The sequence below is a fragment of the Streptomyces sp. NPDC005775 genome (assembly GCF_042871565.1).
Lineage (GTDB): Bacteria > Actinomycetota > Actinomycetes > Streptomycetales > Streptomycetaceae > Streptomyces.
The window spans coordinates 1-55,322 of record NZ_JBIAIU010000006.1 but is presented as its reverse complement, the minus strand read 5'-3'; the positions used below and the strand labels follow the sequence as shown (position 1 = coordinate 55,322).

The following is a 55,322-nucleotide window of genomic DNA, read 5'->3' as shown; positions in this document are numbered from 1 at the left end:
AGCAGACCGGCGTCGATCAGCTTCTTCGTCACGCCGACCGTCACCCCGCCCGCCGTCTCGGCGAAGATGCCCTCGGTGCGGGCCAGCAGCTTGATCGCGTCGACGACCTGCTCGTCGTTGACGTCCTCGACGGCACCACCGGTGCGGCGGGCGATGTCCAGGACGTACGGGCCGTCGGCCGGGTTGCCGATCGCCAGGGACTTGGCGATGGTGTTCGGCTTCTGCGGGCGGACCACGTCGTGGCCGGCCTTGAAGGCGGCGGAGACCGGCGAGCAGCCCTCGGCCTGGGCGCCGAAGATCTTGTACGGCTTGTCCTCGACCAGGCCGAGCTTGATCAGCTCCTGGAGGCCCTTGTCGATCTTCGTGAGCTGCGAACCGGACGCGATGGGGATGACGATCTGGTCGGGCAGCTGCCAGCCGAGCTGCTCGCAGATCTCGTACGCGAGGGTCTTGGACCCCTCGCCGTAGTACGGGCGCAGGTTGACGTTGACGAAGCCCCAGCCCTCGCCGAGCGGGTCGCCGATGAGCTCGGAGCAGAAGCGGTTGACGTCGTCGTAGTTGCCCTCGATGCCGACCAGCTCACCGCCGTACACCGCGGCCATGACGACCTTGCCCTGCTCCAGGTCGTGCGGGATGAACACGCAACTGCGCAGGCCGGCCCGGGCGGCGGCGGCACCCACCGCGCCGGCGAGGTTGCCGGTGGAGGAGCACGACAGGGTGGTGAATCCGAAGGCGCGGGCGGCCTCGACGGCGATCGCGACGACGCGGTCCTTGAAGGAGTGCGTCGGGTTGCCGGAGTCGTCCTTGACGTACAGGCCGCCGGTGACGCCCAGCTCGCGGGCGAGGTTGTCGGCCTTGACCAGCTTGGTGAAGCCGGGATTGATGTTGGGCTTGTCCGCGACGTCGGAGGGGACCGGCAGCAGCGGCGCGTAGCGCCAGATGTTGTTCGGTCCGGCCTCGATGCGCTTCTTCAGCTCGTCCGGGGAGCCGCTCGGCAGGTCGTACGCCACTTCGAGCGGCCCGAAACAGGACGCGCAGGCGAAAAGGGGGCCGAGTGCGAATCGCTCTCCGCATTCGCGGCAGGAAAGCGCCGCGGCGGGACCGAGGTCCACAGAAGCTTCGGTGTGTGCTGCAACAGTCTCAACAGCCATGATGGCGAGGCCCTTTCTCCTCATCTTCCTCGCGACGCATTTCGTCACGAGACGGAATTGGCACCTTCCCCACCTGACCTCGCGGTCGGCGGGAGGGTTGCCGGGACTTCAACGGGCCGTTCCCTCTGTCCCTCTGGATGAGCGCTGTGGCACTGGACCATGGATCCAGGCGTTTATCGGCGGACGGACCCCGGCATGCGACGGCCATCTGCGTTGTTCAAGACTGTAACCGAAGCACTGGACGGTTGAGATAGTCGTCCGTACCGCGAGATGGATCACATACAGGGAGTATCGACCGTGCTGGAAGAGGTCGAACGCTGGCTGACCAGGCGTTCCTGGTCAGCCGCCGACCGCCCGCTGGACCGTCTGCTGGATGCCAGGAAGGACGCGCACGGGACGGGCGTGAGCGTGGTGCTGCCCGCGCTGAACGAGGCGGAGACGGTCGGGGACATCGTCACGACGATCCGGCGCGAGCTCATGGAGAAGGTCCGGCTGGTCGACGAGCTCGTGGTGATCGATTCCGGCTCCACGGACGCCACCGCCGACGTCGCCCGCCGGGCGGGCGCCCGGGTGGTCCACCGGGACGCGATCCTCCCCCGCATCCCGGCCGTCCCCGGCAAGGGCGAGGTGCTCTGGCGGTCACTCCTGGTGACCAGCGGTGACATCGTCTGTTTCATCGACGCGGACCTGAAGGACTTCTCGGCGGACTTCGTCTCCGGCATCGTCGGCCCGCTGCTGACCGACCCCTCGGTGCAGTTCGTCAAGGCGATGTACGACCGCCCGTTCGGCGACACCACGGGTCAGGGCGGCCGGGTCACCGAAATGGTGGCACGCCCGCTCCTCAATCTGCACTGGCCGCAGCTGGCCGGTTTCGTCCAGCCGCTGGGCGGCGAGTACGCGGTGCGGCGCTCGCTGCTGGAGCGGCTGCCGTTCCCGGTCGGTTACGGAGTGGAGCTGGGCCTGCTCGTCGACTCCCTGCACACGGTCGGCCTGGACGCGCTCGCGCAGGTCGACGTCGGCGTCAGGAAGCACCGCCACCAGGACGGCCAGGCGCTCGGCCGGATGGCGGCCGCCATCTACCGGACCGCTCAACTCCGCCTGTCCCGCGGTCACCTGGTCCGGCCGTCGCTGACCCAGTTCGAGCGTGGCGAGCACGGTTTCGTCCCGCACACGTACCCGGTGGACACCGAGGAGCGGCCGCCGATGCGCGAGATCGAGGAATACGTCGCACGCCGCGCGGCGTGAGACGGCATGACTTCGCACGTTTGGGCGGTTCGTGATCGGGCTAGATTCCGCCCATGGTCTCCGAGCACGCACCTCAGCCCGCTGCCCAGGTACTCGTCGCGTCCAACCGAGGCCCGGTCTCGTACGCGCTGCGCGAGGACGGCGGCCTCGACTCCAGACGCGGCGGGGGCGGGCTCGTCTCCGGCCTGAGCGCCGTCGACGACAAGATGTGGGTCTGCGCCGCCCTCGGGGACGGTGACCGGGAGGCGGTGCGGCGCGGGATCGGCGAGCCGGGCGTCCGGATGCTCGACATCGACGCGAAAGTGCACGCCGACGCGTACAACGGCATCGCCAACTCGGTGCTCTGGTTCGTCCACCACCTGCTCTACCAGACCCCCGTCGAGCCGGTCTTCGACGCGGAGTTCCGCCGCCAGTGGGCCGCCTTCGAGACGTACAACCGGGCCTTCGCCGAGGCGCTCGCCGAGGAGGCGGGCGAGGGTGCGGCGGTCCTCGTGCAGGACTACCACCTGGCGCTGGTGCCCGGCATGCTCCGCGAGCTGCGCCCCGACCTCCGGATCGGCCACTTCTCGCACACCCCGTGGGCGCCCGTCGACTACTTCCGGCTGCTGCCCGACGACATCGCCGAGCAGCTGCTGCGCGGCATCCTCGGCGCCGACCGGGCGGCGTTCCTGACCCGCCGCTGGGCCGACGCGTTCATCGGCTGCTGTACGGAGATCCTCGGCGGCACCGGGCACACCCGGGTCGGGGTGCACGGCCTCGGGGCCGACGCGGACTTCCTGCGCCGCCGCGCGCACGAGGCGGACGTGGACGAGCGGATGGCGGCGCTGCGGGAGCAGGTGGGCCCCGGCCGGAAGACGATCGTGCGGGTGGACCGTACGGAACTGTCCAAGAACATCGTCCGCGGGATGCTCGCCTACCGCGCCCTGCTCGACGAGCGGCCCGAGTGGCGCGGGCGCGTCGTCCACATCGCGTTCGCCTACCCCTCGCGGCAGGACCTCGCGGTCTACCGGGAGTACACGGCCGAGGTACAGCGCGTCGCCGACGGGATCAACGAGACGTACGGGACGGCGGACTGGACGCCGGTCGTCCTGCACGTCAAGGACGACTTCGCCCGCTCGCTGGCGGCGTACCGGCTGGCGGACGTCGCCCTCGTCAACCCGATCCGGGACGGGATGAACCTCGTCGCCAAGGAGGTCCCGGTCGTCTCCGACGCCGGCTGCGCGCTGGTGCTGTCGCGGGAGGCGGGGGCGTACGAGGAGCTGGGCACCGACGCGATCACGGTGAACCCGTACGACGTGTCCGCCACCGCCGCGGCCCTCCACGAGGCGCTGACGATGGCGGACGACGAACGGACGGCCCGTACGGAGCGGCTGGCCGCGGCCGCCACCGCGCTGCCGCCGCAGCAGTGGTTCCTGGACCAGCTAGAGGCGCTGCGCCAGGGCTGACAGGAACTCCACGACGGCCCCCGGCCCCGGCAGCGACAGATCGGCGCGTTCGGCCAGTTCGGGCACTTCCGCGCTGCCGCTGCAGATCAGCAGGCCGGGGGGGCCTTCGGGGCCCTCGGTGCGGAGCTTGTCGACGGCGGCGAACGCGGCGAGGTCGCCCAGGTCGTCACCGGCGTAGAGCACACAGCCCGCGTCGGTCTCGTGCGCGTACCGGGTGAGGGCCACGCCCTTGTCCATGCCGGAGGGGCGCAGCTCCAGGACCAGGCGTCCCGGTTCGACGATCAGTCCGTGGCGGGCGGCGAGCTCGCCCAGGGGGCCGCGCAGTGCCTCGAAGGCGGCCTGCGGGTCGGCGGCGCGGCGGGTGTGGACGGCGAGCGCCTGCCCTTTCTCCTCTATCCAGGTGCCGTGCCAGGAGTCGAACCGGTCGAGCACGCCGGGAAGTTCGGCCCGGACGGCGGCGACGCCGGGGTGCGGGGCGGGGGCGCGGACGGTGCCGGAGACGGCGTCCCAGCGTTCGGCCCCGTAGTGCCCGAGGACGACGAGCCGGTCCAGGCCCGCGACGCCCGCGAAGCCGCCGTAGCGGACCGCGACGCCGGCCGGGCGGCCGGTGATCACGGCGATCGACGCGACCTTGGGGGCGAGTGCGGCCAGGGCCTCGACGGCGCCGGGGTGCGCGCGGGCCTGTTCGGGGTCCGGGACGATGTCGGCGAGCGTGCCGTCGAAGTCGAGTGCGATGACGGCGCGGTCGGGCCGGGCGAGGAGCGCGGCGAGGCCCTCCTGACCGGCGGGGGTCGTCGGGGCCGGCAGGGGCGGGGTGTGCGGGTGGCTGCCCATGCGACGAGCCTATCGGTGGGCTCGTCGCGGGTGCGGCAGATCCAGCCGCGCGGGCGTTTGGTGCGCGGGTGCTGCCGGGGCGCCGCCCCGGACCCCGCTCCTCAATCGCCGGAGGGGCTTATTCGTGCGGAGCCCCGGGTGTCACCGGCGTCCCCGCCGCGCCTCCCGCACCCGGCGCAGGCGGTTCACCGTCACCGGGTCGGCCTCCAGGGCCCGCCGGTCGTCCAGCAGGGCGTTCAGCAGTTGGTAGTAGCGGGTCGGGGAGATGCCGAGCTGTTCCCTGATCGCCCGCTCCTTCGCCCCCGGCCCCGCCCACGACTGCCGCTCGACCGCCAGGACCGCGCGGTCCCGCTCGGAGAGGCCGGCGGGAGGGGCGGGCTCGTCGGGGCCGTTCGGGGGGAGGGCGGTCATATCAGCCAATATATTGCGCGGGCCGCGGGCCGCTACTCCGCGTTCTCCGCGGCCGTCGACTCCTGCGCGATGTGCTGGAGCACGCTCTGCGGGTTCGCGCCCGGCTCCACCGCCTTGCCGATGTTCTGCTTGATCGACTCGCTGGCCTGCGCCCAGGACGTCTTACCGAAGGGGTAGAACTCGGCGTCCGGCAGCGCGGCCAGGAACTCGTGGAGCGGTTTGGACTTGGGGTCGTCCTCCATCGCGGCCGACGCGGTGTCGGTCACGGGCAGCAGGTCGTACTTGTCCGCGAACTCGATCACGTTCTTGTCGCTGAACATGAAGTCGAAGAACTTGCCCATCTCGACGCGGTGGCCGTTCTGCTTGAACCCCATGATCCAGTCGGCCACACCCATCGGCGCGCTGGTGGGGCCGTCGGCGCCGGGCAGCTGCACCATGCCGAAGTTCACGCCCCGCTTCTCGGCGTCCTCCATCAGGGTGGGGTGGCCGTTGAGCATGCCGACGTCGCCCTTGGCGAACGCCTCGAAGGCCTTGGCCCGGTCGAGCTTGCCGGGGGCCACGGGGCCGACGAGCCCCTTGTCGACGAGGTTCGACTTCAGCCAGTCGAACGTCTGGACGTTCTCGTCGGAGTCGATGTTGTACGAGCCCACGTCGTCGGTGTAGCCGCCGCCACCGCTGAGCAGCCACATCATGGTCTCGGCCTGGGCCTCCTCCTGGCCCAGCGGCAGCGCGAAGGGGTACTTCACCCCGCGCTGCTTGAGCGCCTCGGCGTCGTCGGCTATGTCGTCCCAGGTCCGCGGAGCCTTGAGGCCCGCCTGGGAGAAGAGGTCCTTGTTGTAGAAGAGCAGCCGGGTGCTGGCCACGAACGGCAGCCCGTACTGGATCCGGCTGACCCGGCCGGCCTCCGCGAGCTTCGGCAGGAAGTTGGCCTGGGTGGGGATGCTGAGCATCTGGTCGGCGGAGTAGAGCTTGCCGGCCTTGGCGTAGTCCGCGTACGCGCCGATCTGCGCGATGTCGGGGGCCTTTCCGTCCTTCACCATCTCGGCGACCTCGCGGTCGATGTCCGTCCAGGGAAGGACGGTCACGTCGACCTTGATGCCGGGGTGGGAGTCCTCGAAGCTGCGGGCGACCCCGTCCCAGTACGTCTGCGACTTGTTGGCCTCGCCGGTGCCGTAGTCGGCAGCGACCAGTTTCAGCGTGACGTCGTCAGAGCCGCCGGCGCCGCCGCAGCCCGCCAGTGTGGCCGTCATCCCCAGTGCGGCGACAGCCGCCGTCAGTCCCAAGTAACGCCGCTGCACAGCTCAGTCCGTCCTCGTCGATTGCGTCACCCGCGGCACCCACGTCGGCGTGGGGCCATCCGGATGAGCTGCGATCTTGCACCACCCCGGGACGGCAGGTCTATACCACCGAGGTATCGCTTTCGCAGCACAGCAGCATTGCACGGGACGTGGAGCGACTGCTAAGGAGGTCTCGGCCGGGCACGACCCGGCCGTCCACCCGAGCCTCCCCCGCCACCGCCCAGCCGCAAGGAGCCGTCCAGCATGTCCCGTACCGCATCAGAAATCGCCACCCAGCCCGGTTGCTGGCGTCGTGCCGCAGAGGCGGGCGCGGCCTTCGACGGGCTGCCGCGTCCGGGCGAGCGGGTCGCCGTGACCGGGTGCGGCACCTCCTGGTTCATGGCCATCGCCTACGCGGCGCTGCGGGAGGCGGCCGGGCAGGGCGAGACGGACGCGTACGCCTCGTCGGAGTTCCCCGCCGGGCGGACGTACGACCGGGTCGTGGCGATCACCCGTTCCGGTACGACGAGCGAGGTGCTGGCGCTCCTGGGCGAGCTGCGCGGGAAGACGGCCACCGTCGCACTGACCGCCGACCCGAAGACGCCGGTCATGGAGGCCGCCGACGCGGTGGCCGTCCTGGACTGGGCGGACGAGGAGTCGGTGGTCCAGACCCGGTTCGCCACCACCGCGCTCGCGTTCCTGCGGGCCGGCCTGGAGGCGGCGGGCCCGCTCCCGGCCGGCGTGAAGACGGTCGCCGAGGCGGCCGTCGACGCGGAGCTGGCGGTGACCGAGCCGCTGGACGAGACGGTGGTCGCGGCCGAGCAGTGGACGTTCCTGGGGCGCGGCTGGACCTACGGGCTCGCCCAGGAGGCCGGGCTGAAGATGCGCGAGGCGGCGGGCGCCTGGACCGAGTCGTACCCCGCGATGGAGTACCGCCACGGCCCGATCGCGATCACCGGGCCGAACCGGGTGGCCTGGGTCTTCGGCGCGCTGCCCGAGGGGCTCGCCGGTGAGGTCGCGGCGGTCGGCGGGACGCTGGTCGCCCACCGGTCGGCCGACCCGATGGCGGACCTGATCCGCGCGCAGCGGCTCGCGGTGGTCCTGGCGGAGTCGAAGGGATACGACCCGGACCACCCGCGCAACCTGTCGCGCAGCGTGATCCTGCCGGGATAGGGCCCTTGTCGGCAGGTTGTGGCCGGTTGCCGCCGGGTTGTGACCCGATTTTGTATGGATGCGCAACAAACAGCGATAGTGGACTAGACCTTTTGGGGTTCGTCGGGCGAAACTGTTTCCCGTGAAACACGTCATCGCCCTCGATGTGGGCGGCACCGGAATGAAGGCCGCACTGGTCGGGGCCGATGGCACCCTCCTCCACGAGGCGCGGCGCGCGACCGGCAGGGAGCGGGGACCCGACGCCGTCGTGGAGTCGGTCCTCGCCTTCGCCGCGGATCTGCGCGCGTACGGCCAGGAGCACCTCGGCGAGAGCGCCCTCGCGGCGGGTGTCGCCGTACCCGGCATCGTCGACGCCGGGAACGGGATCGCCGTCTACGCGGCGAACCTCGGCTGGCGCGACGTACCCATGCGCGGGCTCCTCGGCGAACGGCTCGGCGGCGTCCCCGTGGCCCTCGGCCACGACGTCAGGACCGGCGGGCTCGCCGAGGGCCGGATCGGCGCCGGCAAGGGCGCCGACCGCTTCCTGTTCGTACCGCTGGGCACCGGGATCGCCGGCGCCATCGGCATCGCCGGCACCATCGAGGCGGGCGCCCACGGCTACGCGGGCGAGATCGGCCACATCGTGATCCGGCCGGACGGCCCCGACTGCCCCTGCGGCCAGCGCGGCTGCCTGGAGACGCTGGCGTCCGCGGCCGCCGTGAGCCGGGCCTGGGCCGCCGCCTCCGGGGACGCGAAGGCCGACGCCGCCGACTGCGCCAAGGCCGTCGAATCGGGCGACCCCGAGGCGGTCGCGGTCTGGCGCGACGCCGTCGACGCGCTCGCCGCCGGACTGGTCACCGCGCTCACCCTGCTCGACCCCCGCACGCTCATCATCGGTGGCGGGCTCGCCGAGGCCGGGGAAACCTTGTTCACACCACTCCGTGCGGCCGTCGAGGAACGCGTCACGTTCCAGAAGCTGCCCCACATCGTCCCGGCGGCCCTCGGGGACACCGCCGGATGCCTGGGCGCAGGGCTGCTCGCCTGGGATCTACTCTCCACGGAGGTATCCGCCTGATGGCCGGACGCGCAGACAGCACCGTTCTCGCAGGTGCCCGGGTGGTACTCCCCACCGGAACCGTCGAGAACGGCCGGGTGATCGTCGAAGGCACCCGCATCGCCGGCAGCTCGGCCGAGGGCGCACCGACCGTCGACCTGTCCGGCCACTGGATCGTTCCCGGCTTCGTGGACATGCACAACCACGGCGGCGGCGGCGGCTCCTTCACCTCCGGCACCGTCGACGAGGTCCTGACCGGCGTCCGCACCCACCGCGAGCACGGGACCACGACCCTGGTCGCCTCCACCGTCACCGGCGAGATGGACTTCCTCGCCGAGCGCGCCGGCATCCTCTCGGAGCTGGTCGAGCAGGGCGACCTGGCCGGCATCCACTTCGAGGGCCCCTTCATCTCCCCGTGCCGCAAGGGCGCCCACAGCGAGGGCCTGCTGCGCCACCCGGACCCGGCCGAGGTCCGCAAGCTGATGGACGCGGCGCGCGGCACCGCGAAGATGTTCACGCTCGCCACCGAACTGCCCGGCGGCATCGACTCCGTACGGCTGCTCGCCGAGCACGGCGTCGTCGCCGCGATCGGGCACACGGACGCCACGTACGAGCAGACCGTCGAGGCCATCGACGCCGGCGCCACCGTCGCCACGCACCTCTACAACGCGATGCCGCCCTTCGGCCACCGCTCACCCGGCCCGATCGCCGCCCTCCTGGAGGACGAGCGGATCACCGTCGAGCTCATCAACGACGGCACGCACCTGCACCCGGCCGCCCTGGAACTCGCTTACCACCACGCGGGCGCGCACCGCGTCGCGCTGATCACCGACGCCATGGACGCGGCCGGTTTCGGCGACGGCCAGTACCAGCTGGGCCCGCTGGCCGTCGAGGTCAAGGACGGCGTCGCCCGGCTCGTCGAGGGCGGCTCCATCGCGGGCTCCACCCTCACCCTGGACACCGCTTTCCACCGGGCCGTCACCATCGACCGCATCCCCGTCGGCGACGTGGTGCAGTCCATCTCCGCCAACCCGGCCCGGCTCCTCGGTGTGTACGACCGGGTCGGCTCGCTGGAGCCCGGCAAGGACGCCGACCTCGTCGTCCTGGACGAGGACTTCCGGCTCAAGGGCGTCATGCGCAGGGGCGAGTGGATCATTCGGCCGCAGGCCGTCCCCTCCGCCTGACCGGGCTGCCCTCCGCGTAACGAAGAGACGGCGGTTGGTACCGACGTCTGGGCCGGCCGCCGTCTCTTTGACATGATCGCGAGACATGATCGCGAAGGAAACCAGCAGGGAAAGCGCGTACCGGAAAGAGACCCGCGCTCCACGGATCGAGAGGGGCCGAGGGTGATCCTCACGGTCACGCTGAACACGGCACTCGACCTGACGTACGGCGTACCGGCACTCGTCCCGCACTCCAGCCACCGCGTCACCGAGCTCTCCGAGCGCCCCGGCGGCAAGGGCGTCAACGTCGCTCGGGTCCTCGCCGCCCTCGGCCACGACAGCGTCGTCACCGGCTTCGCCGGAGGCACCACCGGAGCCGTACTGCGCGAGCACCTCGCCGCGCTCCCCGCCGGCCCCGCGACCGTCACCGACGCCCTCGTGCCCGTGGCCGGCGACACCCGCCGCACCCTGGCCGTCGTCGACCGCGCCACCGGGGACACCACACAGTTCAACGAACCCGGGCCGCACGTCACCGCCGACGAGTGGACCGCCTTCCTCGCCTCGTACGGCGAACTGCTCACCGCCGCCGACGCGGTCGCCCTGTGCGGCAGCCTGCCGCCCGGCATCCACGTGGGCGCCTACGCCGAACTGGTCCGCCTCGCCCGCGGCGCCGGCGCCCCCGTCCTCCTGGACACCAGCGGCGAACCGCTGCGTCGCGGCATCGCCGCCCGCCCCGACCTGATCAAGCCGAACGCCGACGAGCTCGCCCGGCTCACCGGCTCCCGCGAACCCCTGCGCGGCGCCCGCGACGCCCGCCGCCGCGGGGCACACGGGGTGGTCGCCTCGCTGGGCCCCGCCGGAATGCTGGCGGTCTCCCCCGCCGGCACCTGGCAGGCGTCCCCGCCCGCGCCCGTGAAGGGCAATCCGACCGGGGCGGGCGACTCCGCGGTGGCCGGGCTGCTGTCCGGGCTCGTGGAGGGCCTGGACTGGCCGGACCGGCTGCGACGGGCGGTGGCACTGTCGACGGCGACCGTGCTCTCCCCCACGGCCGGTGAGTTCGACCGTGCGGCGTACGAGGAGCTGCTGCCGCGCGTCGGTATCGAGGAACACGCAGACGCGGCCTGAACGCCGCGCCCCCACCGGACCCGCCCGCCGGGCCCGAGGAACCCAAGAGGTCAGCATGCCGCTCGTCAGCACCGGTGAACTCGTCTCCGCCGCCCAGGCCGAGGGACGCGGGATCGCCGCCTTCAACGTCATCACGCTGGAGCACGCCGAGGCCATCGCCGCCGGGGCCGAGCGCGCCGGCGCCCCCGCCATCCTCCAGATCTCCGAGAACGCCGTGAAGTTCCACGGCGGCCGGCTCGCCCCCATCGCCGCGGCGGCCGCCGCGGTCGCCCGCGCCTCCTCCGCCCCGCTCGCCCTCCACCTCGACCACGTCGAGTCCGTGGAACTGCTGCACCAGGCGCACGGGACGGGCTTCGGCTCGGTGATGTTCGACGCCTCCAAGCTGGGTTACGAGGAGAACGTCCGGGCCACCGCCGAAGCGGTCGCCTGGGGCCACGAGCGCGGGATCTGGATCGAGGCCGAGCTCGGCAAGGTCGGCGGCAAGGAGGGCGAGGCCCCGCTCGACGCCCACGCCCCCGGGGTGCGCACCGACCCGGCCGAGGCCGCCGCGTACGTCGCCGCCACCGGCGTCGACGCCCTGGCCGTGGCCGTCGGCTCCTCGCACGCCATGACCGAGCGCACCGCCGCCCTGGACCACGAGCTGATCGGCCGGCTCCGCGACGCCGTCCCCGTCCCGCTGGTGCTGCACGGCTCCAGCGGCGTCCCCGACGAGGAGATCCGCCAGGCGGTCGCGTCCTCCGGCATGGTCAAGATCAACGTCGGTACGGCACTGAACACCGCGTTCACCGGAGCCGTCCGCGCCCACCTGGCCGAGAACACGACGGGCGTGGACCCCCGCAAGTACATCGCCCCCGGCCGCGAGGCGATGACCGCGACCGTGGCCGGCTTCCTGGCCCTCATGGGCCGATGAACGCCCTGACGGGCCGCTGAACGCCACCGGCCCCCTCGCCGCGGGGCGAGGGGGCCGGAATGCCTGGGTGCCGGTCAGCGCGTCTGGTGACCGGCCTTCAGCGACAGCTGGTCCAGGTTGGCATCACACTGGTCGCCCTCGTTGCAGGAGATCATCAGGGTGTTCGGACCCTTGGTGAGGTTGACGTAGGCGTACGTCGTCGTCCACCCCTTCTCCAGATCGCCCTCGGGGGCCTTGGCGAAGTTCGTCATGTTGATGCCGCGCGGAGCCTCGGAGTTCACCGTGAGCGACGTCTTGGCATCCTTGCCCGGCACGCCGTACGTCACGAACAGCGTGTACTCGCCGGCCTCCGGCACCTCGACGGACCAGGTCGCGGACCTGCCCACCGCATTCAGGTTGATGTACTGCCCGTTGTTGCTCTTGGCACCCTTGACGGTGTTGTCGAGCCCCGCGTCACCGCCGAGCTTCAGCGACGCCGCGTCCTGCTTCGGGAGCTCGACGGGGGCCTCGGAGCTCTTGGACGCCTCCGGGGTCGGCGACTGCTCGACCTCACCGGCCGCGCCGGAGGAGGTCGTGGCCTCGTCCTTCTTCTTGTCGCCCTTGTCGTCGTCCGTCATCAGCGCGACACCGATGCCGATGAGCACGACCGCGACCACCGCGACCGCCCCGATCAGCAGGCCCTTGGTGTTCGGACCGCCCCGGCCGGGGCCGCCGTTCCCGCTGCCGCGGCCGCCCTGGTGCGGCACCTGCGCGGTGGGGGCACCACCGGGGTACGTCTCCGGGGCCGCGTACTGGGCGTTCGGCTGGCCGTACTGCCCGTTCGGCTGGCCGTAGGGCGCCTGGGGCTGCCCGTACGCCTGCTGTGGCGGCACTTGCCCGTACTGGCGCTCGCCGACGGTCCGCACCTGGTTGTACGAGGTCCGGGGCACGCCCGGCTGCGCGGCGGGACCCGGGTAGCCGTAGCCGCCCTGTCCCGGCGGCTGCGCGCCGGCTGCCTGCCCGTCCTCGTAGAGGTAGCCGAACGGATCGTCGTCCTCGGGTGTGCTCGCGCCGTTGTTCCCGGCCATCCCTGGGTCACTCCTCACCATGTCGCCAGCCGTCGCCGAATATCGTCAGCCGTCGCCGACCGGCCGAGCCTACCCCGAACGGACCACACCAAGAATTGCCGGAGGTGGGGACGCGCCGGGCCGCGCGTCCGCGGAACCACGTGCCGGCGAACGTCATCCGGCTCGGCGGTGAACCTTCGAACGGGACCGCTTCTCGACGTACATCCGCTGGTCGGCGGAGCGCAGCACCTCTTCGGCCGTCATGCCGCAGGCGGCCCAGCCGATCCCGAAACTCGCCCCCACCCGCACCGCCCGGCCGTCGACCCGAATGGGCGGAATGATGGCGTTACGCAGGCGTACGGCCAGGTCCGCGGCATCCGCGGCCCCGAGCCCGTCCGCGAGAACGACGAATTCGTCACCCCCGAGCCGGGCGACGGTGTCCCCGTCACGGACACACGTGGTGAGCCGCCGGGCGACCTCGATGAGAACCGCGTCACCCGTGTGATGGCCGAAGCGGTCGTTGATCGACTTGAAGCCGTCCAGGTCGCAGAAGAGGACCGCGAGCCCCTTCGCCCCGTCGTCCTTCCCCGTGTCCGGTGCGACGGAATGCACATGGTGGTCGTACGGGCCGACTCCCCGCCCGGCGTCGAACCCCTCGGCGGGGAAGCCGTGCGCGTGGGCGTCGTCCACGTCGCCGTACGCCGCGTCCAGCGCCTGCACGTCGGTGGACGCCACCGCGTGCGGGCGCTCGCACAGCCGGGCGCTGAGCCGGGCCCGCAGCTCGGCGCTGTTGGGCAGCCCGGTCAGGGCGTCGTGCGAGGCGCGGTGCGCGAGGTTCAGCTCGTGGCGCTTGCGCTCCTCTATGTCCTCGACGTGCGTGAGGAGGAAGCGCGGCCCGTCCGCGGTGTCCGCGACGACGGAGTTGCGCAGTGAGACCCACAGGTACGTGCCGTCCCGGCGGCCCAGCCGCAGCTCGGCACGGCCGCCCTCAGCGGAGGTCCGCAGCAGGGTGCCGATGTCCTCGGGGTGGACCAGATCGGCGAAGGAGTAGCGGCGCAGCACCGAGGCGGGGCGGCCCAGGAGCCGGCACAGGGCGTCGTTGGTGCGCAGCAGCCTGCCGTGCTGGTCGCCGCCCATCTCCGCGATGGCCATACCGCTGGGGGCGTACTCGAAGGCCTGGCGGAAGGATTCCTCGCTGGCCCGCAGCGCCTGCTGTTCCCGCTCCAGGCGGACCAGGGCGCGCTGCATGTTCGCCCGGAGCCTGGCATTACTGATCGCGATGGCCGACTGGGACGCGTACATCTGGAGTGCTTCACGGCCCCAGGCGCCGGGGCGGCGGCCGTTGCGGGGGCGGTCGACGGATATGACGCCGAGGAGGTCACTGCCACCGCCCGAGGCGTACATCGGGGCGTAGAGCCGGTCCTGCGGGTGCCACTCGTCCTCGAAGCGGGGCTCGGGGCCCTCGGTGTGCCACTGCGGGACGTCGTCGTCGAGGAGGACCCAGCCGTCGGTGTGGGGTATGAAGCGGAGCTCGTCCCATATCTCGCCCATGGCCAGCCGGCGCTCCCAGGAGGTGCGGGAGCCGACGCGGCCGGTGATCAACGCCTCGGCGGCGTTGTTGCCCGCGAAGGCGGCGACCACGAGATCGCCGTCGGGACGGACGAGGTTGACGCAGGCAAGCTCGTAGCCGAGACCGGCGACGATTCCGTCGGCAACGGTCTGCAGTGTGTCGGCCAGGCTCCGCGCCGTGTTGAGATCGGCCACGGCCTGATGCAGCTGCCGCATCGTCGCAAGACGGACGTACGGCTCCGACTCGGCCTCCATCGCTCGCACTCCCCGAGACCTCGACAGCACTCCAGATTTCATATCGACGCACTAGACGTACTTACTGCAGTGTCACGGCCACTGAATCACACTGAGCTGTGCACCCGGTACACAGGGTCAACAAATATTGCACTCTGTGACTCAAGTCACAACAGGTGATGAAGGGTCTCCAGTGCCACTCGCGAGCGGTCCGTCCTTTTCCCGAACGCAGAACGCAAAGCCCCCGTACCGGCCGCTCCCACCACCGGGCCACCGGACGGCAGGTCCTAGGACCTGACTGGTCCCCTGGCCCGATGCGGGGATCCACCGTACGCGGCTAGCGTTCCCGGTGTGTTGCAGACGAAGCCCCCCACCCCGCGTACCGAAGCCGTCCCCCATGCTGAGGGGGTGAGCAACGACGAGTTCCGCGGCGCCCTCGCCCGGCTGGCAGCCGGAGTGGTGCTGATCACCGCGCAGGAACCCCCGCTCGACGAGCACGGACGCGGCGAGGACGTGGGGATGACGGCGACCGCCTTCATGTCGGTGTCGCTCGACCCGCCGCTGGTCATGGTGAGCCTGCGCAACGACTCCCGGATGGACGACCTGCTGGCGGAACAGCCCCTGTGGGCCGTCTCCGTCCTGGCGGAGAGCCAGCGGCACATCGCGGGGCGGTTCGCCATGAAGGGCCGGATCAGCGACCGGCTGCTCTTCGAGGACATCCCCTATGTACGGGGGGACATCACCGGCGCCCCCCTGGTCGGGGGCGCGCTCGCCACGCTGGAGTGCCGCACCGAGCAGCGGATCACGGCGGGCGACCACACGCTGGTGATCGGCCGGGTGCTCGCCGCGCAGTTGCCGAGCGGGGACGGCGACCCGCTGACGTATTTCCGGGGGCGCTACCGGCAGCTGGGCTGAACCGGTCCGCCGACGCGCTTCCGTGGGCGCCCGGGCCGGGGCGCCCACGTGATTCCGGGGGCGGCCGGGCCGGGGCGGGCAGGCGCTACCAGTCGCGGCCGGAGCGGCCCCGCTTGGTGTCGCCGCGCTGCTTCTTCTCACGCAGCCTGCGTTCGTTGATCCCGCGCGGGATCTTGCGCTTGACGCGCGGCTTGGGAGGCGGTGCGGTGGCCTCGGCCAGCAGGGCCGTGAGGCGCACGACGGCCGTCTCGCGGTTGCGCCACTGCGAGCGGTGCTCCGAGGAGCGGACCGACACGACGCCGTTGACCAGCCGGCTCGCCAGCCGTTCCAGCGCGCGCTCCTTCCACACCTCGGGCAGCGACTCGGTCGCCGCGAGGTCGAAGCGCAGCTCCACCTGGGAGTCGCTGGTGTTGACGTGCTGCCCGCCGGGCCCGGAGGACCGCGAGAAACGCCACATGAGCTCGGCCTCCGGCAGGGAGACCGCACCGCGGATGAAATAGGGCCCGGACATGACACCCATGTTCCCCGCCCCGCGGGCGGTTCGTCACCTCCTTTTGGCGTACGCCTTCCTCCGTCCGCCCGCACCCCGTCATCAGTTCGGTAAAGAAAGTAAAGCCGCAAGGAACCTCACGGTCCCCTGCCTGCGTTATGAACTGTGACGGTAGCTTCGTGATGGCACGAAGCCCGCAACGACTGACGAAAGGGACTTCCCATGGCAGTAAGCCTGTCCAAGGGCGGCAACGTCTCCCTCACCAAGGAGGCCCCCGGCCTCACCGCCGTCACGGTCGGCCTCGGCTGGGACGTCCGTACCACCACCGGCACCGACTTCGACCTCGACGCGTCCGCGATCGCGGTCAACACCGCCGGGAAGGTCTTCTCCGACGGGCACTTCGTCTTCTTCAACAACAAGGCGACGCCGGACCAGACCATCGTGCACACCGGTGACAACGTCACGGGTGAGGGCGAGGGCGACGACGAGCAGATCAACGTCAACCTGGCGGGCCTGCCGGCCGACATCGACAAGATCGTCTTCCCGGTGTCGATCTACGACGCCGAGACCCGCAGCCAGAACTTCGGCCAGGTGCGCAACGCCTACATCCGCATCCTCAACCAGGCCGGCGGCGCCGAGATCGCGCGCTACGACCTGAGCGAGGACGCCGCCACCGAGACCGCCATGGTCTTCGGCGAGCTGTACCGCAACGGTGCCGAGTGGAAGTTCCGCGCCGTGGGCCAGGGTTACGCCTCGGGTCTGCGCGGCATCGCGCAGGACTTCGGCGTCACCCTCTGACGCTCCGGCACACCTGCTTCACGGGAGCCCCCGGCCGAACGTCCTGCGGCCGGGGGCTCCCGCATGTCCGCATACCACCGGACGCACCCAACGGGGCGTACGACACGCGACGTTGTCCTCTTGATGGAAGTCCGCCGGATAGCGGACATGGACGCATCGCAGTCGGACAAGAAACGGTCAAAGAATTGTGAGGTAATTGTTGGTACACCGTCAAAATCGATCATTCGGTGGCACGCTCTCCGCTCGTAACCCCCCACGGAACGAGCAACGGAGAACGCATGACCCCCCACATGAACACCCGTCGCGCCGCAGCCCTGGCCGCCGTGGCCGCGATGGTCGTCGTCGGAGTGCAGACCGGTGCGGCGAACGCCACCCCGGGTGCCTCGGACAACGGTTCCTCCGCCTCCCCCCGCACCGCCTCCCCCGCTTTCCACAGCGCCTCCGCACGCACGAGCGCCATCAAGTCGGCTCAGACCGAAGCCGCTTCGGCCGCCGGTTCGCTCGGGCTCGGCTCCCAGGAGAAGCTGATCGCCCGTGACGTGATCACGGACGCCCACGGCACGGTCCACACCCGCTACGAGCGCACCTACGCCGGGCTGCCCGTCCTCGGCGGCGACCTCGTCACCCACACCGCGAGCAGCGGCAAGCTCAAGAGCGTCACCAGGGCGACCACGGCGAAGATATCCGTGCCGTCCACGACGGCGAAGATCAAGACCGCGGCGAGCGCCCGCAAGGTCATCTGGGCCCGCGGCTCCGCGCCCGTCCTCGCCTTCGAGACCGTCAGGACCGGTGTGCAGAAGGACGGCACCCCGAGCCGCATGCACATCATCACGGACGCCACCACCGGCAAGAAGCTGCACAGCTACGAGGCGATCGAGACGGCCGGCGTCGGCAACAGCCAGTACAGCGGCAAGGTCGACCTCTCCACCACCGCCTCCGGTTCGGGCTTCGAGCTGACCGACGGCGACCGCGGCGGCCACAAGACGTACGACCTGAACCAGGGCGAGAGCGGCACCGGCGACCTCGTCACCGACGACGACGACACCTGGGGCGACGGCACCGGCAACGACCGCCAGACCGCCGCGGTCGACGCCCACTACGGCGCCGCCAAGACCTGGGACTTCTACAAGACGGTCCTCGGCCGCGACGGCATCGCCGGTAACGGCAAGGCCGCCTACTCCCGCGTCCACTACGGCGACGCGTACGTCAACGCGTTCTGGGACGACAGCTGCTTCTGCATGACGTACGGCGACGGCGCCGACAACAAGAGCGCCCTCACCGGCCTCGACGTCGCCGGCCACGAGATGAGCCACGGCCTGACCGCCGCCACCGCCAACCTCGACTACGCCGGGGAGTCCGGCGGCCTCAACGAGGCGACCAGCGACATCCTCGGCACCTCCGTGGAGTTCTTCGCCGACAACGCCACCGACGTCGGCGACTACCTCATCGGCGAGAAGATCGACATCAACGGCGACGGCACCCCGCTGCGTTACATGGACAAGCCCAGCAAGGACGGCGGCTCGGCCGACTACTGGGACAGCGGCGTCGGCGACCAGGACGTGCACTACTCGTCCGGCGTCGCCAACCACTTCTTCTACCTGCTGGCCGAGGGCAGCGGCGCGAAGACCATCAACGGCGTCGCCTACGACTCCCCGACCTCCGACGGCTCCACCGTCACCGGCATCGGCCGGGACAAGGCCGTCCAGATCTGGTACAAGGCCCTCTCCGAGTACATGACCTCGACCACCGACTACGCGGCCGCCCGCGTCGCGACCGAGAAGGCGGCGACCGACCTGTACGGGGCGGACAGCGCCGAACTCAAGGCCGTCGACGCCGCCTGGACCGGCGTCAACGTGAAGTAACACCAGCAGCGTCGCCCCGGGAGCCGGTCAGCCGTTCGCGGCGGGCCGGCTCCTGCCGTACGTCCTGAACCGTCCGCGACGTGATCCGTCCCCGCGCGGCCGGGAGCGACCGGCCACCTCAGCCGTCCGCGGCGGGCCGGTCCTCGCCGTACAGCCACGTCTCCCACAGCTCCGACAGATCCTCGCCCATCTCCTCCTCCACGTACGCGGTGAAGTCCGCCGTCGAGACGGTGCCGTGCCGGTGCGCCTTCGCCCAGCCGGCGAGCAGCGCGAAGAACTCCTCGTCGTCGTCGATCTCTTCGCGGATCTTGTGGATCACCATGGCCCCGCGCCCGTACACGGGCTGCTCCGAGATGTCGGCCGCGCTCGGCGGATCGGCGGGCGGGAACGCCCAGTTGTCCTCGTCCTCGTACGCCGCGTCGAAGGACTCCTGGGCCGGGGTGCCCTCCTCGTCCTCCTCCCAAAGCCACTCCGCGTAGGTCGCCAGGCCCTCGTTGAGCCACATGTCTCGCCAGCTCGCGGGCGTGACCGAGTCGCCGAACCACTGGTGCGCCATCTCGTGGACCAGCAGTTCCATGCTCGGCGGCCCCGGGAAGAACGGTCTGTTCTGCGTCTCCAGGGCGTAGCCGGAGTCACCCTCGCGGTCCACGATCGCGCCCGTGGCGGAGAACGGGTACGGGCCGAAGTGCTCGGCCTCCCACGCCACCACCTCGGGGAGCCTGGCCAGCGTCCGCGCGCTCGCCTTCGCCGACCGGGGGTCCACGGCGGTGAACACCGTGATGCCGCCCGCCATCGTCGACGTCCTGGTCGTGAACCGGCCGACGGCCAGCGTCGCGAGGTAGCTCGCCATCGGTTCGGCGGTGTGCCAGCGGTAGGTGGTGCGGTCCCCCGCCGTCGTCGGCGGCCCGGCCTGCACCCCGTTGGACACCGCCGTCAGCCCCTTGGGGACGGTGACCTCCAGGTCGTACGAGGCCTTGTCGCTCGGGTGGTGGTTGCCGGGGAACCAGGCCATCGAACCCGTCGGCTCACCGAGGGCGACCGCACCGTCGTCGGTCGGCAGCCAGCCCTCCTCGGAGCCGTCCGCATCCTTGATCGTGCGCGGGGAGCCGGAGTAGCGGATGACGGTACGGAACGTCTCGCCCCGCTGGAGCCGGTCCTCGACCTTCGCGTCCGTACGCAGCGTCAGCTCGTTGCCCGCCCGGTTGACGGCGGCCGGACGGCCCTCCACGGTCGCCGAGTCCACGCTCAGACCGGCGAGGTCGAGGTTGAACGAGCTCAGGTCCTGGGTGGCGCGCGCGGTGATCACGGCGGTCCCGCGCAGCGTCTGCTCGTCCGGGTCGACGTCGAGCGTGAGGTCGTAGTGCGTCACGTCGTAGCCGCCGTTGCCGAGCTTCGGGAAGTACGGGTCGCGCAGGCCGGAGGCGCCGGGTTTGCCCTCCACCCCGCCGGTCCCGGCGGTGCAGGCAGCGGCGAGCACGGCGAGGGCGAGGAGCAGGGCGGCGGACCCGGCTGCCCGGCGGGGGGCTCGTGCCGGGCCGCCGCGAGCCGTGTCGCTTACCGGGGGTCGGTGATCCACACCGGTGATCCTATGTGCGGAATGTCGGAGTCCGGGAGCGCCGGACGGACACCACCCCTCGCCGGCGGAGGCGTACACCCCGCCCCGTCGGGCGGGCGGCGACTACTTGGCGAGGGCGGCGACGCCGGCCCGGGCGAACTTCTCGTCGAGGTCGCCGCTGGGAGCCCCGGCCACGCCGATGCCCGCCACCGGAGCACCCTTGACCTGCACGGGGGCGCCGCCCGCGAGGAACAGCGTGCCGGGGATGTCCTTCAGGTTCGGGGCCTGGGCGAGCCGCCCGGCCAGCTCCGAGGTCGGGGCGTTCCAGGACACGGCGGTGTACGCCTTCTTCTCGGCCGACTCGTACGCCTGCGGGCCGGAACCGTCGCCCCGCAGGGTCAGGATGGTGTTGCCGTTGCGGTCGACGACGGAGACGGCGATGCGCTGGTTCTCCTTCTCCGCGGCGTGGAGGGCGGCCTGCGCGGCCTTCGTCGCGGCGTCCACGGTCAGGTGCGTGGACTGCTGGAGGTCGCGGTTCGCGGTGTCCGCCCTGACGGTGGAGGCGGGCGCGGCGGCCGGGGTGGAGGCGTTCGCGGACATGGCGCCGAAGGTGCCGGCCCCGAGGGCGGCGGCGGCGACGGTACCGGTCAGGACACGGGTGCGCGGCGACATCTTCTTCATGGTGGTTCCTCCGGAGTGGCTGTGGACGGTTGTGGGTGGCCGTGGATGGCCGTGGATCGTTCCTGCGTTCCGAGATCAATCCTCCGGTCGGGTCCGGGGCCGTACCGTCGTCGTTCCGGCTCGACGCCGCGCGCGGGACGGCCGACGGCCCCATCGGCCGATCGGTTGATGCGGGGGTGGCCCTTCGGGGTGACGATGAGATGTCCGCGCAGGTCAGGAGCAGGGGTACGACGTGGAACAGGGGTACGAGGTGGAACAGCGAAGGCGCTCGGTGCGCGGCGCCGGTCAGGCCGACGACCCGGGCACCCGCGGTCTGACGCTGCTCATGCACGCCGCGTTCTTCCTGCTGCTGGGCGCCTCACTGACCCGCTTCCTGCTGCGTCACCCCGGCGAGGCCCGCACCCCGTGGATCATCGGCCTGTCCCTCGCCCTCGCCGTCCTCTACGTACTCGGCCCGGCCCTCGGCTCCCGCCCGACACCGCGCGGCCTCGTCCGGCTCGGGGTGCTGGTCGCCGTGTGGATGGTGCTGGTCGTCCTCGCGCCGAGCTTCGCCTGGTGCGCGGTCCCGCTCTTCTACACCGGGCTGCGCATCCTGCCGCCGCGTGCGGCACTCGCCCTGGTCGCGCTGCTGACCCTGTTCGTCGTCGCCGCGCAACTGCGTCTCGCCGACGGCTTCGACCCGAACCTGGTCCTCGCCCCGCCCGCCGTCGCGGCCGTCGCCACCGCCGTCTTCCTCCACATGCGGCGCCAGGCCGTCACCCAGGGCCGGCTCATCGACGACCTGCTCCGCACCCGCCGCGAACTGGCCGCCACCGAACGCCGCGAAGGCACCCTCGCCGAGCGCCAGCGGCTCTCCATGGAAATCCACGACACCCTGGCCCAGGGGCTGTCCAGCCAGCAGATGCTGCTCCAGGCCGCCGACCGCACCTGGGACGCCGACCCGGCGACCGCCCGCCGCCACGTCCGTACCGCCACCGGCATCGCGGAACGCAACCTCGCCGAGGCCCGCCGCTTCGTCCACGACCTGGCCCCCGCCGACCTCGCCGAGGGCGGCGGCCTGGAGGCGGCGCTGCACGCCCTCGCCGCCCGCGAAACCGCCCAGGCGCAGGGCCGGATCACCATCCGCTGCCATGTCGAGGGCACCGGCCACCCCGACCTGCCCGACCGCGTGCAGTCCGCGCTGCTGCGGATCGCCCAGGGCGCCCTGGCCAACGTCACCGAGCACGCGGGCGCCACCGAGGCCGCCCTGACCCTCACCCACCTCGGCGACCGGACCGTCCTCGACATCGCCGACAACGGCCACGGCTTCACCCCCGGCACCGGACCGCCGGGCGGTGTGCGCGGACACGGACTGCCCGCGATGCGCGCCCGGCTCCAGCAGCTCGGCGGCACCCTCACCATCGAGTCCGCACCCGGCGAAGGCACCGTCGTGACCGCCGCCGTCCCCCTCACCGACGCACCCGCCGCCCCCCTCACCCACCGGGACCCCGCATGACCGCCGCGCACCCGCCCGTACGGATCCTGCTCTGCGACGACCACGCCGTCGTACGCGCCGGGCTCCTCGCCCTCCTCGGCAGCGAACCCGACATCGAGGTCGTCGGAGAGGCCGGCAGCGGCGAGGAGGCCGTCGCCCTGGCCGCCAAGCTCACGCCGCACGTCGTCCTCATGGACCTCCAACTGGGCGAGGGCATCGACGGCGTCGAGACGACCCGCCGCATCGTGACCGGCACCCCCGGCGCCCACGTCCTCGTCCTCACCACGTACGACACCGACGCCGACATCACCCGGGCCATCGAGGCGGGCGCCACCGGCTACCTGCTCAAGGCCGAACGCCCCGAGGAACTCTTCGCCGCGATCCGCTCCGCCGCCCAGGGCCGCACCACCCTGTCCCCGCCCGTCGCCGACCGCGTCATGGCCCGCATGCGCACACCGCCGCCCACCCTCACCGACCGCGAACGCGACATCCTCGGCCAGCTCTCCCGGGGACTGGGCAACCGCGACATCGCCCGCGCCCTCTTCATCAGCGAGGCCACCGTCAAGACGCACCTGGGCCGTATCTACGACAAGCTCGGCGTCGACACCCGCGCAGGCGCCGTCTCCGTGGCCAAGGAGCAACGGCTGCTGCCCTGACCACAGCGGACCGAACCGGGGACCGAACCGCTCGTGCGGGACCGGCGCGCCGGGCATGACACCATCGAAGCGTGCTCGACATCGGCTACTCCCTCTCCCGACGCTTCCCCGATCCCCCGCAGACCGACTACCGCCGAGCGGACGTCCACGCGCTGCGCCACGATCTGTTCTCCGGGGACGTCTACCTCGCGGACACCAAGGAGGACCGCGAAGTATCCACAGCCTGGGGATGGGTGCCGGTGCTCGACTTCGCCTGGGCCCTGTGCGACATCGTCGAACAGATCGACCAGGACCCCCGCGGCAACCGCTCGCACCGCCGCCAGTTCGCCGAACTCGACTTCACCGAATCCTCCGACCGCATGCTCTTCGAGCGCCGCTTCGGCTGGGTCGACGTCGAAGCCGACTGGATGCCCGCAGAGGAAGCACCGCTCACCTTCAGCCACTCCCTGCTGCGCCGCGAGGCCCGCGACTTCCTGCACGACCTGATCGCCGACCTCGCCGACATGCACGAGGGCCTCGCCGACAACCCCACCGTCTGGGACCTCCAGACCCGCTTCCCCCGCCTCTGACCGAGCCCGCGGCCGACTCCGACGGCCCCGGCCTCCGCCCCCTCACGCCTCCACCCGCACCCCGATCTGCGCCGCGAACGCCGGAGCCAGCTCCATCAGCTGCGACGGGCTGATCACCGCACCGGCCAGCCGCTCCACACCCCGCGCGATGTCCAGCTCCGCGACGGTCCGCAGATCCACCGCCTCCATCCGCGCCGCACTGAAATCGGCCCGCTTCAGCACACAGTCCCGGAACTCCACCCGGGTCAGCTGCGCATCCCCGAAATCCGGCTCCGACAGCACACACCCCTCGAACACCACATCCTTCAGCCGGGCCTTGCGCAGATTCAGGTAATCGATCTTCCCGCCCCTGATCAGGACCCGCTCCAGCACCGCCCCGTGCATCTGCACCCCGCCCAGCCGCGCGTCCACGATCTCCACGTCCCGCAGCGCCGCCCCCGCAAGATCGGTCCCCACCCCCCGTACCCCCGTCAGCACCGAATCGATGAACCGGGCCCTGACCAGCTCCGTACGGTCCAGAGCGCAGCCATCCAGCGCACAGTCCATGAAACGGGCCCCCGGACCCGACTCGTCCGCCAGGTCCACGGCCTCGAACCGCACCCCGTCGTAATCCCCGTCCGGCTCCAGCCCCCCGCCCCCGTACGCCACCAGCGGCGGCAGCCGCACCTCCGGGCGCCGCGCCTCGACGACCCCGCCCTTGCCGCCCCTGCCCGTACCACTGCTCCGCACCATGCCCCCATCGTGACGCACACCACTGACAACGCCCCACCGCCGATGTCACAACCCGGCCCCCGCCGCACGTCCCACCAGAGACACCTCCAGCGAAGGAGACGGGGACCATGCAACGCATCCACATCGTCGGCGGCGGCCTCGCCGGATTCACCGCAGCCATCACCGCAGCCGAATCAGGCGCCCCGGTGACCGTCCACGAGGCCCACCACACCCTCGGCGGACGCGCCAGGACCACCGAAGGCCCCTACCGCACCAACGACGGCCCGCACGCCCTCTACCACCACGGCCCCCACCGGGCCTGGCTCCACCGCCGCAACCTCCTCGGCCCCGTCGTCACCGTGCCACCCCTCGAAGCCACCCGCCTGCGCTTCCACCACCGCGGCACCCTCCGCCGCACCCCACCCCTCGCCGTCCTGCGCCTCAGCCGCCGCGACGCCGCCCACGCACCGGTCGACACCGACTTCCGCACCTGGGCCACCGCACAGGCCGGCGACGAGACGGCCCGCACCGCCGCGCACTACGCCGCCGTCGCGCTCTACCACCACGACCCCGGAAGCCTCTCCGCCGCATTCGTACAGGAACGCCTCCGCCGCGCCGCCGCCCTGCCCCCCGAGGCCCGCTACCCCGTCGGCGGCTGGGACCGCATCGTCGACCGCATGGCCTCCCGCGCATGGAACCTCGGCGTCCGCATCGAGACCGCGTCCCGTATCGACCCGGCCGCCCTCGACACCCTCACCCGCACCGGCCCCGTCGTCGTCGCCACCTCGCTCGACGCCGCCCGCACCCTCCTCGGCGACCCCACACTCACCTGGCCCTCCGGCCGCACCACCCTCATCGACCTCGCCCTGCGCACCCGCCGCGGCGACCCGTTCGCCCTCTCCGACCTCGACGCACCCGGCTGGATCGAACGCTTCACCGCCCAGGACCGCACCCTCGCCCCGGCCGGCCACCAACTCGTCCAAGGCCAGTTCCCCGTCGCCCCCGACGAGAGCAGGGCCACCGGCACCGCCCGCGCCGAACACCTCCTCGACCTCGGCTTCCCCGGCTGGCGCGACCGCACCGAATGGCGCCGCGACGCCCTCGCCAACGGCCGCACCGGCGCGGTCGACCACCCCGGCACCACCTGGCGCGACCGCCCCGCCATCAACCGCGGCGACGGCATCTACCTCGCCGGAGACCAGGTCGCCGCCCCCGGCCTCCTCAGCGAGGTGTCCTTCACCAGCGGCATCGAAGCCGCCCTCCTCGCCCTCAAGGCCACCGACGACCACACCGCCCCCGGCACACCGCTTGACCTCAAGCGCACCTGAGGTCGGAGGGTGGGCCCACCGAAACCCACACCCCGGGGAGCCCACCATGCACGCCGTCCGCCTCCACGCCTTCGGCCCCGCCGAGAACCTCACCTACGAACACACCGACGACCCCGTCCCCGGCCCCGGCCAGGTCCGCATCGCCGTCCGCGCCGCCGGCGTACACCTCCTCGACACCGCCCTGCGCCAAGGCCTGACCGGGCCGTACCCCGCCCCCACCCCCCTGCCCACCATCCCCGGCCGGGAGATCGCCGGCATCGTCGAATCGCTCGGCGCACACACCGACCCCGACTGGCTCGGCCGACCCGTCGTCGCCCACATCGGCAACGCCCCCGGCGGCTACGCCGAACTCACCGTCACCGAGGCCGACAAGCTCCACCCCCTACCCCACGGCCTCGACGCAGCCGAAGCCGTCACCATGATCGGCACCGGCCGCACCACGCTCGGCATCCTCGGATCCACCCCGCTCGGCCCGCACTCCGTCGTCCTCGTCACCGCAGCCGCCGGCGGCATCGGCACCCTGCTCGTGCAATACGCCAAAAACGCCGGCGCCACCGTCATCGGCCTCGCCGGCGGCCCCGCCAAAGTCACCCTCGTCCACGCCAACGGCGCCGACCTCGCCGTCGACTACACCCTCCCCGACTGGCCACGCCACGTCCGCACCCACCTCGACGCCCTCGGCCGACGTGCCACCGTCGTATACGACTCCGTCGGCTCCACCACCGCCCGCGCCGCCGTCGACCTCCTCGCCAAGGGCGGACAGCACATCGTCTACGGCTGGTCAGGCAGCGGACTCCACAACGGCCGCCCCCTCACCTTCACCGACGACGAACTCGCCGCACGCGCCATCACCTCCGAGCACGTCCTCGGCCCCGCCATGCTCGAACGCGGCGGCGGCCTGCGCGCCCTCGAAACCCGCGCTCTCGCCGAAGCCGCGGCCGGCCGGCTGCGCCCCGCCGTCCAGCGCTACCCGCTCGCCCGGGCCGCCGCCGCACACCAGGACCTGGAGACCCGCCGCACGACCGGAAAGGTCGTCCTCATCCCCTGAACCAGGCAGACATCAGCCCCCGAGCCCCGCCAACGCCCCGTCCGTCAGCCGGTACACCGTCCACTCCTCCTGCGGCCGCGCACCCAACGACTCGTAGAACGCGATGGACGGGGCGTTCCAGTTCAGCACCGACCACTCCAGGCGCTCGTAACCACGCTCCACACAGATCCGCGCCAACTCCGTCAGCAACGCCTTCCCGTGCCCGCCGCCGCGCCGCTCAGGACGCACATACAGATCCTCCAGATAGATGCCGTGCACCCCGCGCCACGTCGAGAAGTTCAAGAACCACAGGGCGAAGCCCACGACCTCACCGTCCTCGTCCGACTCGGCGATGTGCGCGTACGCGGCAGGCCGCTCACCGAACAGCGCCTCGTGCAGCTGCTCCTCGGTGGCCCTCGCCTCATGCAGCGCCTTCTCGTAATCGGCGAGTTCACGGACCATCGCGTGAATCGCGGGGACATCGGCAGCGGTAGCGGTACGAATCATGGAGGCAGCGTAAACAGCACCACCCCGCCCCCAGCCTCCGGCCCGGCAACACCAAGCCGGAATCGCCGCCCTACCCCCGCCCCAACAACCGCCGCGCGACCTCGGCATGCTCCGGCACCAGACGCCGACCGCCCTCCTCCGTCTCCCAGCACGCGTTCTGCAGCACCCGCCCCAGCGTCCACGCCCGCGCCCGCCCCCGGTCCAGCCCCAGCACCCCCGTCAGCAGATCGAACCGCCACCCCACGTCATCCGCGTCGAACCGGTCCACCAACGCCGGAAACAACTCGAACCCCGCATCACCCACCAACGGCTTCGGATCGATCGCCACCCACCGGCCACCACGCTCACCCAGCCCCGCCAGCACGTTCCCGAAATGCAGATCCCAGTGCAGCAACCGGTCCCCCGGCTCCCCCGCGACCTCCCGCACCGCCGCCGCACAGTCCGCCACCAACCGCCGCTCCCCCGCATCCGCCAACCGCCCCGCCACCCCCGGCGCCGCCCCCACCATCCGCGACGCCGCCTCCCCCAGCCCCCGCAGCCCCGACCCCTCCGCGACCCGCACCGCCGTCAGCCCCGCCAGCAGTCCCCCGACCACCCGCACCGCCTCCCGCGCATCCGCCACCCCCGACAACGCGCGCCCCCCGTCCAACCGCTCCAGCAGCATCGTCCCCGTCACCGCGTCGTGCTCCAGCAACTCCACCGCACCCGCCGACGCCTCACCCCACCACCGCAGCGCGACCGGCTCCCCCGCCGTCTCCTCATCCACCGGCTGCAACTTCAACGCCGCACGCCGCCCGTCCGCCACCCGCACCACCGGAAGAACCAGCGCACACACCCCGCACATGGCCCCACCGTCCGGCCGCAGCCCCCACCGCTCCAGGAAACCCTCGGCCATCCCCGGCAGCGCGGCGATGAACGCCCGCCCCGCCTCACCGTTGTACGTGGACTGTGTGGCGATCAGCGCATCCGGAATGTCAATCACGCCGCCGATCCTAGGAGCGTGCGTCAATCGGCTATGACCCCGAGCCACCCCGCCCCGCCCACACGGCCCCGCCCCGCGCCCGCCACGTGGATCCGCGGCGCCGGCTCATGGATCCGCAGCGCCCCCGGCACCTACGTCTGGCTGACCGTCCTCTTCGTCACCACCGTCATCGTCCACCAGATGTCACCCGCCTTCGAAGAGGACTTCCTCCGCCAGCGGTCCACCAACATCCACGAGCTCTCCCAGAACCCCGTCCGCGTCCTCATCAGCAGCGCCTTCTGGATCGACGGCGGCACCTGGCTCCCGTACGCCGTCCTCTACACCGTCTTCCACGCCCCCGCCGAACGCCGCCTCGGCACCCTGCGCTGGCTCACCGTCGTCGCCACCGCCCACGTCCTCGCCACCCTCGTCAGCGAAGGCGTCCTCGCCTGGGCCATCCAGCAGGGCCACGCACCCCAGACAGCCGTCAACACGCTCGACGTCGGCGTCAGTTACGCACTCGCGGGCGTCGTCGCCGTCCTCACCTACTACGTCGCCCGCCCCTGGCGGTACGTCTACCTCTTCGCCGTCCTCGTCATCTACGGCGTCCCCCTCGTCACCGGCGCCACCTTCACCGACGTCGGCCACTTCACCGCCGCCCTCATCGGCCTCGCCTGCCACCCGCTCACCCGCACCCGGACCGAGACGAAACCGCCCCCGGCGAAGTAGCGTCCCGCCAAGAGCACCTCACCCACCCGGACAGCAGGGGCAACATGAGCACCGTCAGCACCGTCAACGGCGGCATATCCTTCTGGTACGCGGACCGGGGCACCCCCACCCCCCGCGAGCCCCTGCCCGGCGACAGCACCGCCGACGTCTGCATCGTCGGCGGCGGATACACCGGACTCTGGACGGCGTACTACCTCAAGAAGGCCGTCCCCTTCCTCAACATCACCGTCCTGGAAGCGAAGTTCTGCGGCTACGGGGCCTCCGGACGCAACGGCGGCTGGCTCTACAACGGCATCGCCGGCCGCGACCGCTACGCGAAACTCCACGGCCACGACGCCGCCGTCCGCCTCCAGCAGGCCATGAACGACACCGTCGACGAAGTCATCCGCGTCGCGGCCGAGGAGAAGATCGACGCCGACATCCACCGCGGCGGCGTCCTCGAAGTGGCCTACACCCCGGCCCAACTCGCCCGCCTCAAGGACTTCCACACCGTCGAGATCGCCTTCGGCGAAACCGACCGCACCCTGCACGGCGCCCGCGAGACCGCGAGACGCATCCGCGTCAACGGCGCCGTCGGCTCCACCTGGACCCCGCACGGCGCCCGCCTGCACCCCGCCAAACTCGTCACCGGCCTCGCCGACGCCGTCGAGGCCCTCGGCGTCACGATCCACGAATCGACCCCCGTCACCGAGATCAGGCCCAAGCACGCCGTCACCCCCTACGGCACCGTCCGCGCCCCGTACGTCCTGCGCTGCACCGAAGGCTTCACCGCCGGCCTCAAGGGCCAGAAGCGCACCTGGCTCCCGATGAACTCCTCCATGATCGTCACCGAGCCCCTGTCCGCCTCCACCTGGGAGACCATCGGCTGGGACGGCCGCGAAACCCTCGGCGACATGGCCCACGCCTACATGTACGCCCAGCGCACCGCCGACGACCGCATCGCCCTCGGCGGCCGCGGCATCCCGTACCGCTACGGCTCCGCCACCGACAACGACGGCCGCACCCGGCCCGCCACCATCGAGGCCCTGCGCGAACTCCTGATCCGCCTCTTCCCCACCACCGCCGGCACCCCCATCGCCCACGCCTGGTCCGGCGTCCTCGGCGTCCCCCGCGACTGGTGCGCCACCGCCACCCTCGACCGCTCCACCGGCCTCGGCTGGGCGGGCGGCTACGTCGGCTCCGGCGTCGCCACCACCAACCTCGCCGCCCGCACTCTGCGCGACCTCATCCAGCAGGACTCCGGCCAGTCCGGCCCCACCGAACTGACCACCCTCCCCTGGGTCAACCACCGCGTCCGCCGCTGGGAACCCGAACCCTTCCGCTGGCTCGGCGTCCACGGCATGTACGCCGCCTACCGCGCGGCCGACCGCCGAGAACTCACCTCGCCACGCCCCGGCACGGACCCGATCGCAAAGTTCGCGGACCGGCTGTCGGGGCGGGGCTGAGCGTGTCCGGGCACAAAAAATCCCAGGTCAGCAGGGCTGCTGACCTGGGGTTTGAGCCGCCTGTCGGAATCGAACCGACGACCTTCGGATTACAAAGCCGGAGCTCTACCAACTGAGCTAAGGCGGCATCGCGCGCGGTGGAGACAAGCACGCGCGCGAGCCCCCACTCTACACAGCGCCTCACCCGGCGATCCAGGAAGTTGCACCGCCCCGTAACCGCCCGAGCACTCGTGCGTTAAGAACACTGACGTGCTGATCCGGATATCGGACAGTCGGGGGAAGGGAACATGACGGACACCGCAGACCAGCCAACGCGGGTGACAGGCGACGAGGCCACGCGCATCAAGCGCGAGGCCCTGGGCATTGCCGATCGCAAGAAGCACCAAGGGCTGGCAGCGACCGCCATGAAGAGCCGGGTCAAGGAGCCCGGTACCCAGCAGCGTGTGTACCGGTACCGCTTCTACCCCAACCCCTCCCAGACCGAGCAGCTGGAGAAGACCTTCGGAGCCTGCCGCTGGGTCTACAACGAAGGGCTGGCGCTCCGGGTGGGTGCCTGGGAGCGGCATCGCGTTTCAGTGGGGTTCGCCGAGTCCTGCCGGGCGTTGACGGGGTGGCGCCGGTCGTCGGAGACCTCCTGGCTGGGCGAGGTGTCCTCGACGGTGTTGCAGCAGTCGTTGCGACATCTGGACGGTGCGTTCACGCGGTTCTTCAAACAGTTGGCGAAGTACCCGCAGCGGAAGACGAAACGCCGGTCGCGGGATTCGGCGACGTATGTACGGACCGGCTTCCGCTGGGCAGAAGATCCCGTGCGCCCCGGCACAGGGCTGGTGACGCTGGCGAAGCAGACATCGCCGCTGGAGGTGCGGTGGTCCCGGCCGTTGCCGGCCGGGGTGGCGCCCGTGAAGTTGTCGGTGACGCGGGACCGCGCGGGCCGATACTTCGTGGCCGTGCTGGTCGAGGAACGGATCGATCCCCTCCCAGCGGCCTTCGTGCCGGGCGGACGCGCGCCGAAGGCCGTGGGAATCGATCTGGGACTGGCGGCGCTGGTGACCCTCGATGACGGCACGAAAGTGGATCATCCGAGGCTGCTGAAGAAGTACGAACGGGAGCTGGCTCGGCTGCAGCGGGGGCTGCATCGCAAGACGAAGGGATCCAAGAACCGGGGGAAGGCCCGAGAGCGCATCGCCCGTCTGTACGCGCTGATCAGCGACGTGCGCAGGGGCATGCTGGACCAGTTGACCACCCGCCTCGTGCGCGAGAACCAAGTGCTCGTGGTGGAAGATCTGGCGATCATGAATCTGTTGCGTTCGACTGTCGGGAAGGGGCGGCGACGCAAGGCGCGGCTGAGTCGGTCGATCATCGACGCCGCCTGGGGTGAGCTGGTCCGGCAACTGCGGTACAAGTGCGCGTGGTACGGGCGGACGCTGGTGATCGTGGACCGCTTCTTCCCGTCGACGCGTCGGTGCTCCGACTGCCACGCCAAGGGGCCGTCGCTCGACGTGTCCGTACGGGAGTGGACGTGCGAGGAGTGCGGTGCGGTGCACGACCGGGATGTGAACGCGGCGCGGAATCTCCGGGAGGAGGGCATGCGCCTGTACTGGCTCGTGGCCGCCGCGCTCCCGCCGGGGCGGAGGCCTCCGTCTGTGATCAAGGCATCGGAGCTGGGAGACGTACTGCTGGCTGCATGAAGAAGTGAAGGACTGCGGTACGGACCGACGGGCCGTCGGCCGTAAGGCCTGTGGAGCCCATGTAAGACCGGCCCGGTAGGCCCTTGAGGGCCGTGTCGGGGTGGCAGGGGTGTTGAAGCAGGAAGTGCCACAAGTGTGGCAAGGGTCAAAAGTCAATCGCTCTGCCACGTACGCGCGCGTCAAAAGTGCGGTGCTCTGCCCCAGGGGCGAGTCGCCGTCCTGACCACACCCAGCCGACCGCTGCGAGATATTGCTCCCCCAGGAACTGCTGACAGATCCCAAACCGCCAGGTAGCGTCGCTGAAGGTTCACTCAGATGGACCAGACCACTCCCTTTACAACGGATCGTCCGGCACGTTCCTGCCGGTTGAGGAGAAGATTCAGCATGGCCAGTGTCACGTTCGACAAGGCGTCCCGCGTCTACCCCGGCTCCACGAAGCCGGCCGTCGACCAGCTCGAGATCGACATCGCGGACGGTGAGTTCCTCGTCCTCGTCGGTCCCTCCGGTTGTGGCAAGTCGACCTCCCTGCGCATGCTCGCGGGTCTCGAGGACGTCAACGGCGGCGCCATCCGCATCGGTGACCGCGACGTCACGCACCTGCCGCCGAAGGACCGGGACATCGCCATGGTGTTCCAGAACTACGCGCTCTACCCGCACATGTCCGTCGCGGACAACATGGGCTTCGCGCTGAAGATCGCCGGTATCAACAAGACCGAGATCCGCGCGAAGGTCGAAGAGGCCGCCAAGATGCTGGACCTCACCGACTACCTGGACCGCAAGCCCAAGGCGCTCTCCGGTGGTCAGCGTCAGCGTGTGGCGATGGGCCGTGCCATCGTGCGTGAGCCGCAGGTCTTCCTCATGGACGAGCCGCTGTCGAACCTCGACGCCAAGCTCCGTGTCTCCACCCGTACGCAGATCGCCTCGCTCCAGCGCCGTCTGGGCATCACGACCGTGTACGTCACGCACGACCAGGTCGAGGCCCTGACCATGGGTGACCGCGTCGCGGTCCTCAAGGACGGTCTCCTCCAGCAGGTCGACTCGCCGCGCAACATGTACGACCGCCCGGCGAACCTCTTCGTGGCCGGCTTCATCGGCTCCCCCGCCATGAACCTGATCGAGGTCCCGATCACCGACGGTGGCGTGAAGTTCGGCAACAGCGTCGTCCCGGTCACCCGCGAGGCGCTCACCGCCGCCGCGGACCGCGGTGACCGCACCGTCACGGTCGGCATCCGTCCCGAGCACTTCGACATCGTCGAGCACGGCGGCGCCGCCGCGAAGACCCTCACCAAGGACTCCGCCGACGCTCCGGCCGGTCTGGCCGTCTCGGTCAACGTCGTCGAGGAGCTCGGCGCCGACGGCTTCGTCTACGGTGCCGCCGAGGTCGGTGGCGAGCACAAGGACCTGGTCGTCCGTGTCGGCGGCCGTGCCGTCCCGGAGAAGGGCACCAAGCTCCACGTCGTGCCCCGCCCGGACGAGCTGCACGTCTTCGCGACGTCGACGGGTGAGCGCCTCACCGGCTGATCCCACGGATCCGCACACGCGCCACGACGGCCCCGCACGTTCTCCGTGCGGGGCCGTCGCGCGTTCGGGGTTTGGGGCGGGGCAGGGCAAATTCCCCGGCACAACGGTCATTTCACTCCGGGACGTCAACACGGGATTCGAAAAGCACACTCGAACCATCCCTCGCGAGAGTGACGTAATGTCGCCAAATCAGCACTGCCCGCTACGCTCGCTCCGTGACCCACACCGCGCGCCGTATCGGCCGAACTCTCGCTTTCGTACTGCCTGTCGTCATGGTCCTGTCCGGGACCCTCGCGGTCACCGCCGTGCCGTGGGCAACTCACAACTCCGACTCGACGCTGCTCACCGCGTCGGCCCAGACGGTCTCCAAGCGCGCCAAGGCGCGTGCCCCGCAGGACATCCTGCGCGACAAGCTCCTCCTGGAGCTCCAGGAGAAGGACCCGGGCGTCGCGTTGACGGATCTCCAGCGCGCCGTGGAGGGGCGTCCGTCGCTCGCGCGGCACTGCATGTCGATCGCGAAGGCGCTGGGCAAGGCGGCGGTCGAGCAGTACGGTCCGACGCGCGCGCACCGCTTCTCGCGTCCGGTGTGTGACACGTCCTTCGCCTCGGGTGTCGCGCAGTTCAGCTGACCTTCCCGGCCGGGCACGGCATATCGTGCCTGGCATGCATACGTTTCCGACGCAGGCCGTGATCCTGGCGGGTGGCCAGGGGTCACGGCTGCGCCCGTACACCGATGACCGCCCCAAGCCGATGGTCGAGATCCCGGGTACCGGGACGCCGATCATCGGCCATCAGCTTGCCTGGCTGGCCGCCGAGGGCGTGACCGATGCCGTGGTGTCGTGCGGGCACCTCGCCGAGGTGCTGCAGGAGTGGCTGGACGCTGCGGTGCTGCCGTTGCGGGTGACGACCGTGGTGGAGTCCGAGCCGCTGGGACGTGGTGGCGGGCTGAAGTACGCGGCGGCCCGGCTGCCCGATCCGGGCGAGCCCTGGTACGCGACGAACGGTGATATCTGGACCCGTTTCTCGTTGCGTGAGATGGCCGCGTTCCATGCGGAGCGTGATGCGACCGCGACGCTGGCGCTGGCTCGTCCGCGCATTCCGTGGGGTGCGGTGGAGACGGACGCGTTCGGGCACATCACGGACTTCATCGAGTCCCCGCCGTCGCCGTATCTGATCAACGCGGGTGTGTACGTGTTCTCCCCGGCGTTCACGGGGATGCTGCCGGACCGGGGCGACCATGAGCGGACGACGTTCCCGAGGCTGGCGCGCGAGCGCAGGCTGGCCGGGTACCCGTTGCCGCACGGGGCGTACTGGCGGGCCATCGACACGGCGAAGGACCTGACGGAGGCGGCGAAGGAGCTGGACGGGCAGTAGGTCCCGTCCTGAGGCGGTATCTGTATCTGTGTCCGTATGCGGAAGGGGCGGGCACCGGAGATGTCTCCGGTGCCCGCCCCTTCCGCGTGGCGTGGTGGTGGGGCGTCAGCCGAGGAGGCCGCCGATGGGGTTGCGGCCGCCGCCACCACCGCTGCCGGTGGATCCGCCCGTGGCCCCGCCCGTGGAGCCCGTGCCGGGGTCCGTGCCGCCGGTGGTGGAGCCGCCGGTGGGGCCGGAGGAGCTCGGGCCGGAGGAGCTGGAGGGGGGCTGCTGGGGGGTGGTCTGTCGCGGGGTGCTCTGCCCGGTGCCCTGGGTCTGGCTGGGCTGTCCGGCGCCGGCTGCCTGGCCGGACTCGCGGACGTTGTCCGTGCTGGGGGTGGAGGCCTTGGCGGAGGGGGTGCGGGGTGCGGTGGTGCGGGAGGGGGTGGGGCGCTGTCCGGCGGGGGTGTGGGAGGCCTTGCCCCGGTGGGACTTCTCCGGGAGCGGGGTGCCGGGGAGCTGGTTGGTGGGGACGCCGTTCGGTCCGGGGACGGTGACGACTTCGGAGGAGCGGACGGCGCCGCCGAGCATCGAGCCGATGAGGAGGGTGAGGCCGACGACGACGGTGGCGACGACGCCGCCGCGGCGCAGGACGCGGCGGCGGAGGTCCCAGAGTTCGGAGCGGGGGCCGAGCTTGCGCCAGGCCTCACCGGCGAGGCGTCCGTCGACGGAGTAGACGGGGGCGCCCGCGATGACCAGGGGGCTCCAGGCGGCGAGGTAGATGATGTCGGGTGCGTCGTAGACGGCGACGGTGCGCCAGCTGACGGTGACGAGCAGGGCGGCGGACAGGAGGGCGCCGATGGAGGCGGCGACGCGCTGCCAGAGGCCGAGGACGGTGAGGACGCCGACGACGACCTGGAGGAAGGCGATGGTGAGGCCGGCGCCGACCGGGTGGGAGAGGGCGAAGTCGCGCAGCGGTTCGGCGAGGGCCCAGGGGTGGAGCGAGGTCAGCCACTTGACCATGGAGCCCCGGTCGCCGCCGTCGAAGTAGACGGGGTCGCAGAGTTTGCCCATGCCGGCGTAGATGGAGATGAAGCCGAGGAAGACGCGCATGGGCAGGAGCACGACGCCGAGGTTCATGCGGCGGCCGGGGTAGTACGCGTGCCGGACGTTGTCGCTGCCGGTGCGCCGCTCGCGGGTGTCGGTGATGTCGTCGCCGTCGTAGGCGTCGTCGTATCCGTCGCGGTCGTACGGGCCGGGCTCTACGGGGTCGTAGGCGCCGACGGCCTGGCGCATGGGGGGCAGCAGCGGTCCGCCGGGGCGGCGTGGCCGGTGCGGGGCGGGGATGACGGGGTTGGGCTGCGTCTCGTCGAGGCGCGGGATGACCTGGGTGCCGGTGCCGCCGTGTCCGCTGTCGAACTCGTAGGAGGCGTACGGCTCGTAGGGGTCGTAGGCGGTGTCGGGCCGGCCCGCGGTGGAGTTCCGTACGGCCTGGAGGAGTCCGCCGGCGCCGGGGTCGCCGGGGGCGGACTTGCCGCTCCACACGACGGGGGCGCGTCGGCCGCGTCCGGCTGCGGTGCCGCTCATGGCGGGGATCCTGGGTGCGCCCGGAGCAACTCCGCGCAGCCGTGTGCGCTGGCCGGGGGCGAGCTGCACCCGGAAGCTGGCGTGGTTGACGATGACCTGGGCGGGGTCGCAGTCCACCTTGGTCATGCTCAGGGCGGGTTGTTCGTCGAACCGAGGCGTTCTGGTGTCCACACTCATCTAACCGAGTGATGTGTGTTTAGGACACTGCCTTGACGGTGTCGAAGTGTCCGAGGCCCGTCAACAGGGGGTGGCGGGGTGCGACGGGGCGTGCGTGGGGCCGGACGCGCCCCCGGTACGGCTCCCGAGGACCCGGTCGGCCGCCGCCTGCGCGGGTGGTCCTGCGGGGCCGTGCCGCCGCCGTCTGCGCGGGTGGTCCGGCGGGACGGGCCGTGCGGCCCGTCCCGGTGGAGGATCAGGCGCGGCGGCGTGCGACCTCGTACATGACGATGCCGGCGGCGACGCCCGCGTTGAGCGATTCGGCGCCGCCCGGCATGGAGATGCGGACGCGGTAGTCGCAGGTCTCGCCGACGAGGCGGCCGAGGCCCTTGCCCTCGCTGCCGATGACGATGACGACGGGGCCGCCGAGGGCTTCGAGGTCCTCGACGGTGTGCTCGCCGTCGGCGGCGAGGCCGACGATCGCGATGCCTTCCTTCTTGTACGCCTCCAGCGCGCGGGTCAGGTTGGTGACCCGGGAGACGGGCGTGCGGGCGGCGGTGCCCGCGGAGGACTTCCAGGCTCCGGCGGTCATACCGGCGGCGCGGCGCTCGGGCACGACGACGCCGTGGCCGCCGAAGGCGGAGACGGAGCGGACGATGGCGCCGAGGTTGCGGGGGTCGGTGACGCCGTCGAGGGCGACGATGAGGGGGTCCTCGCCGTTGTCGTAGGCGGCGACGGTGAGGTCCTGCGGGTCCGCGTATTCGTAGGGCGGGACCTGGAGGACGAGGCCCTGGTGGTTGAGGCCGTTCGTCATGCGGTCGAGCTCGGGGCGCGGGGCTTCCATCAGGTTGATGTTGCCGCGCTCGCCGGCGAGCTGGAGGGCCTCGCGGACGCGCTCGTCGTTGTCGATGTACTGCTGGACGTAGAGCGTGGTGGCGGGCACGCCGTCGCGCAGGGCCTCGAAGACGGGGTTGCGGCCGACGACCATCTCGGAGGTGCCCTTGACGCCGCCGCGCCGGGGGGCGGGGCGGCGGTTGGCGGCCTGCTTGGCCCTGGCGGTCGCGATGCGGTTCTTCTTGTGCTTCTTGCGGTCCTCGGCCGGCGGCGTCGGGCCCTTGCCTTCGAGGCCACGGCGTCGCTGGCCACCGCTGCCGACCTGCGCGCCCTTCTTGTTGGACGTGCGGCGGTTCTTGCGCTGGCTGTTCCCGGCCATGACCTACCTGTTTCGTTGCTTCAGACGTGCGTGCGTATAAGTGAAAGTGTGCCGCCCGGCGGGCCGGGCGGCACTTGGGAGGACTACTGGCGCGGGCCGAGTGTCCACCGTGGTCCGGTGGGGCTGTCCTCGATGACGAGCCCGGACTGGTTGAGCTGGTCGCGGATGGCGTCGGCCGCGGTCCAGTCCTTGCGCTCGCGTGCGGACTGGCGCTGGTCGAGGACGAGCCGTACGAGGGTGTCGACGACGCCGTGGAGGTCGTCGCCCCGGTCGCTCTCGCCGGCCCAGTGTTCGTCGAGCGGATCGAGGCCGAGTACCCCGAGCATGGCACGGACCTCGGCGAGGCGTGCGACGGCGGCTTCCTTGTCGTCCGCGGCGAGGGCGGAGTTCCCCTGGCGGACGGTGGTGTGGATGATCGCCAGGGCCTGCGGGACACCCAGGTCGTCGTCCATCGCCTCGGCGAACGCGGGCGGCACCTCGGCGGCCGGCTCGACGGTCTCGCCGGCCTTCTCGGTGACCCGCTGGACGAAGCCCTCGATGCGCGCGAACGCGGACTCGGCCTCGCGCAACGCCTCTTCGCTGTACTCGATCATGGAGCGGTAGTGCGGGGTGCCGAGGTAGTAGCGCAGCACGATGGGGCGCCAGGCCTTGACCATCTCGCTGACGAGGACGGAGTTGCCGAGCGACTTCGACATCTTCTCGCCGGACATGGTGACCCAGGCGTTGTGCACCCAGTACTTCGCGAACGCGTCGCCGTAGGCCTTGGCCTGGGCGATCTCGTTCTCGTGGTGGGGGAAGATCAGGTCGATGCCGCCGCCGTGGACGTCGAAGGCCGTGCCGAGGTACTTGTGCGCCATGGCGGAGCATTCGAGGTGCCAGCCGGGGCGGCCGCGTCCCCAGGGGGTCTCCCAGCTGGGCTCGCCGGGCTTGGAGGCCTTCCACATCGCGAAGTCGCGCTTGTCGCGCTTGCCGGTCTCGTTGTCGCCGGAGGGCTGGCGCAGGTCGTCGAGGTCCTGGTTGGAGAGCTCCAGGTAGCCGGGGAACGAGCGGACGTCGAAGTAGACGTTGCCGTCGGCCGCGTAGGCGTGCCCGCGCTCGATGAGGCCGCGCATCATCTCGATCATCTCGGGGATGTGGCCGGTGGCGCGGGGCTCGTAGGTGGGCGGGAGGCAGCCGAGCGCTGCGTAGCCGTCGTTGAACGCGCGCTCGTTCTCGTAGCCGATGGCCCACCAGGGGCGGCCCTGTTCGGCGGACTTCTTGATGATCTTGTCGTCGATGTCGGTGACGTTCCGGACGAAGGTCACGTCGTAGCCGCGGTACTCGAACCAGCGGCGCATGATGTCGAAGTTCAGTCCGGACCTGATGTGCCCGATGTGCGGGGCGGCCTGGACGGTCGCGCCGCAGAGGTAGATCGAGACGCAGCCCGCTGTGAGCGGGACGAAGTCACGGATCTGCCGGGCGCTGGTGTCGTGCAGGCGAATAGTCACGCCTCAAGGGTAGTGGGCGCGCACCAGTGCCCCGCGACCCGTTGGGGGATTGCGTGGAGAGTTGTTATGGCTCCGGCCGGGCCGGAGCCGTGACGGCCGATCGTCCGGTGCGGGTCAGATGCGTCCGACGATCTTGCGGGGGGTGATCCGGACGACGACGCGCGCGTTCTCGCCGGCGGAGTCGGGGTTGAACTCGGCGTACTTCTTGCCGGTGTACTTCTGGGACAGCTCGTCGATGAGCTCCTGGCCGCCGTCGGTGGTGAGGGTGGCGGTGCCGCGGATCTCGGCGTAGACGTACGGGGCGTCGAAGGGCTGGAGGACGACGGAGACGCGCGGGTCGCGGGCGAGGTTCTTCTCCTTGCGGCGGCCGGCGGTGGTGGAGATGAGGATGTCGTCGCCGTCACGCTTCACCCAGACCGGGGATGCCTGGGGGCTGCCGTCGGGCTGGATGGTGGCGACGGTGACGAAGACCGGGGTGTCGAGCAGCGCCTTGAGTTCTTCGGAGAGTGCGGCGGTCATGGTGTTCGTCCTCCTGAGCGGTTCGGTGAGGTGTCCGCGTCCATCCTGCCGCCGCTGTCACGTTCTTCTCTCTCTGCCGCGCCCGCCGGGAGGGCCAGTGCCAGGGCGGCGCCGGTGAGGGGGACGGCGGCGAGTACGGCCCAGCGGACGGGTGCGGGGGCGTCGAGGAGGGCGCCGGTGGCGGCGCTGCCGCCGAGTACGGCGAGGCCGGAGACGGAGGAGAGCGCTCCGGTGGCGAGGCCCAGGTGCCGGTCGTCGACGAGGTCGGGTACGAGGCCGCGGGCGGCGGGCACGAGGAGCATCTGGCCGAGGGTGAGGAGGACGACGAGGGCGGCGGCGGGGAGCAGTCCGGCGGGGCCGGCGGGGGTCACGGGTACGGCGGCGAAGCCGGCGGCGACGGTGGCGAGTCCGGCGACGAGGGCGGTGCGCGGGGCCAGCCGGTGGGCGGACCAGCGGGTCAGGGGCAGTTGCGCGCAGACCACCAGCAGCGAGGAGAGGGCGAACAGGGAGCCGAGCGCGGCCTGTGAGCCGGTGGCGCGCTGCACCTCGTCGGGGAGGGAGAGGTAGAGCTGGTTGTACGCGAGGAGGTAGCTGCTGTACGTGAGGCAGAGCAGCAGGAACGGGCGGTTGCCGAAGACCTCGCGCACGCTTCCCCGTGACCGGCCCGTCGGGGCCACGGGCGCCCGGTGCGGCATCAGCCGTGCGTGGCCGGCGAGGACGGCGGCGAAGACGAGGACGCCGGCCAGGCAGGCCGCGCGGAACCCGCCGTCGAGGAGGAGGAGCAGGGAGCCGAGGAGGGGGCCGAGGAAGGCTCCGGCCTGTCCGGCGGCGGAGAAGCGGGCGAGTACGTGGGCGCGGGGGGTGCCGGTGCGCTGTTCGTGCCGGACGGCTTCGCGGGCGGTCTCGGATTCGACGGCGGGTGAGAAGAGGGCGGCGGCGAATCCGGTGAGCAGGACGGCGCCGATGACGGTGGCGGTGGATCCGGCGAAGGCGAGCCAGCCGAAGCCGGTGATGCGCAGGGCGCAGCCGGCGAGGACGACGGGGCGGGGGCCGTAGCGGTCGGTGAGGGCGCCGCCGATGACGAAGAGGCCCTGCTGGCTGAAGGTGCGGAGACCGAGGACGAGGCCGATGAGCCAGCCGGTCATGCCGAGGCCGGCGCCGAGGTGGGTGGCGAGGTAGGGGAGGACGGCGTAGAAGCCGGTGTTGAAGGCGAACTGGGTGGTGGTGAGGAGGCGGAGATAGGGGGTGGTGGCGGCGGTCATGCGGTGGTTTTCCGCGGGGTGCTGCCGCGCGGCCATGCGCTGGTTCTCCGCGGGGTGCTGCCTCGTACGGCCGGGGTGGTCTTCCGGGGGGTCCTGCCTCGTACCGCTGCGGTGGTGAGGGCGGCGAGGGCTCCGAGGACGGCGAGGGCGGTGGCGGGGGCGAGGACGGACCAGGGGGCGCGTTCGGCGTAGGGGAGGTTTTCGGAGAGCATGCGCCCCCATTCGGGTGAGGGGGGTGCGGTGCCGAGGCCGAGGAAGCCGAGGGAGGCGAGGGCCAGGGCGATGGCGGGGATGCGCAGGGCGGCGTGGCGGGCGACGGGGGGCAGGACGCCGGGCAGGAGGTGGCGGCGCAGCAGGTGGAGTCGGCCGGCGCCGAGTGCGCGGGCGGCGGCGATGTGCGGGGCGGCGCGTTCCTGGGCGTACAGGGCGCTGGTGTGCGCGGCGAGGGGTGCCCAGGCCACGGCGGTGACGGCGGCTGCGGCGCTCCAGGGGCCGGGGCCGGCGATTCCGGCGATGACGAGGCCGGTGAGGATCGCGGGCAGTGCGTTGGCGGTCTCGGTGAGCGCTCCGGCGCGTACGGCTCCGAGGGCGAGGCCGAGCAGCAGGGTGGCGGCGGAGACCGCGAGGGCGGTGAGGACGGTGCGGGCGGCTCCGTGTCCGAGGCGGGCGAGGATGTCGCGGCCGAGGGAGTCCGTGCCGAGGGGGTGGGCGGTGGTGGGCCCGGCGAGGCGGGCGGCGGCGTCGATGTGGAGCGGGTCGCGCAGGAGTCCGGCGATCGTGATCGCGGCGAAGAGCGCGGCGAGGAGGAGCGCACCGGCGATCAGGGTCCGGCGGGCGCGGGTGGCGGGCGGGACGAGCGCGGGCAGGGCGCCGTCGTCGAGGGCGGGGCCGAGCAGGGCGCGGGAGGTGAGGCGGGCGGCGAGTCCGGCGGCGGTGCCGAGGAGCAGCAGGATCAGGACGCAGGCCTGGAGTACGGGGAGGTCCTGGGCGAGGGCTGCGGCCAGGGCGGTGCCCCCGAGGCCGGGGATGGCGTAGAGGGTTTCGACGGCGACGGCTCCGCCGGTGAGGCCGACGACGATCAGGCCGAGCTGGGGCAGCAGGCCCGGCAGGGTGCGGCGCAGGGCGTGGCGGGCGGTGCGGTGGCCGGGGAGTCCGGCCGCGGTGGCGGCGCGGGCCCAGGGTTCGGCGAAGGCGGCGGGCAGTGCGTCGTCCAGGAGCCGTCCGAGGAGGGCGCCGGCGGGGATGCCCATGGCGAGGGCGGGCAGCACGGCCTGCTGGAGGGTGCCCCAGCCGAGGGCGGGCAGCCAGTCCAGGCGGACGGCGACGACTGCGGCGAGGACGGCGGCGATGAGGAATTCGGGGAGGGCGGCGAGGGCGGCGGCGCCGGTGCCGGGCCCGGCGGTGACGTTGCGGTGGCGTGCTCCGCGTCGCAGGGTGCGGGTGGCGAGGGCCGCGGCGACCAGGAGGGCGACGGCGAGGGAGGCGCCCATGAGGGTGAGGGATATCCCGAGGGCGGATATGGCGTCGGGGGTGACGGGTTGTCCGGAGACCCAGGAGGTGCCGAGGTCGCCGCGCAGGAGCCCGGCCGCCCAGTCGCCGAGGAGGCGGAGGGGGCTGCCGTCGAGGCCGGTCTCGGCGCGGATGGCGTCGAGGGTCTCGGCGGTGGGCGGCCGGTCGGCGTAGCGGGCGTGCAGGATCGTGAGTGCGGGGTCGGTGCGGGTGAGGCGGGGCAGCAGTCCGATGACGGCGGCGACCGCGAGGAGTGCGGTGAGCCGGCCGGCGAGGTGGTGTCCGGGGTTCCGGCGCGACGCCGCGCGGGGATTCCGGTCGGGGCCCAGGTGCTTCACCGGGTCATCCGACGTGGGTGTCTGCGGTGATGAGGGTGCGTTCCAGGGGGTCGAGGGAGACGCCTTGGACGCGGCTGTCGTCGTATCCCTGGACGAAGCGTTCGTGGAGGAGCGGGACGAGGGCGTCGGTGGACAGGACGCCGGCCTCGGCGGCCGCTGCGGCGGCGTGGCGGGTGTCTGTCGTGGTGGCGCCGGCGGCCTTGTTCACGGCGGCGTCGACGCGCCGGTCGCAGAGCTGGGAGATGTTGAAGCTGCCGTCGCAGGTGAAGTCGGAGGCGAGGTAGGAGACCGGGTCGGCGGTGTCCAGGAGGGTGTTGCGGGCCTGGATGAAGGCGTCGTACTTCCCGGCGAGGGCGTCGGCCTCCAGTTGGGCGTAGTCGCGGACGACCTGCTTGACGGTGAAGCCGCGCCGGGTGAGCTGCTGCTGGACGACGGTGGCGACCTCGGGGAGCTCTGGCCGGTTGGTGTACGTGGCGAGGACGATCTCGTCCGTCTTCGCCACCTGGGCCCTGGCTGCGGCCTTCGCCCGGCCGGCGGGGGTGGTGCGGGCGTCTGCGGCCCAGGGGACGCCGGGGCCGAGGAGCCCCTGCGCGGTGTCGGCGCGGCCTTCGTAGACGGCCTTGACGAGGGCCTTGGAGTCGATGGCCTCGCGGGCGGCGGCGCGCATCGCGGGGTCGGCGAAGACGCCGTGTGCGGTGTTGAGGGAGAGGCCGTTGGTGCGCGCGGAGGGGAATTCGTGGACGAGCGCGTCGCCCAGGAGCGAGGCCTGGGAGATGGGGACGTACTCGGCGACGTCGACGGCTTCGGTGCGCAGGGCGTTGGCGCGGGCGGTGCCGTCGGCGACGAAGGTGACGTCGGCGCCGGGGGCCTTGGCCTTGGCGCCCCAGTAGGTGTCGTTGCGTTCCAGGGTGGCGCTGACGGCGCCGTTGACGGCGGCGAGGGTGAAGGGGCCGGTGGCGTGTCCGGCCGGGTCGGCCTTGCCGCCGGTGTAGGCGGCGGCGGACAGGATCGTGAGGGAGGGGTTGGCGAGGCGCTGGGGCAGCAGCGGGTCGGCCTCGTCGGTGACGATCCGTACGGTGTCGGCGCCGTGGGCCGTGGCGGTGAGTCCGGTGTCCGACAGGACGCGGGGCTTCGGTGACGCCTTCCGGGCTGCGGTCAGGGAGCGGACGACGGCGGCCGGGTCGACCTTCGTGCCGTCCTGGAAGGTGGCGTCGCGGAGGGTGAAGGTCCACTCCTTCGCGCTGTCGCGCTTCCAGGAGGCGGCGAGCGCGGGCGCGGCCGCGCCGTCGCGGCCGAGGGTGGTGAGGCCCTCGATGACCGCGAGGCGGCTGAGGGTGACGGCGTCGTCGCCGTAGGGGGACATCGCCTGGGCGGGCGGGAAGGCCATGACGACCCGGAGGCGTCGTCCGCCGTCCGCGCCCTGGGCGTCGGAGGTGCTGCCGGAGCAGGCGGTGGCGAGGGGGACGAGGAGGGCGGTCGCGGACAGGGTCAGCGGCAGCACGGAGCGACGGCGTCGGGGCGTGGGCATGGCAACGACCTTATATGAAAATGATTGTCATTTAGAACACGGGGGTCGCGGCGGCATCCGCACGCGGCCCGGCCGGCCGCGGCAGCGGCAGTTCGAAGTGGACGATGCCCTGACCACCGCCCGGCAGCGCCCGCTCGTCGCATACCTCCCGCGCCAGCGACCGCCAGAACGGCTCGGCGCCCGGCACGGCGGGGTCGGTGTGCAGATAGAGCGCTTCGTAGCCGCCGGCGCGTGCGACGAAGTCACGGAGCTCGCCCACCATCCGGCGCGCGAGGCCGTGCCTGCGGTGCTCCGGTGCGACATAGATCCGGCAGAGCTGGGCGGTGGTGCCGGACGGGAAGCGGTCCGCGACCCACCGCGGATTGGGCGGCGCCTGCGGCCCCCGGTCCCGCACGGCGCCCGTGGCGACGATCTCGCCGTCCCGCTCGGCCACCAGCAGCGTGCAGCGCGCGGGGCGCAGATACGCGGCCTCGGGGTCGATGATGTCGGCGTGCCAGCGCGGCACGTAGCCGGAGCGCAGGTCACGGTAGACGGTGTCGAGCATGACGGCCCGGGCTCCGCCGATGTCCGCCGGGCCGGCGGTGCGCAGGACGTACCCGTCGGCCTCGGTCCGTACCGGAGCGATCGTCGTCGTGCCCATCCCGGAGCTTCACCGTCCCTTGCCGTGCCACGTCATTGCCGTATCAGCGTACGTGCAACTCATGTGCAACAAGGGGCGGGGTCCTGCGGGGCTCCGAGCTGAACCGCGGGCGGGTCGGCGGTCCGGCCGGGACCTCTGGGCGGAGTCCTTCGGGTCCCGAGCTGCGGGCCTGCGGCCCGGGACCCCGGCCGGCTCAGCCGGTGCGGTAGACCAGCGCCGTCGCGATGCCGGCGATGCCCTCACCGCGGCCGGTGAAGCCGAGCCCGTCGGAGGTGGCGGCGGAGAGGGAGACCGGTGCGCCCACGGCAGCGGAGAGGACCTTCTGCGCCTCGTCCCGCCGCTTGCCGATCTTCGGCCGTACGCCGACGACCTGCACGGCCACATTGCCGATCTCGAAGCCCTCGGACCGGACGATCCTGGCCGCCTCGGTCAGCAGTGTGACGCCCGCGGCGCCGGACCACTCGGGGCGCCCGGTGCCGAAGTGCTGCCCGAGGTCGCCGAGGCCGGCGGCCGAGAACAGCGCGTTGCACGCGGCGTGCGCGACGACGTCGGCGTCGGAGTGGCCGGCGAGGCCGGGGCCCTCGCCCTCCCACAGCAGGCCCGCGCACCACAGCTCGCGGCCCTCCTCGAAGGCGTGGATGTCGGTACCGATCCCCACGAGCGGGATCACGGGCGCGCCGTGTCCGCCGGAAGCCGCGGAACCGTCCGGAACCCCGGGTGTCTCAGAAGCCATCGTTCGCCCTCCTGCGTGCGAGTACCGCCTCGGCCAGGACCAGGTCCAGCGGCCGGGTCACCTTGAACGCCTCCTCGTGGCCGGGGACGACGACGACGGGCGCCCCGAGCTGCTCGACCATGCCCGCGTCGTCGGTCGCGCCCTCACCGCTGACGGCGACCTGCTCATGGGCGCGCACGAGCGTGTCGCGGTCGAAGCCCTGCGGGGTCTGCACCGCGCGCAGCCGGGCCCGTACCGGAGTGGAGAGCACCGGTTCGGGCTCCCCCGGCGCACCGGGCTCGACCTCCTTGACCGTGTCGGCGAGCGGCAGCGCGGGGACGACGGCCGGGGCCCCGTCCCGTACGGCCTCGATCACCGCGTCCACCGTGTCGACGGGCACGAGCGGGCGGGCCGCGTCGTGGACGAGGACGGCGCGGACGTCGGCGGGCAGCGCGTCGAGCCCGAGCTTCACCGACTCCTGGCGGGTCTCGCCGCCGGGCACGACGACGAACTCGGTGCGCTCGGGAAGGGCGTGCTCGTCGAGCAGGTTGCGCACCTCGGGCGCGCCGTCCGGCGGTGCGACGATCACGACCAGCGACACGTGACGGGAGGCCGCCATCGCCCGTACGGCGTGGATGAGCATGGGCGTCCCGCCCAGCGCGCGGAGCGCTTTGGGGGCGCCGGGGCCGAGCCTTACGCCCCGGCCGGCAGCGGGAATCACGGCGGCGGTGCGGTAAGGACGCGATTGATCAGACATCGGTTGCACTCCGAAGCATCGGCATGTTTGTCTCCACGGCCGACCTGGGTATGGCCACAAGCGAGCCGGGCGCTACGCCATGACTCGACCGGGACCCTTCCGTGACCCCGGGCGAGATCGGGTACCGCCCCGGCCGCTCGGGATCGGCCTCATCCGTCGACTACACAAGATCGCGAGCAAAGTACCGGGGGATCGCCGATGAGGCCAACGCATCGGCACATCGGGGAGAACATCCGGGTTCGTCGGGCTCGCCGCCGCGCGCCGTCCGCAGGCGTACGCCGGCTGCGACCCCCCGCGCCCGGATGCAGGGTGGTGCTGCCGCATCCGGACATGCCGCAGCGCCCGACGACACACCGTGAATACGGCTGGTCAGCGGGCACCGCGGCACATTATTGAAGACCGGTGCGATCCGGTTCAGGACGCGAGGACCTCGTCGAGGAGAGCCTCGGCCTTGTCCTCGTTGGTGTTCTCCGCGAGAGCGAGCTCACTCACCAGGATCTGGCGAGCCTTGGCGAGCATGCGCTTCTCACCTGCGGAGAGTCCACGCTCGCGCTCACGACGCCACAGGTCGCGAACCACTTCCGCGACCTTGATGACATCGCCGGATGCGAGCTTCTCGAGATTTGCCTTGTAGCGTCGGGACCAGTTCGTCGGCTCCTCGGCATACGGTGCGCGCAGCACCTCGAAGACCCGGTCCAGCCCTTCCTGCCCGACTACGTCGCGCACACCCACGAACTCCGCATTGTCCGCCGGTACACGCACCGTCAAGTCGCCCTGAGCGACCTTGAGCACCAAGTAGGTCTTGTCCACGCCTTTGATCTGGCGAGTTTCGATAGCCTCGATCAGCGCGGCCCCGTGATGGGGATAGACCACGGTGTCGCCAACCTTGAACGTCATGTGACAGGTACCCCTTCCGTGGCTATCAAGAGTAACACGAGAACAGCTTCTCCTGAATGGCGTTTTCGCAGGTCAGGGCATATCTCGGGGCTTGACAACTGCGACACGGACGTGCTGCGGAAGGCCAGCCGAGGACGGTATTCGCAGGTCGGAGCGGCTGTGCGGGTGGGGAGAAACGCGGACGTTACACCGACCGGAACCCGCTCGGAAGTGACGAGACGTCCCGTTTTGCCGGGTTCCGGATGATGAACATTCCCTACTCCGTTCGGAGATCGATCACCCGTACGGCGGTAAGTGCCGGTGGCGGTACCGGTGGCCAATGAAATTGATCAACGCCTGACGCCGCGTGGATTATGTGCAATGAATGCCCGCTCCCCCTTGAACGGCGGCTGAACAGCGAGGCGAAGTGCGGGACGAACGCGCGGGGCAATTGATCAAGCGCAGGGCGAAGTGCGCGATCAGTGCCTGATCAAGCACCCGGGCAAGCAGGGGATCAAGCGGGGATTCAGCAGGTGACCAAGCACGTGACAAGCGCGATATGTGAACAGCGCGCGAATGATCTCGGCACGGTGACCGGCGATCCCCCGGCACCCCAGGGGCGGGTCGGGTGCGAGGCGGGGACGGCGGCTCGGTAACCTGGCCGCTGACACACCCTTAGGGCAGCTTTACACCGCTCGCCCGACCCCGTCCGTAAGTCCGCTCGTTCAAGGAGTTGCCGCCGCCGTGAGCCGCAGCCTTCGACACGGCGCCCTCGCCGCCACTGCCATCGTGTTCTCGATCGCCGCGCTCTCCGCATGCGGAGCCGGCAAGAACGCGCAGACGCTCGAAGTCAGGCCTGACAACGCCGCCACGTCGTCCGGCGACATCAAGATCCAGAACGCCAACGTGATCACGCAGCCGGAGCAGGGCGCCAAGGGCCCGGCCGTGGTCACCGCGACGCTGTTCAACAACGGCTCCAAGGCGGAGACCCTCGACGCCATCACCCTGACCGGCAGCAGCGGCTCCGTGGAGCTGCACGCCGCCAAGGGCTCGGGTCCGGTCGTCGTACCGGCCAACGGCCGGGTGATCATCGGCGGCACGGGCAACGCCTCCGCCGTGATCGAGAACGGCAGCGAGGCCACGCAGAACGGCAACGTCCAGTCGCTGGTCTTCAAGCTCAGCCGCACGGGCGACATTCCGCTCGGCGCGTCCGTCGTGCCCGCCACCGGCTACTTCAAGGACTTCGGCCCCAGTGCGCTGCCGGAGACCCCGAAGAAGCCGGCGAAGTCTCCCGGGGCGACGCCGACCGGTTCCGCGTCCGAGACCCCGGGCGCACCGTCCGACGGCGCCTCCGGACCGGCTTCGGAGGGTGACACCACCACCCCGAGCGACGCGGCGTCCGACTCGCAGCAGCCGGGCTGACCGCACCCCGCACGACCCACAGGTGTGGGGGGGGGGGGGGGGCGCCCGCGGGGGGGGGGGCGCCGCCCCCCCCCCCCCCGGGGGGGCGCCGGGGGGGGGGGGGGCCCGGGGGGCCCCCCCCCCCCCCCCCCCCCGGGGGGGGGGGGGCGCCCCCCCCGGGGGGGGGGGGGGGCCCCCCGCCACACCTGCTGCCTTGAACCGGGCCGGTCTACGGCTCGAACTTGTACCCCAGGCCCCGCACCGTCACCAGGTAGCGCGGCGCTCCCGGGTCGGGCTCGATCTTGGCGCGCAGGCGCTTGACGTGGACGTCGAGCGTCTTGGTGTCGCCCACGTAGTCCGCGCCCCAGACCCGGTCGATCAGCTGCATCCGGGTCAGCACCCGGCCCGCGTTGCGCAGCAGCATCTCCAGCAGGTCGAACTCCTTGAGCGGCAGGTCGACCTTGCCGCCGGAGACCGTGACGACGTGGCGGTCGACGTCCATCCGCACCGGTCCTGCCTCCAGCGCGGCCGGAGTGACCTCCTCCGGCTCCCCGCGGCGGCGCAGCACCGCGCGGATGCGGGCGACGAGCTCGCGCGAGGAGAAGGGCTTGGTCACGTAGTCGTCGGCCCCTATCTCCAGGCCGACGACCTTGTCGATCTCGCTGTCCTTGGCGGTGACCATGATCACGGGGACGTTCGACTTGCTGCGCAGCTGGCGGCAGACCTCCGTGCCGGGCAGGCCGGGCAGCATCAGGTCGAGGAGCACGAGGTCGGCGCCGTTGCGCTCGAACTCGTCCAGGCCGTCGGGTCCGGTGGCCGCGATGGCGACCTCGAAGCCTTCCTTGCGGAGCATGTAGGACAGGACGTCGCTGAAGGATTCCTCATCCTCGACGACAAGCACTCGGGTCACGGAAGAGCCTCCGGGGCAGGGGATGAATCAAAAGTGTCGGGTGCGGCGTCCGGGTAGGACGCCTCGTCGCCGTTGACGATGAGGGGGCCGCCGGATGTGCGGTCCCGGTCCCTCACGGAGCCCGCTTCGGGCAGCCGCAGGGTGAAGGTGGAGCCCTGTCCCTCCGAGCTCCAGACGGTGACCTCCCCGCCGTGCGAGGCGGCCACGTGCTTGACGATGGCGAGGCCGAGGCCGGTGCCGCCGGTGGCCCGGGAGCGGGCCGGGTCGACGCGGTAGAAGCGTTCGAAGACCCGCTCGCGGTCCGTCTCCGGGATGCCGATGCCCTGGTCGGTCACGGCGATCTCGATCTCGTCCCCGCCGGGCACGACCACCCGGCGGGCGGCTATGCCGACGCGAGTGCGGGCGGGGCTGTAGTTGACGGCGTTCTCGACGAGGTTGCCGAGGGCCGCGGCGAGCTGGCCGCGGTTGCCCCATATGCGGAGCTCGGCGGTGCCGCCGGCGGCCATGGTGATCTGCTTGGAGCCCGCCTGCTGCCGGCAGCGGTCGATGGCCTCGGCGACCAGCTCGTCGACCCGGACCGGTTCGGCGTCCTCCAACGGGTCGTCGTTCTGCACCCGGGAGAGGTCGATGAGCTCCTGTACGAGGTTGGTGAGCCGGGTCGCCTCGATCTGCATCCGGCCGGCGAACCGCTCCACCGCCTCCGGATCGTCGGAGGCGTCCATGACGGCCTCCGAGAGCAGGGACAGCGCGCCGGTTGGGGTCTTGAGCTCATGACTGACGTTGGCGACGAAGTCGCGCCGGACCGCTTCGATGCGGCGGGCCTCGGTGAGGTCCTCGACCAGCAGCAGCACCAGCCGGGAGCCCAGCGGCGCGACCCGGGCGGAGACCGCGAGGGCCTCGCCCCGGCCCGTGCCGCGGCGGGGCAGGTCCAGCTCGACCTGTCGTATCTCGCCGTCGCGGCGGGTGTCCCTGGCCATGTTCAGCATCGGCTCGACGGCGAGCCGCCCTCCCCTGACCAGTCCCAGCGCGTACGCGGCGGAGCTGGCCTTGACGACGCTGTCGCTCTCGTCGAGCACGACCGCGGAGGAGCTGAGCACGGAAAGGACCGTGTCGACGCCGGGGGGCAGGGGGGCACCGCTGTCGGGCCGCAGGGACGTGCGTGTGGGTTTCTTCTGGTCGCGCTCGCTCCAGCGGAACGCCAGCATCGCGATCACGCCGGTACACACCCCGGCGATCGCTGCAGCTGCGGCGACCGCCGCGTTCACGTCCATGGCTCCAGGTTATGCGGCCCGACGGACACTCTCCCAGCCGTCCGAGTGCCTATCCGAACACTCGTCGCCCAGAGTTCACCGAGGGGCAAGCGCCGGTTCACCCGACAGGTCAAAACCCGACGCGTACGGCCGTCACGGTGGCAACGTGGGGTTCAGAGCGGCCCCGGACTCGGTTCAGGACTGGAGAGGGACATCCCATGCGTGACGCGTACCACGAGGAACTCGACTCGATCGGCGAGGGGCTCGTCGAGATGGCCAGGCTCGTCGGTTCGGCGATCGGCCGGGCGACGACGTCCATGCTCGACGCCGACCTCAAGCTCGCCGAGACCGTGATCGCCGCGGACCAGAAGGTCGACGACCTCCAGCACGACCTGGAGGCCAGGGCCATCGCGCTGCTGGCCCGCCAGCAGCCGGTGGCGACCGACCTCAGGATCGTGGTCACGTCGCTGCGGATGAGCGCCGACCTGGAGCGCTCGGGCGACCTCGCCCAGCACGTCGCCAAGCTCGCCCGGCTGCGCTTCCCGCAGAAGGCGGTCCCGGAGGACCTGCACGCCACCATCCTGGAGATGGGCCAGCTCGCGCAGCGCCTGATGGCCAAGGCCGCCGAGGTGATCATCACCAAGGACGTCGACCTGGCGCTCCAGCTGGAGCAGGACGACGACGAGATGGACCTGCTGCACCGCACGCTGTTCCAGCACCTGATGGACGACCGCTGGAAGCACGGCATCGAGACGGCCGTCGACGTGACGCTGCTCGGCCGCTACTACGAGCGGTTCGCCGACCACGCCGTGTCGGTGGCCAAGCGCGTCGTCTACCTGGTGACGGGCGAGCACGCGGACGAGATCCAGCAGCCGACGCCGGTGGAGGGCGCGTAACGGCGCGGAAGGCGCACATGTGTTCCTGCGCGTGTGCGCCGTTGATGCGCCCGCCCGGCTGGGCATGCAATGGGGTGGGGCGGCACGACGTTTCCGTACGCCCCGGTCGTGGGCCCCGTGCGGGCGTACGGCCCTGTCGTACACCTTGAGGAGGAACCATGGCCGATTCCCCCACGACCGAACCCCAGCGGGAGGCACCCGCCGACGCGTCGCACCGGGGCGTCGTCGGCGCCTGCGGCTGCGGATCGGGCTGCGGGTGCGGCTGCCAGTCCGGCGCGCCGTGCCAGTGCGGCGGCTGCTCCGGCTGACGGGCGCGCCCAGTACCGGGGGCGCCCCGCACGGGCGGGCATCGTCCGCGCGGGGCTGCCTTCCCGGCCCGGGTCAGGCCGTCTGCTCCACGGCCTCCCCGGCCACCACGACGGGCTCGGGACCGGCACCCGCCTCGGGACCGGCCGGTCCGCTCACGATCGCGGGGGCCGTCCTCGCGTCGTCCTGCGACAGACTCCGCATCAGAGCCCAGTACCCGAGCGCCGCCACGGTGCCCAGGACCGCGCACGTCCCCCACAGCCAGCCGGCGCCGAAGTGGTCGATCACCACACCGGACATCAGCGGGGCGACGAGCGCCGCGGCCGACCACGACAGCGTGTACATGCCCTGGTAGCGGCCCCGGCCGTGGGCCGGTGAGAGCTGGACGACCAGACCGTTCTGCACGGGCGCGTTGACGATCTCGGCGACGGTCCAGACGCAGATGGTCAGCGCGTAGACCGCGACCGATCCGGCGAAGGCCGTCAGCCCGAACCCGTACCCGGCGAGCAGCGACGACACGATGAGCAGCCGGCGCGGGTCACGGCTCTGGATGAACCGGGTGACCGGGATCTGCAGCACCACGATGAGGACGCCGTTGACGGCGACCGCCGTACCGAAGTCGGAGCTGCTGAACCCGTCGGCCCCCATGGCCACCGGCAGCCCCACGTAGCCCTGCTGGAAGATCAGGGCGATCACGAACGACAGACCGACGACGCCCATGAACCGTCCGTCGCGCAGTACCGTGCCGAGCCGTACGTCGTCCTCGGCGGCGTTCGCGAGGGCGGAGGTGGACAGAGCCTTGCCGGGCCGGGACTCCGGAACCTTCATGAAGACGACGATCGCGCAGAACAGGGTCATCACCGCCTCGCCGACGAAGCCCGCGAGGTAGCTGTACTCGGCGACGAACCCGGCCCCGGCGGACGAGACCGCGAACCCGAGGTTGATCGCCCAGTAGTTGAGCGAGAACGCGCGCACCCGGTCCTTCGCGGGGACGATGTCGGCGATCATCGCCTGGACCGCGGGGCGGGAGGCGTTGCTGGCCATGCCGACGACGAAGGCGACGGCGGCGATCGCCGCGGGATGGACCATGAACCCGAGCACGGCCACCGAGACGGCGGTCGAGAGCTGCGCGACGAGCATCGTGGGCCGCCGCCCGAAACGGTCCGTCATCACCCCGGCCCCCAGCGAGGAGACGACCCCGCCGAGCCCGTGCAACGCGGCGACCAGACCGGCGTACGAGGCGGAGTACCCCCGGTCCAGAGTCAGGTACAGGGCCATGAAGGTGGCGACGAACGCCCCGAGCCGGTTGACCAGGGTGCTGGTCCACAGCCACCAGAACTCCCTGGGGAGACCGGAGACCGTTTCACGGGTGGCCCGTCCGAGACCGGCGACAGACATGCGGGTTCCCCCCGGGGGACGTAAGGATGCGAACGCGGCGGTAAGCGTCCCGCCACGGATCGGAACATTACAAATCCGGGATTCGGGCCTGCCACCCAATTGACGGCGCCCGTCAATCGGCGCGGCCCTGTCCGCCCTGTGGCCGGGCGCGCGCGGCCCGTACGGGTTCGATTACGCTCGGACCCATGGCCGACGCACCGTACAAGCTGATCCTCCTCCGCCACGGCGAGAGCGAATGGAACGCGAAGAACCTGTTCACCGGATGGGTGGACGTCAACCTCACCGAGAAGGGCGAGAAGGAGGCGGTCCGCGGCGGTGAGCTGCTCAAGGACGCCGGCCTGCTCCCCGATGTACTGCACACCTCGCTCCAGAAGCGCGCCATCCGCACCGCCCAGCTCTCGCTGGAAGCCGCGGACCGCCACTGGATCCCCGTCCACCGCTCCTGGCGCCTGAACGAGCGCCACTACGGTGCCCTCCAGGGCAAGGACAAGGCGCAGACGCTCGCCGAGTTCGGCGAGGAGCAGTTCATGCTCTGGCGCCGCTCGTACGACACCCCGCCGCCCGCCCTCGATGACGGCACCGAGTTCTCCCAGAGCGACGACCCGCGCTACGCGACGATCCCGCCGGAGCTGCGCCCGCGCACGGAGTGCCTGAAGGACGTCGTCGTCCGCATGATGCCGTACTGGTACGACAGCATCATCCCGGACCTGCTGACCGGCCGCACGGTCCTGGTCGCCGCCCACGGCAACAGCCTCCGCGCCCTGGTCAAGCACCTCGACGGGATCTCGGACGCGGACATCGCGGGCCTGAACATCCCGACGGGCATTCCGCTCACCTACGAACTGGACGCGGACTTCCGCCCGTTGAACCCGGGTGGCACCTACCTCGACGCGGACGCGGCGAAGGCCGCCATCGAGGCCGTGAAGAACCAGGGAAAGAAGTAGTAGGCAGAGAGCCGAAGAAGCCCCCTTCCTGCGGATTATCCGCAGGAAGGGGGCTTTTTGCCTCCGCGTCACCGTCGGCTCGACGGATTACGCGAGGGGGTGCCATCGGAATCAGGGGCGGCGGTGACTGTGGTAATAGCCGCCGACCTGCTCGTGGTACCCGGCGTCTCCGATGTGCTTGTCCTTGTCGAATTCCGGGGAATTCTTGATCTGGTCCTTGGTCAGGTCGACAAAGACCCTGCGCTCGGCCGCGTCGACGGTGAGTACCGTGCCGGCCGGCAGCAGAACGTGCTTTCCGAAGATCCAGACACCGGTGTCCACCACCAGGTACGAGGAGTCGACTTCGTCCGAGTGCTTGTCGACCGTGCCGATGCTCCCGTCGGTGGCCTCGACCTTGTAGCCGATCAGGTCGGTGCCCGCGGTGTAGCCGGCGGTCGGCTGGTAGCCCCAGATGTTGTCACTCATGGAACAGCTCCTTCATCGAGATTGTGCACTCCTCCACCGGGTGAACCGTGGAGAGGTGTTGGCGTTCACTGAAAGGGTGACGCCCTCTCGGAAGATCGCCTGCCCCGCATCGGAGGCCCTACACATGCGGTCGTCGGCGCCCTTTCGGGACGGATCGCCGTAATGGCGCGGGGGGGGGGGGGGGGGGGCCGGGGGGGGGGGCCCCCCCCCCCCCCGGCGGAGGTAAAATATTTTAAGAAACCAAGACCCCGCGCCCCGCCGCCCCCCCCCCCCCGCCGGCCG

At 71.6% G+C, this 55,322-nt stretch carries 52 protein-coding genes, 1 tRNA gene and 1 riboswitch (1 of these 54 running past the window's edge); of the genes, 25 read left to right on the top strand and 28 right to left on the bottom strand.

Annotated elements, in window-relative coordinates; translation table 11 throughout:
* On the bottom strand, window positions 1-1,151 hold the 5' portion of the coding sequence (gene thrC / locus ACFYPA_RS15805) for a threonine synthase (RefSeq protein ID WP_359085840.1). It extends 142 nt beyond the left edge of the window; 1,151 of the gene's 1,293 nt are visible here — the first part of the coding sequence; the start codon lies at window positions 1,149-1,151; its stop codon lies beyond the left edge, outside the window.
* Window positions 1,152-1,168: 17 nt separating this feature from the next.
* A riboswitch (SAM riboswitch) is annotated at window positions 1,169-1,295 on the bottom strand.
* Between the two features lie 153 nt (window positions 1,296-1,448).
* On the opposite strand from thrC, the gene ACFYPA_RS15800 reads away from it, so the two are divergent.
* Both ACFYPA_RS15800 and ACFYPA_RS15795 read left to right on the top strand, forming a co-directional pair.
* Window positions 1,449-2,396, top strand: coding sequence for a glucosyl-3-phosphoglycerate synthase (locus ACFYPA_RS15800; protein ID WP_359085880.1), 948 nt, complete (start codon window positions 1,449-1,451; stop codon window positions 2,394-2,396).
* A 53-nt stretch (window positions 2,397-2,449) separates the two neighbouring features.
* Window positions 2,450-3,841: a trehalose-6-phosphate synthase gene (locus tag ACFYPA_RS15795; protein ID WP_359316389.1), complete on the top strand. Its 1,392-nt coding sequence runs from the start codon at window positions 2,450-2,452 to the stop codon at window positions 3,839-3,841.
* Here ACFYPA_RS15795 and otsB read toward each other — a convergent pair.
* The 3 genes from otsB to ACFYPA_RS15780 form a co-directional block, all read right to left on the bottom strand.
* A complete protein-coding gene (otsB, locus tag ACFYPA_RS15790; RefSeq protein ID WP_389132210.1) occupies window positions 3,818-4,675 on the bottom strand; it encodes a trehalose-phosphatase in 858 nt (285 codons plus the stop codon). The genes ACFYPA_RS15795 and otsB overlap by 24 nt on opposite strands.
* A gap of 141 nt (window positions 4,676-4,816) precedes the next feature.
* Window positions 4,817-5,086, bottom strand: a complete 270-nt coding sequence (locus ACFYPA_RS15785) for a DUF3263 domain-containing protein (protein WP_359085837.1) — start codon at window positions 5,084-5,086, stop codon at window positions 4,817-4,819.
* Window positions 5,087-5,118: 32 nt separating this feature from the next.
* A complete protein-coding gene (locus ACFYPA_RS15780; protein WP_359085879.1) occupies window positions 5,119-6,336 on the bottom strand; it encodes an extracellular solute-binding protein in 1,218 nt (405 codons plus the stop codon).
* Between the two features lie 291 nt (window positions 6,337-6,627).
* Between ACFYPA_RS15780 and ACFYPA_RS15775 the strand changes: the two genes are divergently transcribed.
* The 5 genes from ACFYPA_RS15775 (at window position 6,628) to ACFYPA_RS15755 (ending at window position 11,767) form a co-directional block, all read left to right on the top strand.
* Complete coding sequence (locus ACFYPA_RS15775) at window positions 6,628-7,536, top strand: sugar isomerase (RefSeq protein WP_359085836.1); 909 nt, start codon at window positions 6,628-6,630, stop codon at window positions 7,534-7,536.
* Window positions 7,537-7,657: 121 nt separating this feature from the next.
* Window positions 7,658-8,590: an ROK family protein gene (locus ACFYPA_RS15770; protein ID WP_359353925.1), complete on the top strand. Its 933-nt coding sequence runs from the start codon at window positions 7,658-7,660 to the stop codon at window positions 8,588-8,590.
* Entirely contained in the window at window positions 8,590-9,753 is a 1,164-nt protein-coding gene (nagA, locus tag ACFYPA_RS15765; protein WP_359085834.1) for an N-acetylglucosamine-6-phosphate deacetylase, read from the top strand. The genes ACFYPA_RS15770 and nagA overlap by 1 nt, the downstream gene beginning before the upstream one ends.
* A gap of 162 nt (window positions 9,754-9,915) precedes the next feature.
* Complete coding sequence (locus ACFYPA_RS15760; protein ID WP_359085833.1) at window positions 9,916-10,857, top strand: 1-phosphofructokinase family hexose kinase; 942 nt, start codon at window positions 9,916-9,918, stop codon at window positions 10,855-10,857.
* A gap of 55 nt (window positions 10,858-10,912) precedes the next feature.
* On the top strand, window positions 10,913-11,767 hold the full coding sequence (locus ACFYPA_RS15755; protein WP_359316398.1) for a class II fructose-bisphosphate aldolase: 855 nt from the start codon (window positions 10,913-10,915) through the stop codon (window positions 11,765-11,767).
* 74 nt (window positions 11,768-11,841) lie between these two features.
* Here ACFYPA_RS15755 and ACFYPA_RS15750 read toward each other — a convergent pair whose 3' ends face one another.
* Complete coding sequence (locus tag ACFYPA_RS15750) at window positions 11,842-12,834, bottom strand: carbohydrate-binding protein (RefSeq protein WP_359316401.1); 993 nt, start codon at window positions 12,832-12,834, stop codon at window positions 11,842-11,844.
* 153 nt (window positions 12,835-12,987) lie between these two features.
* Window positions 12,988-14,637, bottom strand: a complete 1,650-nt coding sequence (gene cdgB, locus ACFYPA_RS15745) for a diguanylate cyclase CdgB (protein WP_359085830.1) — start codon at window positions 14,635-14,637, stop codon at window positions 12,988-12,990.
* Window positions 14,638-15,024: 387 nt separating this feature from the next.
* On the opposite strand from cdgB, the gene ACFYPA_RS15740 reads away from it, so the two are divergent.
* Window positions 15,025-15,531 carry a flavin reductase family protein gene (locus ACFYPA_RS15740; protein WP_359085829.1) on the top strand — a complete coding sequence of 169 codons (507 nt, stop codon included), beginning with the start codon at window positions 15,025-15,027 and terminating at the stop codon, window positions 15,529-15,531.
* An 85-nt stretch (window positions 15,532-15,616) separates the two neighbouring features.
* Here the strand turns inward: ACFYPA_RS15740 and arfB are convergent, their stop codons facing one another.
* Window positions 15,617-16,042: an alternative ribosome rescue aminoacyl-tRNA hydrolase ArfB gene (gene arfB / locus ACFYPA_RS15735; protein ID WP_219571839.1), complete on the bottom strand. Its 426-nt coding sequence runs from the start codon at window positions 16,040-16,042 to the stop codon at window positions 15,617-15,619.
* A 201-nt stretch (window positions 16,043-16,243) separates the two neighbouring features.
* On the opposite strand from arfB, the gene ACFYPA_RS15730 reads away from it, so the two are divergent.
* Together ACFYPA_RS15730 and ACFYPA_RS15725 are read left to right on the top strand one after the other, a co-directional pair.
* Window positions 16,244-16,819, top strand: a complete 576-nt coding sequence (locus ACFYPA_RS15730) for a TerD family protein (RefSeq protein ID WP_207318258.1) — start codon at window positions 16,244-16,246, stop codon at window positions 16,817-16,819.
* Window positions 16,820-17,097: 278 nt separating this feature from the next.
* Window positions 17,098-18,681, top strand: a complete 1,584-nt coding sequence (locus ACFYPA_RS15725; protein ID WP_389132203.1) for a M4 family metallopeptidase — start codon at window positions 17,098-17,100, stop codon at window positions 18,679-18,681.
* A gap of 118 nt (window positions 18,682-18,799) precedes the next feature.
* Here ACFYPA_RS15725 and ACFYPA_RS15720 read toward each other — a convergent pair whose 3' ends face one another.
* Window positions 18,800-20,257: a M1 family metallopeptidase gene (locus tag ACFYPA_RS15720; RefSeq protein WP_389132201.1), complete on the bottom strand. Its 1,458-nt coding sequence runs from the start codon at window positions 20,255-20,257 to the stop codon at window positions 18,800-18,802.
* A 102-nt stretch (window positions 20,258-20,359) separates the two neighbouring features.
* Window positions 20,360-20,917 carry a heme-binding protein gene (locus ACFYPA_RS15715; protein ID WP_359085827.1) on the bottom strand — a complete coding sequence of 186 codons (558 nt, stop codon included), beginning with the start codon at window positions 20,915-20,917 and terminating at the stop codon, window positions 20,360-20,362.
* Between the two features lie 232 nt (window positions 20,918-21,149).
* On the opposite strand from ACFYPA_RS15715, the gene ACFYPA_RS15710 reads away from it, so the two are divergent.
* The 3 genes from ACFYPA_RS15710 (at window position 21,150) to ACFYPA_RS15700 (ending at window position 23,616) form a co-directional block, all read left to right on the top strand.
* Window positions 21,150-22,412 carry a sensor histidine kinase gene (locus ACFYPA_RS15710; RefSeq protein ID WP_389132198.1) on the top strand — a complete coding sequence of 421 codons (1,263 nt, stop codon included), beginning with the start codon at window positions 21,150-21,152 and terminating at the stop codon, window positions 22,410-22,412.
* Complete coding sequence (locus ACFYPA_RS15705; protein ID WP_389132195.1) at window positions 22,409-23,047, top strand: response regulator; 639 nt, start codon at window positions 22,409-22,411, stop codon at window positions 23,045-23,047. Before ACFYPA_RS15710 ends, ACFYPA_RS15705 begins: the two co-directional genes overlap by 4 nt.
* Window positions 23,048-23,118: 71 nt before the next feature.
* The gene (locus tag ACFYPA_RS15700; protein WP_389132192.1) at window positions 23,119-23,616 is read left to right on the top strand and encodes a hypothetical protein; all 498 of its coding nucleotides are present in this window, start codon (window positions 23,119-23,121) and stop codon (window positions 23,614-23,616) included.
* A gap of 42 nt (window positions 23,617-23,658) precedes the next feature.
* Here ACFYPA_RS15700 and ACFYPA_RS15695 read toward each other — a convergent pair whose 3' ends face one another.
* Window positions 23,659-24,348: a pentapeptide repeat-containing protein gene (locus tag ACFYPA_RS15695; protein WP_359085825.1), complete on the bottom strand. Its 690-nt coding sequence runs from the start codon at window positions 24,346-24,348 to the stop codon at window positions 23,659-23,661.
* Between the two features lie 107 nt (window positions 24,349-24,455).
* On the opposite strand from ACFYPA_RS15695, the gene ACFYPA_RS15690 reads away from it, so the two are divergent.
* Both ACFYPA_RS15690 and ACFYPA_RS15685 read left to right on the top strand, forming a co-directional pair.
* Complete coding sequence (locus ACFYPA_RS15690; protein ID WP_389132189.1) at window positions 24,456-25,655, top strand: NAD(P)-binding protein; 1,200 nt, start codon at window positions 24,456-24,458, stop codon at window positions 25,653-25,655.
* A 46-nt stretch (window positions 25,656-25,701) separates the two neighbouring features.
* Window positions 25,702-26,703, top strand: coding sequence for a zinc-binding dehydrogenase (locus ACFYPA_RS15685; protein WP_359085823.1), 1,002 nt, complete (start codon window positions 25,702-25,704; stop codon window positions 26,701-26,703).
* Between the two features lie 12 nt (window positions 26,704-26,715).
* Here ACFYPA_RS15685 and ACFYPA_RS15680 read toward each other — a convergent pair whose 3' ends face one another.
* Both ACFYPA_RS15680 and ACFYPA_RS15675 read right to left on the bottom strand, forming a co-directional pair.
* Entirely contained in the window at window positions 26,716-27,189 is a 474-nt protein-coding gene (locus ACFYPA_RS15680; protein WP_359316406.1) for a GNAT family N-acetyltransferase, read from the bottom strand.
* A gap of 70 nt (window positions 27,190-27,259) precedes the next feature.
* Entirely contained in the window at window positions 27,260-28,171 is a 912-nt protein-coding gene (locus ACFYPA_RS15675) for an aminoglycoside phosphotransferase family protein (RefSeq protein WP_359316409.1), read from the bottom strand.
* A gap of 33 nt (window positions 28,172-28,204) precedes the next feature.
* Between ACFYPA_RS15675 and ACFYPA_RS15670 the strand changes: the two genes are divergently transcribed.
* The gene (locus tag ACFYPA_RS15670) at window positions 28,205-28,879 is read left to right on the top strand and encodes a rhomboid-like protein (RefSeq protein WP_359085876.1); all 675 of its coding nucleotides are present in this window, start codon (window positions 28,205-28,207) and stop codon (window positions 28,877-28,879) included.
* 44 nt (window positions 28,880-28,923) lie between these two features.
* Entirely contained in the window at window positions 28,924-30,324 is a 1,401-nt protein-coding gene (locus ACFYPA_RS15665; RefSeq protein WP_359316411.1) for an FAD-dependent oxidoreductase, read from the top strand.
* Window positions 30,325-30,378: 54 nt separating this feature from the next.
* On the opposite strand, the gene ACFYPA_RS15660 is transcribed toward ACFYPA_RS15665, so the two are convergent.
* Window positions 30,379-30,451 (bottom strand) — tRNA-Thr (locus tag ACFYPA_RS15660).
* A gap of 160 nt (window positions 30,452-30,611) precedes the next feature.
* On the opposite strand from ACFYPA_RS15660, the gene ACFYPA_RS15655 reads away from it, so the two are divergent.
* The 4 genes from ACFYPA_RS15655 (at window position 30,612) to ACFYPA_RS15640 (ending at window position 34,907) form a co-directional block, all read left to right on the top strand.
* The gene (locus ACFYPA_RS15655) at window positions 30,612-32,012 is read left to right on the top strand and encodes an RNA-guided endonuclease InsQ/TnpB family protein (RefSeq protein ID WP_389132185.1); all 1,401 of its coding nucleotides are present in this window, start codon (window positions 30,612-30,614) and stop codon (window positions 32,010-32,012) included.
* 384 nt (window positions 32,013-32,396) lie between these two features.
* Window positions 32,397-33,533: a sn-glycerol-3-phosphate ABC transporter ATP-binding protein UgpC gene (locus tag ACFYPA_RS15650; protein ID WP_359085818.1), complete on the top strand. Its 1,137-nt coding sequence runs from the start codon at window positions 32,397-32,399 to the stop codon at window positions 33,531-33,533.
* Between the two features lie 215 nt (window positions 33,534-33,748).
* Window positions 33,749-34,162 (top strand): hypothetical protein, encoded by a 414-nt coding sequence (locus ACFYPA_RS15645; RefSeq protein WP_359085817.1) that lies wholly within the window; start codon window positions 33,749-33,751, stop codon window positions 34,160-34,162.
* A 34-nt stretch (window positions 34,163-34,196) separates the two neighbouring features.
* A complete protein-coding gene (locus ACFYPA_RS15640) occupies window positions 34,197-34,907 on the top strand; it encodes a nucleotidyltransferase family protein (RefSeq protein ID WP_359085816.1) in 711 nt (236 codons plus the stop codon).
* Between the two features lie 105 nt (window positions 34,908-35,012).
* Here the strand turns inward: ACFYPA_RS15640 and ACFYPA_RS15635 are convergent, their stop codons facing one another.
* The 11 genes from ACFYPA_RS15635 to ACFYPA_RS15585 all read right to left on the bottom strand — a co-directional run bounded on the left by ACFYPA_RS15635 (window position 35,013) and on the right by ACFYPA_RS15585 (window position 47,491).
* On the bottom strand, window positions 35,013-36,650 hold the full coding sequence (locus ACFYPA_RS15635; RefSeq protein WP_389132182.1) for a DoxX family membrane protein: 1,638 nt from the start codon (window positions 36,648-36,650) through the stop codon (window positions 35,013-35,015).
* A 235-nt stretch (window positions 36,651-36,885) separates the two neighbouring features.
* On the bottom strand, window positions 36,886-37,842 hold the full coding sequence (rlmB, locus tag ACFYPA_RS15630; RefSeq protein ID WP_389132179.1) for a 23S rRNA (guanosine(2251)-2'-O)-methyltransferase RlmB: 957 nt from the start codon (window positions 37,840-37,842) through the stop codon (window positions 36,886-36,888).
* Window positions 37,843-37,925: 83 nt separating this feature from the next.
* Window positions 37,926-39,329 carry a cysteine--tRNA ligase gene (gene cysS / locus ACFYPA_RS15625; protein ID WP_359085813.1) on the bottom strand — a complete coding sequence of 468 codons (1,404 nt, stop codon included), beginning with the start codon at window positions 39,327-39,329 and terminating at the stop codon, window positions 37,926-37,928.
* 114 nt (window positions 39,330-39,443) lie between these two features.
* Window positions 39,444-39,848: a PPOX class F420-dependent oxidoreductase gene (locus ACFYPA_RS15620; RefSeq protein WP_359085812.1), complete on the bottom strand. Its 405-nt coding sequence runs from the start codon at window positions 39,846-39,848 to the stop codon at window positions 39,444-39,446.
* Window positions 39,845-41,110, bottom strand: a complete 1,266-nt coding sequence (locus ACFYPA_RS15615) for an MFS transporter (protein ID WP_389132176.1) — start codon at window positions 41,108-41,110, stop codon at window positions 39,845-39,847. Before ACFYPA_RS15615 ends, ACFYPA_RS15620 begins: the two co-directional genes overlap by 4 nt.
* Complete coding sequence (locus tag ACFYPA_RS15610; protein ID WP_389132612.1) at window positions 41,107-42,600, bottom strand: ABC transporter permease subunit; 1,494 nt, start codon at window positions 42,598-42,600, stop codon at window positions 41,107-41,109. Before ACFYPA_RS15610 ends, ACFYPA_RS15615 begins: the two co-directional genes overlap by 4 nt.
* 361 nt (window positions 42,601-42,961) lie before the next feature.
* On the bottom strand, window positions 42,962-44,485 hold the full coding sequence (locus ACFYPA_RS15605; protein WP_389132173.1) for an ABC transporter substrate-binding protein: 1,524 nt from the start codon (window positions 44,483-44,485) through the stop codon (window positions 42,962-42,964).
* A 31-nt stretch (window positions 44,486-44,516) separates the two neighbouring features.
* A complete protein-coding gene (locus ACFYPA_RS15600) occupies window positions 44,517-45,125 on the bottom strand; it encodes a GNAT family N-acetyltransferase (RefSeq protein ID WP_389132170.1) in 609 nt (202 codons plus the stop codon).
* A gap of 193 nt (window positions 45,126-45,318) precedes the next feature.
* On the bottom strand, window positions 45,319-45,858 hold the full coding sequence (gene ispF / locus ACFYPA_RS15595; protein ID WP_359085807.1) for a 2-C-methyl-D-erythritol 2,4-cyclodiphosphate synthase: 540 nt from the start codon (window positions 45,856-45,858) through the stop codon (window positions 45,319-45,321).
* Window positions 45,848-46,594: a 2-C-methyl-D-erythritol 4-phosphate cytidylyltransferase gene (gene ispD / locus ACFYPA_RS15590; RefSeq protein ID WP_359085806.1), complete on the bottom strand. Its 747-nt coding sequence runs from the start codon at window positions 46,592-46,594 to the stop codon at window positions 45,848-45,850. The genes ispF and ispD overlap by 11 nt, the downstream gene beginning before the upstream one ends.
* Window positions 46,595-47,008: 414 nt before the next feature.
* Window positions 47,009-47,491 carry a CarD family transcriptional regulator gene (locus tag ACFYPA_RS15585; protein WP_006380568.1) on the bottom strand — a complete coding sequence of 161 codons (483 nt, stop codon included), beginning with the start codon at window positions 47,489-47,491 and terminating at the stop codon, window positions 47,009-47,011.
* Between the two features lie 723 nt (window positions 47,492-48,214).
* Between ACFYPA_RS15585 and ACFYPA_RS15580 the strand changes: the two genes are divergently transcribed.
* A complete protein-coding gene (locus ACFYPA_RS15580) occupies window positions 48,215-48,892 on the top strand; it encodes a DUF461 domain-containing protein (RefSeq protein WP_359085805.1) in 678 nt (225 codons plus the stop codon).
* Between the two features lie 208 nt (window positions 48,893-49,100).
* Here the strand turns inward: ACFYPA_RS15580 and ACFYPA_RS15575 are convergent, their stop codons facing one another.
* Together ACFYPA_RS15575 and ACFYPA_RS15570 are read right to left on the bottom strand one after the other, a co-directional pair.
* The gene (locus ACFYPA_RS15575) at window positions 49,101-49,781 is read right to left on the bottom strand and encodes a response regulator transcription factor (RefSeq protein WP_359086948.1); all 681 of its coding nucleotides are present in this window, start codon (window positions 49,779-49,781) and stop codon (window positions 49,101-49,103) included.
* The gene (locus ACFYPA_RS15570) at window positions 49,778-51,052 is read right to left on the bottom strand and encodes an ATP-binding protein (RefSeq protein ID WP_359086946.1); all 1,275 of its coding nucleotides are present in this window, start codon (window positions 51,050-51,052) and stop codon (window positions 49,778-49,780) included. The genes ACFYPA_RS15575 and ACFYPA_RS15570 overlap by 4 nt, the downstream gene beginning before the upstream one ends.
* Window positions 51,053-51,249: 197 nt before the next feature.
* Here ACFYPA_RS15570 and phoU point away from each other — a divergent pair, with 197 nt between their 5' ends.
* Both phoU and ACFYPA_RS15560 read left to right on the top strand, forming a co-directional pair.
* The gene (phoU, locus tag ACFYPA_RS15565) at window positions 51,250-51,927 is read left to right on the top strand and encodes a phosphate signaling complex protein PhoU (RefSeq protein WP_359086945.1); all 678 of its coding nucleotides are present in this window, start codon (window positions 51,250-51,252) and stop codon (window positions 51,925-51,927) included.
* Between the two features lie 158 nt (window positions 51,928-52,085).
* Window positions 52,086-52,235 (top strand): hypothetical protein, encoded by a 150-nt coding sequence (locus ACFYPA_RS15560; RefSeq protein WP_359086943.1) that lies wholly within the window; start codon window positions 52,086-52,088, stop codon window positions 52,233-52,235.
* 73 nt (window positions 52,236-52,308) lie between these two features.
* Here the strand turns inward: ACFYPA_RS15560 and ACFYPA_RS15555 are convergent, their stop codons facing one another.
* A complete protein-coding gene (locus ACFYPA_RS15555; protein WP_359321127.1) occupies window positions 52,309-53,631 on the bottom strand; it encodes an MFS transporter in 1,323 nt (440 codons plus the stop codon).
* Window positions 53,632-53,816: 185 nt separating this feature from the next.
* On the opposite strand from ACFYPA_RS15555, the gene ACFYPA_RS15550 reads away from it, so the two are divergent.
* Window positions 53,817-54,575, top strand: coding sequence for a phosphoglyceromutase (locus ACFYPA_RS15550; protein WP_389132162.1), 759 nt, complete (start codon window positions 53,817-53,819; stop codon window positions 54,573-54,575).
* 111 nt (window positions 54,576-54,686) lie between these two features.
* On the opposite strand, the gene ACFYPA_RS15545 is transcribed toward ACFYPA_RS15550, so the two are convergent.
* A complete protein-coding gene (locus ACFYPA_RS15545) occupies window positions 54,687-55,040 on the bottom strand; it encodes a PRC-barrel domain-containing protein (protein ID WP_359087188.1) in 354 nt (117 codons plus the stop codon).
* Between the last annotated feature and the right edge of the window lie 282 nt (window positions 55,041-55,322).

What these genes read in the sequence shown, in the direction of transcription:
- ACFYPA_RS15795 (WP_359316389.1), top strand. Translation starts at nt 2,450, where the DNA reads ATGGTCTCCGAGCACGCACCTCAGCCCGCTGCCCAGGTACTCGTCGCG.
- otsB (WP_389132210.1), bottom strand. Translation starts at nt 4,675, where the DNA reads ATGGGCAGCCACCCGCACACCCCGCCCCTGCCGGCCCCGACGACCCCC.
- ACFYPA_RS15785 (WP_359085837.1), bottom strand. Translation starts at nt 5,086, where the DNA reads ATGACCGCCCTCCCCCCGAACGGCCCCGACGAGCCCGCCCCTCCCGCC.
- ACFYPA_RS15780 (WP_359085879.1), bottom strand. Translation starts at nt 6,336, where the DNA reads ATGACGGCCACACTGGCGGGCTGCGGCGGCGCCGGCGGCTCTGACGAC.
- ACFYPA_RS15775 (WP_359085836.1), top strand. Translation starts at nt 6,628, where the DNA reads ATGTCCCGTACCGCATCAGAAATCGCCACCCAGCCCGGTTGCTGGCGT.
- nagA (WP_359085834.1), top strand. Translation starts at nt 8,590, where the DNA reads ATGGCCGGACGCGCAGACAGCACCGTTCTCGCAGGTGCCCGGGTGGTA.
- ACFYPA_RS15755 (WP_359316398.1), top strand. Translation starts at nt 10,913, where the DNA reads ATGCCGCTCGTCAGCACCGGTGAACTCGTCTCCGCCGCCCAGGCCGAG.
- ACFYPA_RS15750 (WP_359316401.1), bottom strand. Translation starts at nt 12,834, where the DNA reads ATGGCCGGGAACAACGGCGCGAGCACACCCGAGGACGACGATCCGTTC.
- cdgB (WP_359085830.1), bottom strand. Translation starts at nt 14,637, where the DNA reads ATGGAGGCCGAGTCGGAGCCGTACGTCCGTCTTGCGACGATGCGGCAG.
- arfB (WP_219571839.1), bottom strand. Translation starts at nt 16,042, where the DNA reads ATGTCCGGGCCCTATTTCATCCGCGGTGCGGTCTCCCTGCCGGAGGCC.
- ACFYPA_RS15730 (WP_207318258.1), top strand. Translation starts at nt 16,244, where the DNA reads ATGGCAGTAAGCCTGTCCAAGGGCGGCAACGTCTCCCTCACCAAGGAG.
- ACFYPA_RS15725 (WP_389132203.1), top strand. Translation starts at nt 17,098, where the DNA reads ATGACCCCCCACATGAACACCCGTCGCGCCGCAGCCCTGGCCGCCGTG.
- ACFYPA_RS15715 (WP_359085827.1), bottom strand. Translation starts at nt 20,917, where the DNA reads ATGAAGAAGATGTCGCCGCGCACCCGTGTCCTGACCGGTACCGTCGCC.
- ACFYPA_RS15705 (WP_389132195.1), top strand. Translation starts at nt 22,409, where the DNA reads ATGACCGCCGCGCACCCGCCCGTACGGATCCTGCTCTGCGACGACCAC.
- ACFYPA_RS15695 (WP_359085825.1), bottom strand. Translation starts at nt 24,348, where the DNA reads ATGGTGCGGAGCAGTGGTACGGGCAGGGGCGGCAAGGGCGGGGTCGTC.
- ACFYPA_RS15690 (WP_389132189.1), top strand. Translation starts at nt 24,456, where the DNA reads ATGCAACGCATCCACATCGTCGGCGGCGGCCTCGCCGGATTCACCGCA.
- ACFYPA_RS15685 (WP_359085823.1), top strand. Translation starts at nt 25,702, where the DNA reads ATGCACGCCGTCCGCCTCCACGCCTTCGGCCCCGCCGAGAACCTCACC.
- ACFYPA_RS15680 (WP_359316406.1), bottom strand. Translation starts at nt 27,189, where the DNA reads ATGATTCGTACCGCTACCGCTGCCGATGTCCCCGCGATTCACGCGATG.
- ACFYPA_RS15670 (WP_359085876.1), top strand. Translation starts at nt 28,205, where the DNA reads ATGACCCCGAGCCACCCCGCCCCGCCCACACGGCCCCGCCCCGCGCCC.
- ACFYPA_RS15665 (WP_359316411.1), top strand. Translation starts at nt 28,924, where the DNA reads ATGAGCACCGTCAGCACCGTCAACGGCGGCATATCCTTCTGGTACGCG.
- ACFYPA_RS15655 (WP_389132185.1), top strand. Translation starts at nt 30,612, where the DNA reads ATGACGGACACCGCAGACCAGCCAACGCGGGTGACAGGCGACGAGGCC.
- ACFYPA_RS15650 (WP_359085818.1), top strand. Translation starts at nt 32,397, where the DNA reads ATGGCCAGTGTCACGTTCGACAAGGCGTCCCGCGTCTACCCCGGCTCC.
- ACFYPA_RS15640 (WP_359085816.1), top strand. Translation starts at nt 34,197, where the DNA reads ATGCATACGTTTCCGACGCAGGCCGTGATCCTGGCGGGTGGCCAGGGG.
- ACFYPA_RS15635 (WP_389132182.1), bottom strand. Translation starts at nt 36,650, where the DNA reads ATGAGTGTGGACACCAGAACGCCTCGGTTCGACGAACAACCCGCCCTG.
- rlmB (WP_389132179.1), bottom strand. Translation starts at nt 37,842, where the DNA reads ATGGCCGGGAACAGCCAGCGCAAGAACCGCCGCACGTCCAACAAGAAG.
- ACFYPA_RS15620 (WP_359085812.1), bottom strand. Translation starts at nt 39,848, where the DNA reads ATGACCGCCGCACTCTCCGAAGAACTCAAGGCGCTGCTCGACACCCCG.
- ACFYPA_RS15615 (WP_389132176.1), bottom strand. Translation starts at nt 41,110, where the DNA reads ATGACCGCCGCCACCACCCCCTATCTCCGCCTCCTCACCACCACCCAG.
- ACFYPA_RS15610 (WP_389132612.1), bottom strand. Translation starts at nt 42,600, where the DNA reads ATGGGCGCCTCCCTCGCCGTCGCCCTCCTGGTCGCCGCGGCCCTCGCC.
- ACFYPA_RS15605 (WP_389132173.1), bottom strand. Translation starts at nt 44,485, where the DNA reads ATGCCCACGCCCCGACGCCGTCGCTCCGTGCTGCCGCTGACCCTGTCC.
- ACFYPA_RS15600 (WP_389132170.1), bottom strand. Translation starts at nt 45,125, where the DNA reads ATGGGCACGACGACGATCGCTCCGGTACGGACCGAGGCCGACGGGTAC.
- ispF (WP_359085807.1), bottom strand. Translation starts at nt 45,858, where the DNA reads ATGGCTTCTGAGACACCCGGGGTTCCGGACGGTTCCGCGGCTTCCGGC.
- ispD (WP_359085806.1), bottom strand. Translation starts at nt 46,594, where the DNA reads ATGTCTGATCAATCGCGTCCTTACCGCACCGCCGCCGTGATTCCCGCT.
- ACFYPA_RS15585 (WP_006380568.1), bottom strand. Translation starts at nt 47,491, where the DNA reads ATGACGTTCAAGGTTGGCGACACCGTGGTCTATCCCCATCACGGGGCC.
- ACFYPA_RS15570 (WP_359086946.1), bottom strand. Translation starts at nt 51,052, where the DNA reads ATGGACGTGAACGCGGCGGTCGCCGCAGCTGCAGCGATCGCCGGGGTG.
- phoU (WP_359086945.1), top strand. Translation starts at nt 51,250, where the DNA reads ATGCGTGACGCGTACCACGAGGAACTCGACTCGATCGGCGAGGGGCTC.
- ACFYPA_RS15560 (WP_359086943.1), top strand. Translation starts at nt 52,086, where the DNA reads ATGGCCGATTCCCCCACGACCGAACCCCAGCGGGAGGCACCCGCCGAC.
- ACFYPA_RS15555 (WP_359321127.1), bottom strand. Translation starts at nt 53,631, where the DNA reads ATGTCTGTCGCCGGTCTCGGACGGGCCACCCGTGAAACGGTCTCCGGT.
- ACFYPA_RS15550 (WP_389132162.1), top strand. Translation starts at nt 53,817, where the DNA reads ATGGCCGACGCACCGTACAAGCTGATCCTCCTCCGCCACGGCGAGAGC.
- ACFYPA_RS15545 (WP_359087188.1), bottom strand. Translation starts at nt 55,040, where the DNA reads ATGAGTGACAACATCTGGGGCTACCAGCCGACCGCCGGCTACACCGCG.